The 43,160-nt window shown below is 34.7% G+C and carries 41 protein-coding genes, 2 pseudogenes and 2 other annotated features; of the genes and pseudogenes, 8 read left to right on the forward strand and 35 right to left on the reverse strand.

What is annotated here, in order from left to right:
* Positions 1 to 159: 159 nt before the first annotated feature.
* Both ACFQU5_RS16340 and ACFQU5_RS16345 read right to left on the reverse strand, forming a co-directional pair.
* Positions 160 to 711 (reverse strand): GNAT family N-acetyltransferase, encoded by a 552-nt coding sequence (locus ACFQU5_RS16340; protein WP_390290128.1) that lies wholly within the window; start codon positions 709 to 711, stop codon positions 160 to 162.
* A 30-nt stretch (positions 712 to 741) separates the two neighbouring features.
* Positions 742 to 2,238 carry a hypothetical protein gene (locus ACFQU5_RS16345; protein ID WP_390290131.1) on the reverse strand — a complete coding sequence of 499 codons (1,497 nt, stop codon included), beginning with the start codon at positions 2,236 to 2,238 and terminating at the stop codon, positions 742 to 744.
* A 218-nt stretch (positions 2,239 to 2,456) separates the two neighbouring features.
* Here ACFQU5_RS16345 and ACFQU5_RS16350 point away from each other — a divergent pair, with 218 nt between their 5' ends.
* Both ACFQU5_RS16350 and ACFQU5_RS16355 read left to right on the forward strand, forming a co-directional pair.
* On the forward strand, positions 2,457 to 2,660 hold the full coding sequence (locus ACFQU5_RS16350; protein ID WP_390290134.1) for a hypothetical protein: 204 nt from the start codon (positions 2,457 to 2,459) through the stop codon (positions 2,658 to 2,660).
* An 18-nt stretch (positions 2,661 to 2,678) separates the two neighbouring features.
* Positions 2,679 to 2,972, forward strand: coding sequence for a spore coat protein (locus ACFQU5_RS16355; protein ID WP_390290137.1), 294 nt, complete (start codon positions 2,679 to 2,681; stop codon positions 2,970 to 2,972).
* 105 nt (positions 2,973 to 3,077) lie between these two features.
* Here the strand turns inward: ACFQU5_RS16355 and ACFQU5_RS16360 are convergent, their stop codons facing one another.
* Positions 3,078 to 3,731 (reverse strand): DUF1801 domain-containing protein, encoded by a 654-nt coding sequence (locus ACFQU5_RS16360; RefSeq protein WP_390290233.1) that lies wholly within the window; start codon positions 3,729 to 3,731, stop codon positions 3,078 to 3,080.
* A gap of 230 nt (positions 3,732 to 3,961) precedes the next feature.
* Between ACFQU5_RS16360 and ACFQU5_RS16365 the strand changes: the two genes are divergently transcribed.
* Positions 3,962 to 4,597, forward strand: a complete 636-nt coding sequence (locus ACFQU5_RS16365) for a pentapeptide repeat-containing protein (protein ID WP_390290140.1) — start codon at positions 3,962 to 3,964, stop codon at positions 4,595 to 4,597.
* A gap of 81 nt (positions 4,598 to 4,678) precedes the next feature.
* Here ACFQU5_RS16365 and ACFQU5_RS16370 read toward each other — a convergent pair whose 3' ends face one another.
* The 6 genes from ACFQU5_RS16370 to ACFQU5_RS16395 all read right to left on the reverse strand — a co-directional run bounded on the left by ACFQU5_RS16370 (position 4,679) and on the right by ACFQU5_RS16395 (position 10,317).
* Entirely contained in the window at positions 4,679 to 5,119 is a 441-nt protein-coding gene (locus ACFQU5_RS16370) for a hypothetical protein (RefSeq protein WP_390290143.1), read from the reverse strand.
* Between the two features lie 76 nt (positions 5,120 to 5,195).
* Positions 5,196 to 5,567: a VOC family protein gene (locus tag ACFQU5_RS16375; protein ID WP_390290146.1), complete on the reverse strand. Its 372-nt coding sequence runs from the start codon at positions 5,565 to 5,567 to the stop codon at positions 5,196 to 5,198.
* A 173-nt stretch (positions 5,568 to 5,740) separates the two neighbouring features.
* The gene (locus ACFQU5_RS16380; RefSeq protein WP_390290149.1) at positions 5,741 to 6,367 is read right to left on the reverse strand and encodes a PH domain-containing protein; all 627 of its coding nucleotides are present in this window, start codon (positions 6,365 to 6,367) and stop codon (positions 5,741 to 5,743) included.
* 742 nt (positions 6,368 to 7,109) lie between these two features.
* On the reverse strand, positions 7,110 to 7,790 hold the full coding sequence (locus ACFQU5_RS16385) for a DUF2642 domain-containing protein (protein WP_390290152.1): 681 nt from the start codon (positions 7,788 to 7,790) through the stop codon (positions 7,110 to 7,112).
* A gap of 89 nt (positions 7,791 to 7,879) precedes the next feature.
* On the reverse strand, positions 7,880 to 9,628 hold the full coding sequence (locus tag ACFQU5_RS16390) for a DUF2642 domain-containing protein (protein ID WP_390290236.1): 1,749 nt from the start codon (positions 9,626 to 9,628) through the stop codon (positions 7,880 to 7,882).
* An 83-nt stretch (positions 9,629 to 9,711) separates the two neighbouring features.
* On the reverse strand, positions 9,712 to 10,317 hold the full coding sequence (locus ACFQU5_RS16395) for a hypothetical protein (RefSeq protein WP_390290155.1): 606 nt from the start codon (positions 10,315 to 10,317) through the stop codon (positions 9,712 to 9,714).
* A gap of 891 nt (positions 10,318 to 11,208) precedes the next feature.
* Here ACFQU5_RS16395 and ACFQU5_RS16400 point away from each other — a divergent pair.
* Positions 11,209 to 12,549: an arsenic transporter gene (locus tag ACFQU5_RS16400; RefSeq protein WP_390290158.1), complete on the forward strand. Its 1,341-nt coding sequence runs from the start codon at positions 11,209 to 11,211 to the stop codon at positions 12,547 to 12,549.
* Positions 12,550 to 13,184: 635 nt separating this feature from the next.
* Here the strand turns inward: ACFQU5_RS16400 and ACFQU5_RS16405 are convergent.
* The 3 genes from ACFQU5_RS16405 to ACFQU5_RS16415 form a co-directional block, all read right to left on the reverse strand.
* A complete protein-coding gene (locus ACFQU5_RS16405) occupies positions 13,185 to 14,429 on the reverse strand; it encodes an MFS transporter (RefSeq protein WP_390290160.1) in 1,245 nt (414 codons plus the stop codon).
* A 690-nt stretch (positions 14,430 to 15,119) separates the two neighbouring features.
* Positions 15,120 to 15,647 carry a carbon monoxide dehydrogenase gene (locus tag ACFQU5_RS16410; protein ID WP_390290163.1) on the reverse strand — a complete coding sequence of 176 codons (528 nt, stop codon included), beginning with the start codon at positions 15,645 to 15,647 and terminating at the stop codon, positions 15,120 to 15,122.
* 166 nt (positions 15,648 to 15,813) lie between these two features.
* Entirely contained in the window at positions 15,814 to 16,212 is a 399-nt protein-coding gene (locus tag ACFQU5_RS16415) for a cytidine deaminase (protein ID WP_390290166.1), read from the reverse strand.
* Positions 16,213 to 16,457: 245 nt separating this feature from the next.
* Here ACFQU5_RS16415 and ACFQU5_RS16420 point away from each other — a divergent pair, with 245 nt between their 5' ends.
* Positions 16,458 to 17,363, forward strand: a complete 906-nt coding sequence (locus tag ACFQU5_RS16420) for an HD-GYP domain-containing protein (RefSeq protein ID WP_390290169.1) — start codon at positions 16,458 to 16,460, stop codon at positions 17,361 to 17,363.
* Between the two features lie 95 nt (positions 17,364 to 17,458).
* Here the strand turns inward: ACFQU5_RS16420 and ACFQU5_RS16425 are convergent, their stop codons facing one another.
* The 17 genes and pseudogenes from ACFQU5_RS16425 to nikA form a co-directional block, all read right to left on the reverse strand.
* Complete coding sequence (locus tag ACFQU5_RS16425) at positions 17,459 to 18,388, reverse strand: nucleoside hydrolase (protein ID WP_390290239.1); 930 nt, start codon at positions 18,386 to 18,388, stop codon at positions 17,459 to 17,461.
* Between the two features lie 191 nt (positions 18,389 to 18,579).
* Positions 18,580 to 18,795 (reverse strand): hypothetical protein, encoded by a 216-nt coding sequence (locus tag ACFQU5_RS16430; protein ID WP_390290172.1) that lies wholly within the window; start codon positions 18,793 to 18,795, stop codon positions 18,580 to 18,582.
* A 169-nt stretch (positions 18,796 to 18,964) separates the two neighbouring features.
* Positions 18,965 to 19,559: pseudogene (locus ACFQU5_RS16435) on the reverse strand (class I SAM-dependent methyltransferase).
* A 124-nt stretch (positions 19,560 to 19,683) separates the two neighbouring features.
* Complete coding sequence (locus tag ACFQU5_RS16440) at positions 19,684 to 21,039, reverse strand: amino acid permease (RefSeq protein WP_390290175.1); 1,356 nt, start codon at positions 21,037 to 21,039, stop codon at positions 19,684 to 19,686.
* Between the two features lie 83 nt (positions 21,040 to 21,122).
* Positions 21,123 to 21,374 (reverse strand) — a binding site (T-box leader).
* A 280-nt stretch (positions 21,375 to 21,654) separates the two neighbouring features.
* A complete protein-coding gene (tyrS, locus tag ACFQU5_RS16445; RefSeq protein ID WP_390290178.1) occupies positions 21,655 to 22,869 on the reverse strand; it encodes a tyrosine--tRNA ligase in 1,215 nt (404 codons plus the stop codon).
* Between the two features lie 90 nt (positions 22,870 to 22,959).
* Positions 22,960 to 23,212: a binding site (T-box leader), on the reverse strand.
* 201 nt (positions 23,213 to 23,413) lie between these two features.
* Entirely contained in the window at positions 23,414 to 24,031 is a 618-nt protein-coding gene (locus tag ACFQU5_RS16450) for a nitrite reductase (RefSeq protein WP_390290181.1), read from the reverse strand.
* A 106-nt stretch (positions 24,032 to 24,137) separates the two neighbouring features.
* Complete coding sequence (locus tag ACFQU5_RS16455; RefSeq protein ID WP_390290184.1) at positions 24,138 to 26,579, reverse strand: heavy metal translocating P-type ATPase; 2,442 nt, start codon at positions 26,577 to 26,579, stop codon at positions 24,138 to 24,140.
* A gap of 95 nt (positions 26,580 to 26,674) precedes the next feature.
* Positions 26,675 to 26,881 (reverse strand): copper chaperone CopZ, encoded by a 207-nt coding sequence (gene copZ / locus ACFQU5_RS16460; RefSeq protein ID WP_390290187.1) that lies wholly within the window; start codon positions 26,879 to 26,881, stop codon positions 26,675 to 26,677.
* A 13-nt stretch (positions 26,882 to 26,894) separates the two neighbouring features.
* Positions 26,895 to 27,239 carry a metal-sensitive transcriptional regulator gene (locus ACFQU5_RS16465; protein ID WP_390290190.1) on the reverse strand — a complete coding sequence of 115 codons (345 nt, stop codon included), beginning with the start codon at positions 27,237 to 27,239 and terminating at the stop codon, positions 26,895 to 26,897.
* A 443-nt stretch (positions 27,240 to 27,682) separates the two neighbouring features.
* The gene (locus tag ACFQU5_RS16470; RefSeq protein WP_390290193.1) at positions 27,683 to 28,321 is read right to left on the reverse strand and encodes an NAD(P)-dependent oxidoreductase; all 639 of its coding nucleotides are present in this window, start codon (positions 28,319 to 28,321) and stop codon (positions 27,683 to 27,685) included.
* Between the two features lie 204 nt (positions 28,322 to 28,525).
* Positions 28,526 to 29,023: an SRPBCC domain-containing protein gene (locus ACFQU5_RS16475; protein WP_390290196.1), complete on the reverse strand. Its 498-nt coding sequence runs from the start codon at positions 29,021 to 29,023 to the stop codon at positions 28,526 to 28,528.
* Between the two features lie 127 nt (positions 29,024 to 29,150).
* The gene (locus ACFQU5_RS16480) at positions 29,151 to 30,488 is read right to left on the reverse strand and encodes an MATE family efflux transporter (RefSeq protein WP_390290200.1); all 1,338 of its coding nucleotides are present in this window, start codon (positions 30,486 to 30,488) and stop codon (positions 29,151 to 29,153) included.
* A gap of 143 nt (positions 30,489 to 30,631) precedes the next feature.
* A complete protein-coding gene (locus tag ACFQU5_RS16485; RefSeq protein ID WP_390290203.1) occupies positions 30,632 to 31,393 on the reverse strand; it encodes an ABC transporter ATP-binding protein in 762 nt (253 codons plus the stop codon).
* Positions 31,390 to 32,190 (reverse strand): ABC transporter ATP-binding protein, encoded by an 801-nt coding sequence (locus ACFQU5_RS16490; RefSeq protein ID WP_390290206.1) that lies wholly within the window; start codon positions 32,188 to 32,190, stop codon positions 31,390 to 31,392. Before ACFQU5_RS16490 ends, ACFQU5_RS16485 begins: the two co-directional genes overlap by 4 nt.
* Complete coding sequence (gene nikC / locus ACFQU5_RS16495) at positions 32,187 to 33,035, reverse strand: nickel transporter permease (protein WP_390290209.1); 849 nt, start codon at positions 33,033 to 33,035, stop codon at positions 32,187 to 32,189. The genes ACFQU5_RS16490 and nikC overlap by 4 nt, the downstream gene beginning before the upstream one ends.
* Entirely contained in the window at positions 33,035 to 33,979 is a 945-nt protein-coding gene (gene nikB / locus ACFQU5_RS16500; RefSeq protein WP_390290212.1) for a nickel ABC transporter permease, read from the reverse strand. The genes nikC and nikB overlap by 1 nt, the downstream gene beginning before the upstream one ends.
* Positions 33,980 to 35,479: a nickel ABC transporter substrate-binding protein gene (gene nikA, locus ACFQU5_RS16505; RefSeq protein ID WP_390290242.1), complete on the reverse strand. Its 1,500-nt coding sequence runs from the start codon at positions 35,477 to 35,479 to the stop codon at positions 33,980 to 33,982.
* 471 nt (positions 35,480 to 35,950) lie between these two features.
* On the opposite strand from nikA, the gene ACFQU5_RS16510 reads away from it, so the two are divergent.
* The gene (locus ACFQU5_RS16510) at positions 35,951 to 36,070 is read left to right on the forward strand and encodes a stage II sporulation protein P (RefSeq protein WP_390290215.1); all 120 of its coding nucleotides are present in this window, start codon (positions 35,951 to 35,953) and stop codon (positions 36,068 to 36,070) included.
* A 477-nt stretch (positions 36,071 to 36,547) separates the two neighbouring features.
* A complete protein-coding gene (locus ACFQU5_RS16515; protein WP_390290218.1) occupies positions 36,548 to 36,919 on the forward strand; it encodes a VOC family protein in 372 nt (123 codons plus the stop codon).
* Positions 36,920 to 37,165: 246 nt separating this feature from the next.
* Here the strand turns inward: ACFQU5_RS16515 and ACFQU5_RS16520 are convergent, their stop codons facing one another.
* From ACFQU5_RS16520 to ACFQU5_RS16530, 3 genes are all read right to left on the reverse strand, one after another.
* A complete protein-coding gene (locus tag ACFQU5_RS16520) occupies positions 37,166 to 37,963 on the reverse strand; it encodes a class I SAM-dependent methyltransferase (protein WP_390290221.1) in 798 nt (265 codons plus the stop codon).
* A 191-nt stretch (positions 37,964 to 38,154) separates the two neighbouring features.
* Positions 38,155 to 38,385, reverse strand: a complete 231-nt coding sequence (locus ACFQU5_RS16525; RefSeq protein ID WP_390290244.1) for a DUF3953 domain-containing protein — start codon at positions 38,383 to 38,385, stop codon at positions 38,155 to 38,157.
* Positions 38,386 to 38,476: 91 nt separating this feature from the next.
* On the reverse strand, positions 38,477 to 38,875 hold the full coding sequence (locus tag ACFQU5_RS16530) for a hypothetical protein (protein WP_390290224.1): 399 nt from the start codon (positions 38,873 to 38,875) through the stop codon (positions 38,477 to 38,479).
* Positions 38,876 to 39,319: 444 nt separating this feature from the next.
* On the opposite strand from ACFQU5_RS16530, the pseudogene ACFQU5_RS16535 reads away from it, so the two are divergent.
* Positions 39,320 to 40,554, forward strand: a pseudogene (locus ACFQU5_RS16535) (IS110 family RNA-guided transposase).
* Positions 40,555 to 40,767: 213 nt separating this feature from the next.
* Here the strand turns inward: ACFQU5_RS16535 and ACFQU5_RS16540 are convergent.
* The 3 genes from ACFQU5_RS16540 to ACFQU5_RS16550 all read right to left on the reverse strand — a co-directional run bounded on the left by ACFQU5_RS16540 (position 40,768) and on the right by ACFQU5_RS16550 (position 42,777).
* A complete protein-coding gene (locus ACFQU5_RS16540; protein ID WP_390290227.1) occupies positions 40,768 to 41,154 on the reverse strand; it encodes a YhfM domain-containing protein in 387 nt (128 codons plus the stop codon).
* A gap of 241 nt (positions 41,155 to 41,395) precedes the next feature.
* Positions 41,396 to 42,394: an NADP-dependent oxidoreductase gene (locus ACFQU5_RS16545; protein ID WP_390290230.1), complete on the reverse strand. Its 999-nt coding sequence runs from the start codon at positions 42,392 to 42,394 to the stop codon at positions 41,396 to 41,398.
* A 41-nt stretch (positions 42,395 to 42,435) separates the two neighbouring features.
* A complete protein-coding gene (locus ACFQU5_RS16550; RefSeq protein ID WP_390290247.1) occupies positions 42,436 to 42,777 on the reverse strand; it encodes an ArsR/SmtB family transcription factor in 342 nt (113 codons plus the stop codon).
* Positions 42,778 to 43,160: the final 383 nt, after the last annotated feature.

Genomic DNA, 43,160 nt, shown 5'->3' on the forward strand with positions numbered 1-43,160 from the left:
CAGATTCCGCGTCACCACGGACACCCTTGCTCTTGGCTAACCTCTACTTCTGTCTTCGGGGTTCGGGACTTGCACCCTATAGTTCATGCACATGCCGGGCACACCCAAAAAAGCGTTAATCCCTGTTTTTGGATTAACGCTTTTTCATTTCGCCTAGCTTTAGTTGTTTTGTTGATTCACAATCCCGTAATACACTAGGTCCTCATAATGATTATCTTTTTTTACATGATCAATTAGGATGCCTTCTTTTTTCATACCTATTTTCTCCATCACCTTGCCTGATGCTGGATTTGAACCGAAGTAGCGAGCAAAAACTTTATGAAAGTTCTTTTCATCGAAGGCAAATTGCACCATTGCCCGTGCTGCTTCAGTTGCATATCCGTCCCCCCAAAATGCTTCCCCCACCCAATAAGCAAGTTCGCCTTGTTGAAATTTTTGGTTGTTTGAAAGTGCTATTGCTCCATATAGCTTTCCACTTTCCTTATCGGTTATCGCAAATTCATATGATGTATTCGAATTGTAGTTATCTTTATGATGTTTCATCCATGACAAGGCATCTTCAATCGAATACGGAAACGGTAGATACAATGTATTTTTATAAATATTGTAATTGTTGCATAGCTTTGCAACTACCGCTGCATCTATCTCTTCAAACAGTCTAAGAATTAACCGATCTGTGGTAACCGTTTTATCTTGAGAATCAAATATCAAATATTTCCCCCTCCCCATTAACTTTCTACACTAATAAAAGTTAACTTGAATAAAGTCGCCTTTTTTATATTTGGAAGTACCCTCATCCTCAACTGTCACCCAAACTCGATCCGCTCTGAAATCTTCATCACTTTCCAAAATACCTGTAAATGATTCCCCATTTTCAAGTTTCAAAGCTAAGCGTTGTCTCTCATCAACTGTTTTGAATGGTTCGCCTTTCAATAGGTAACCTTCCGGACTTTCTTCGATGATAATTTTGCCAAACTCCCAACCTAGCGGGTATATTTCTGTAATGTTCGTATCAAAGTCTTCTTCAATATGTTGTTCAGTTTTGATATAGTCAATAAAATCGTTGGCATCGACTGACAGCATTTCCTCATATTCCATTTCTTTGTAATCAGTATATTTTAATCTATCGTAATATCTTCCGTTTCCTATTTGCAAGCCGTTATTTGACGAAAATCCATAACCTTCCTCAATAAAATCGATTACCTGTTGTTTTACTTCACTTTCTTTCTCTTTGTCTATAAAGATTTCCTTAGCTTCTTTTTCGATTATCAAACCATTTTGATCGCTTTCTCTTTTAAAGGACACTTTACTACCATTTTTCAGTAATAAATCTTGCCCCTGTAGTGTTGTCAGCTGACCGGAATCATTTTTGTTTGCTAAATGATATGTTTTCATATGGTATGAAGCAACGAATTCATATGGACCACATTGCTTTGTTTCGCAATTTTTTATTGAATAATTAAATTTTACTTTTATATAGCTGTTTCCCAAATCCGATATCTTGTATTTAGGTTTACTTGTTATCTCTATACCCTCAGGATAAAACTCTTCCAAGTATTCTTTGCTTAGTTCAGTATAAACTTGTTTATCCTCATTCGATAAAGTTGAATAATAAGTTGGTTTGATAATAAAGTGAAGAGCCGTTACAAATGCGAAAATCAAGCCTAGTGAAATGGTAGTCGATAAAATGATCATTCTATTCTTTTGACTAACGATTAAAACTGTAACCACTGTCGTAAATACAAATAGTATAAAATAGAATGCATAAATTTCAGCTGTTGGAGCTCCTTTTACAAACAACACTTCTGCCCCATCTGCGGTGATTGTTCTATACAATAATATCCCAGCAGTAATATATAAGAAAATATAGCCAAACATTTTTAAACTTTTATTGTTATATGTACCAACGATATCCTCTTCGGTGATTTCGGTTTTACTAATTTTAACTGCTTTCTTCTTTATTAGTAAATACGACAAGATGATATTAACTACAAAGAAATAAATAAATGCCCCTATGGTTATGAGGTATGCATTCCAATTTTGGTTAGTATCCATCGTACTTAATAAAGATACAATCGATATTGTATAAAAACTTGGCATACTACAAATCAAAGCTGCAATATTAAAAAATAAAGTTAGTTTCTTCCAAATTAAAGCCAATTCTTTTTGAAGTAAAAAGTAGATGTTCATAGTGTAAAGAATAGTTAATAGAATAACCGGTAAAAATAACAAAAACATGATATTCAACTCCTTGCTAACAATATTACATTATTAATCTTGAATATCAACCTTGATCAATATTGACGAGAATGCTTCGTATTCCAATAACTCATAAATTTTTAGCAGTGAAAAGTAAATGTTTTAAAATCGAGATGGTTAGAATAGATTGAAAGGATAAATTCTCTTCTTTCAAACAATACTAAAAAACATCAAATTGTTCGGAGGTGTGAAATAGGATGACCGCCCTTACGATGAAGGAATTGGCATTTATAGAAGATGAAATCCGTGCAGAGGAGATAACGGCAAAAACAATAAATTGGTGTGCATCACATTGTGACGACCTGGAGCTAAGAAAGACACTCGAGGAAATGGCGGAACAACACCAGCTAAAAATTGCTGAACTTTCTCAATATTTTAATCGTACTCGGAACATTCAATAACTAGCAAAGGGTGATTTTATGCCAAATAATATTGCAGGACGCGGATTAACTGACCGTGAAATGCTTCAGCTTTGTTTGGAGCTCGAGAAAGGCCGCTGTCGCAGTATCAGCAATACATTATTAGAAACCAGACATAAACAGCTTCGCGAAATTTATGAACATTGCTTTGAAAACGCAAGTTCAAACCAGTATAAGCTCTTTGAAATAATGAACGAAAAAGGCTGGTATAAAACCGAACTTGCTTCGATACAACAAATTAGCAATGTACAAGCACTAATGCAAAATAACCTGCATCCAGACGATCAATTTTAATAGAGTTCGCACGAATCATTACATCATTACGGGTATGAAGTATGAAGGACACAATTTCAAATAGAAAGGAGTGTCCTTCATAATATGCATATTAATTTTAAGATATTATTGTACTTGCTTGTGTGAACCATCACAGTTAGGCATCCTTTTAGATAGACCACAAGTGCAATCCTTTAATCCCTTACCATTAAAAATTCTTTCCAAGCAATTTTCAATTCTTGAAATTCTAGTTTTGGATTGTTTGGGTGTAGAAAAATGATGAATGTATGCTTTTTGTCTCCCTGGTGTCAATGCTTCAAAAGCAGATTTTAACCCAGGCAATTCATCAAACTTCGATTGAAGTTCTTCAGGAATATCCAGTTCTGTATTCTTCTTATACTTTACTTCTAAACCAGCCTTTTCAACTTCAATGGCATTATGAATATAGTTTTTCAAGATAGATTCCAGCTCAACTATTTCTTGCAAATTGGTGAAGCGAATCTGGCGCGCCGCCTGTACATTTTCCGTTTGTTGAACGAGCAGCCCGGCTGGATCCTTTAACAAGGCACCTTTGTGAAACAGAAGCGCACAATAGTCTTTAAAACCATGGATCAATACAACGTTTTTCTTCTCAAACGTGTAGCACGGGTGCATCCACTTAAATTCTTCGTTTAGATTACAGTCTAGAACAATATTTCTTAACCTTTCGAATTCTTCTTTCCAATTCTTAGTATTATTTAAAAATTCATCAACTTTAGGATTCAATCTTTTTATTGTCATCAAGGATTTCCCTTCTACATTTGATAAGGCCATAATCAACAATCTACATTTATCTATCGTTTCAATTCTTTATAATAGGACATGAATTGGTGTGCTGTAAAGCAGGGCTGTCTAAGAGCGAACACCTCATATAATTTTGGTTTACTTAGTGTTATAGTTAAAGCAGAAAATTAGATTGAATTTATTAATGGTAGCTCTGATTGCATCAAATACATAACGGAGGTCATGGAATGAAAATTGAATCCCCTAAAATACCAGCAGATTTATCGAGTCGAAACTTTCATGATATTTTTCATGAAGAATACCCGGAATTAGAATTATGTGAAATACAACATGCAAATTTCGAAAATGAAGCGATACATCGAGGTAGATTATCACAAATGACGCTTAAAAATTGCCGATTTAATCATACTGATTTTGAAAATATTGATTTGACTGACATCTATTTTGAAAAATGTGATTTCTCTAATGCGAATTTAAGCAAGTCCTCGATTCATCGGGTAAGATTTGTAGATTGTAAGCTATTAGGCGTTAACTTTACCGAATCTCGTCTTGGAAACGTCCAATTCGAAGATTCAGTTTTAAATCTCTCGATGTTTGGAAACTCAAAACTTGAAAAAGTGATTTTTCAAGAATCTTTATTAAAAAATACAGATTTCTACGATTGCAAACTAAAAAATATCGAACTTAAAAGTTGCAATTTAGATGGAGCAAATTTTGAAGAAACATCGCTGAAAGGCATCGATCTCAGTACTTCTACCTTCGAAGAGTTGAATGTCTCAATTCCAAATCTAAACGGATGTAAGGTTTCATCAAATCAGGCCATTCAATTCGCAACACTATTAGGACTTGTGATCATGGATTAGCACGATATAAGTCCTTTAAAATGTCTGGTAAACATGTTTTGCTAGACATTTTAATTATTCAAAATAAGTATCCTAAAAGACTTAATCCCAACAATTAAAAATAACCTCTCCATTTGTTCTGGGACGCCAGTATTTTGCATTATTTAATTCAATGTCCGATAAATTATGTGCTTTTGAATTAAAAGGCTCATTTAAGAAGGCTTCTTTTAGAACAGGATAATATGGCTTAAGTTCCAGCTCTACGTCTTCATAGTCCATAAATTGGATAGAGAGCTCATCATAAGTTGAAGCAATTGCAACATAAGGAAAATATTCATGCAGCAAGATTGAAATTATTTTCTTGTCTATTTCCAAGACAATTCGAAAATAGTTTAATGGGTAGCTTTGAGGAATCCACTGAAGTACTTTGCCATTAACTTTTCTGGCTATCTCGTAACCTGATCTCTGAAAAAGTTGTCCATCCATCTGATTGTGTTTGACTTCCCCACTGGTCAAACCTGTAATGTTCCTTTGTAATCTCAATTGAACACCCCGCTCGACGAATTTTTCGCTTAAGCTATTTTTTAACTTATTCCGTATTTTTATAACAAGAAGAAACTTATCCTAACCATGTCAATATCTCTAAACGGTTTCCAAATGGATCAGCTACATAAAACCTTTTGGCGCCCGGAAGTTTATCATCTTTCATTATTTCTATTCCATTATTTGTTAAATGTTGTTTCAAAGCTTCAATATTTTCAACTTCAAAAGCAGGGTGTGCCTTTTTTGCTGGAGTAAATGGTTCTTCGATGCCGATATGAAGGTTGACATTGCCGAATGCAAACCAAACTCCGCCGTTTTTTTTCAACTCTTCTGGTTTCTCGATTTCCTTAAATCCTAAAATTCCCTTATAAAACTTTCTTGCCACTTCCTCACTGCCCTTTGGAGCAGCGAGTTGAATATGGTCAATTGCTTTGAAAATAAATGACATTGAGAATTCCTCCATTCAATATAAAAAATAACAGCTACATTACCAATATTAAACAACGGCTAATCATAATGTAATTTTATAATATTTATAATTTCCAATAACTTTTACTTATGACATACTAGTTTATTAAAAATAGCGTTAACCCATCGGATTAACGCTGAATAACTAAGAAGTTAGTTTTGTATATATTTTTGGAATACGTCTGAGAAGTCCTTCTTCTCGTTTTGATCGTATGTTTGCTTCAACCAGGAATTCGCAAGATTAACAATTTTGTTGAATTCGATATTTGTTGGTGTGTCTGTATTTCTTGTACCGTAATTTACATCACGCGCAATTAATACTGCTTCTTTTGCAAAATCATTTAATCGAGTGTTCTTCTCTTGTATTTTAGAAATGGCTAGTAAAGATTTATAAAGGTCTGCAATCTCAACTCCAAATTTCTTGGCAATATCTATAGAGAACGAGTTATGTCCAATGTTAAACTTGATTTCAATATCAAGATCAATCGTACCGGCTGTCTCCAGCATTACATTTTCGATTTGATGCTTGTAGTAATCATAGCGTTTTAGCACACGTTTTTTACTCAGTGCAGAATCCCCATCTAAATGTAATAAAGCCAAATTTGTAAAGCAATATTCATCCGATTTAGATTTGATAAGGAAGAAAATCTTTTCTCCGTCCTCTGTTAAAATGAAATCATCCGATTCAGTTTTATTATAATCTTCAGGCTTGATGACCTGACCGATATCGCTTAACCCCAATGCGTCTCCAACCGCATTCCCTACTAAATTTTTAAACATTCCGATGACCCCTTTCACTACTAAACATCTATAATAAGCATAAATTGAAATTACTGAACTATCAAGAAGGACTTTCCAACTAATTTACAGTTAAGCTCATCGTTTCAGCTTTTACCAATATATTTTCTTATACATTCTATTTTGTTTTTCTTTTTATCAAAGGTGTAAGAGTTCACGATAATAAGTAGTATGTTTATATAATATTTTATTGAAAATATTACAGAAGATTGTCATGGTATAAGGAATCCTCTCGAAATAGATTGAATCGACTGCATAAATGCTCATTTCTTTAGGGAAAAACGTATATGGAATATATTTTATTTTTTATATAAAAACTCCGCAATTATACCAATCATTTATTTTTATCAAACATAAATTACTATTAAAAGAAGCTTAAGTTGTTTCTTCTTAATATAATGTAGTGTAGTCAAAGAATCGACGTTTTAAATTGAATCATAGATTGGAATATGCGTTAAATCCTGCAGTCAAGATAAAAAAGAACATAACACCCGTTCATAGGTAATATGTTCTTCTTCACAAAAGCTTATGATAGAGTCATTGAATTTGATCCATGTTATTTACAACTTTACAAACTATATTTTTTCAAAGCGTAAGTATAGTTGGTACAGCTCAAAAATGTTCTCTGTGCACGATTTCATATATTATTTATCATTTAGTTCTTCTATTGAATACATTCCATTGGAGAACTAATGTGCACTGGCCTAAATGAAGAATACACTTTTTATACTACCTGTATTGTTTTAATATGAGTTATGTTTGAATAAGCTAACTTAGAATCAGCAAGCACAATTTCTACCATTTTACTATTAACATTTTTCACTTTTCCAATATCAGTAATATTCTCGCCGAGATTGAGAACAACCAATTTGTTTTTAAACTGGTCTATCTGAGAAGAGAAATTGCCTGCATAATTTGATTGAACATTCTTTGTTTGATCTTTTGGATCTTTAGTTAAGTCGTATAGTATATGATTTTCAGTATAAGGAATTAACCATTTTAAATGCTTGCTGGAAATGAATATTGTTTTGTATACAGGCGATTCAAATACAAAGTAATCATCCATAATAGCAGTAATCGTACCATGAAACGATAAATCACCTGTAACAAAAATTTCAACATTCTTTCCTTTTGCTTGGGTCAAAATTTGCATTAAAGTCATTTCGTCACTAGTCATTTGCGAACCAATACTTGGAGCTTCTGTTGGTTGTTGTATATCATCTTCATTATCGTCGTCTATTTGGAAAGTTTTAATATGTTCTGTTGGAATATAGACAAACTTTTTCCCATTATAAATTACCACAATCTGACTACTTGAATCGATTAGAGCGCCATTTATGAATTTGCCACCTGAAATTTCAATCTTAACAATTTCTCTTTTATAGTTTTGCATTAATACAACCAAAATTTCTCCCCCTTTAGAAACAAAGACTACTTTCTAGGTCAACTTGATTTATAAAATCAATGTATAATGTTTTATCCATTTTTAGCCAGCTACATTCGAACAAACCTTTTATTACGTTCTTCATTCAATTGGATATACATTTTTTTGGCACTTTTAAACAAAGACAAATATTGATTTTTAATCATAACTTTTCCTTCTGGACTGATGTTTTTGATGCCATTTTGAGACGAATCAATCGAATCCATCATTCTTTCTGCATGTTTCATTAGTGCAAAATATTGAGCTTCAAAAAGTACCTTTTCATCCAATGATGATTTATGATTTTCCATTTGCAATGTGTCTGATTTAACTTTCATTTCTAAAGGAGGGGTTTGACAAGGAATAGCCATAAGGTTCTCCAGAATTCTTTCATCCTGAGTTGGACAATTTGAATGGGTTTCTGTTTCGAAAGGTATATTCTTGAGTTCATGCGATTGTTTAATTTTATGTTTTGATAAAGGTTCAATTAAATAGAATTTCTTCTTCATCGAAGTGCCACCTAAATATGATTTAGGTACAGCTTCACTGTCCTTATTCATCAAATTATGAAGACCTTCCTCCAGCCCATTATGATTCATTTGATTAAAGTGTGGGTCTAGATGTTTATTTAGTTCTTTCTCATTTAGTAATGCTTGATTATTAATGCTTTCATGAGCTAACAAATCTTCTTGTTTCACATTAGTAACTATCACGATTTTATCTGATAATATTTCTTTTTCTTCAATTGTAACTTCTTCAATTCCTTCTTTTAGTTCCATGTCTATGAAGTTGTCTTCAACATTACAGAGAGGTTGCAACTTTTCATTAATACTTTCTTGAATAACGAGTTGATCGTCAATTTCCTCGTTAGGAGGTTGTTGAATTAATTCTTCTTTAGTTTCTTTAGTCACGTAGTCAGATTTGGAAATCAATTGATTTTCATTCACTATTTCATTTTCTACATTGTGCACAGTCAATGGTTTTAGATTTACATCATTAGAACTCATAATGAGCTGATCTGCTTGAGAACTTAACACAACTTCCTTCACCTTAGACTGACTACTATCTTTCGATTCCAAAAACACTTTTTCTTGTTGTTTATCAGGCTCAGTCTCCACAACCGATCTTTTTTGAGAACTCATAGGTGAATTTCCATCACTTTTTGTTACTGGATTTTCAGTGATAGAAAGTTCCGTCGCTTTTATTTCCAACCAATTTTCATCATGTATATTTTCATGACTTGGACTTGGATTCTTTTCTAAAAAAGAACTCTCAGCTATCTTATCCTGCACTGGTTCAAGAGTTAAGGGGATTAAAATAGCTGGAGTTTCTATTAGTTGTTCGGTATTCTGTTTGACTTTTGATCGAAGTTCTAATGTAGAATCACTTTGTATTTTCTCTTGTTCGTAAATTCCATCATATACATTAAAAATAGAGGAATAATTGATAAAATGTAATTCATCTCGATTAACTAGCATAATACAATCTTCAGAGATGGAAATGAGCAAACCTACTAATAATTTGTTATACATCCCGTTGATTGTAATAATATTATATTTCATCGAGTTGAGAACATCTGTTAAACGATTTTTATCAATAAAAGGCGGGTTTTGTCTTGAAACTCGATTATCTTTCGCATTTTTTGATATTCCATATAATTGTTTTAATGCAATGTAAAAAACTTTTTCATTTGCTTCAACTACAAGGTGATCTACTTTAACAGCTATTAGAGTACCTTCTATAAATTGATTGTCACTAAAAAACAAGCGAACTACTGCACCTTTGAGTCCCCCTATTGATTGTCTCAAATCTTTCATCATCAACCGGGGGTCCTCCTGTTCTTTCTTTTTATTCAGTTACCGTATTTTAAGGTTTAAATTAATGATTATTCCGATTTTTGCTTCTATTCATTCGAATTATTACTGTCATTCGAATTGTTGTTAGCATACGCTGCTTCAGTTAAAATCGGATCTTCTACTTTTAATACCGAATAGCTTAAACTACGAACATGGAACATAGAAAGTCGAACAATTTCTTCATTTTTAATTACAACAATAAAGTCATTGTTAGCTTCAAATAGAATACCTTCAATTTTCTCAGGGCCGCCACGGTTAATTTTTACCCACTGGTATTTCATGTTGTCTAACACTTCTCTAAAAATTGGATCCTGAATGAATTCAAAATTCTCAGTATCCGGTGCTGCAAGGGATACATATAAGTTTTTTCTAGCATCTTGTGAAATGCTTTTTATGTGTTGTGTTTGATAATAAATAACAGAAAAATCTTTATAACCTACTACTTGATTACCATTATTCCCACCTTTTTTAAATTCTTCTTCTGATACATACTCTCCATTGTTACCTTGCTTCACCAGATAAACCGGTTCTTCGACCATTACGGCAATATAGTCATCACCAGCATGTAATAATAATCCAACGCTTGATTCTGGTCCACCTCTGTCTACACGAATGACTTTTCCAACTAACGGAAGAACGTTTCCTTTATTCATCATTTTGCCTCCTAAATTTTTAGTCAAATTATCTATATGTCTCTAGAACAATACTTTTTAGTCAATCGCCTATTTTCACAAAATATGTTGGGGGTTCAATTAGAAAAAATGAACAAAAAACAAATTAAGAATAGGAAAATTTTTTATTAGTGAGATTGCAATTTAATTTATATTTCTATGTTTTATTTAGATTGTACTTCCTGCTTTGTAATATTTTACTGAACAAATCTTTAAAATCCTAAAAAGTCCATTTTAACTAGCTGACTGCTTACCGAAGATATCATTTGGAAAATATAGATGGACGAAATCCTTAAAAGTTCCCTTTTCTCCTTCAACCGAGAGGTGCATCATTTAAGACTCATGATTTTCTCTATCCTTGATTAATAACAACTACTACACGTTCAGTGTTTTTAGAAAACGATATTTCAATTTTTTCATATCGTACATTAAATTTTATGGTGATTTATAGGAAATGGTTCTTATTGAGGTTGAATTTTTTGTAATAAAAATGTTTGGGATTTGCCTAATACCATTTTTTTTCAACCAAATTAGAGAAAACTTTTTCTTTCCCTAGAAATTTAGGATCCTATCACTACTATTTACATGAAATTAGAATACATATTCTCGACAAAGGCTTAGAATTAGCTTATTTCTCTTGTTCCTTTTCACTTGCTAGTAATCTAATTTGTCAGTTATACTCTTTTGTTTTAATACTCTCAAAAATCTTCTAAATACTAGTTAAAAGAACCGACCTTCCAATACAAGATACATATAATTAATATAGGGAATTATAAAAAATTGCGGAGGGAGGAAATAATTGAACATCTATTCGGACTATCTTGTTAGTCTTGCAGATTATCGAAAACGAGCCAAAAAGAAAGGGAGAATTATATGCACTCAATGGTTTTGATAACCATTGCCACTTTTTTACTCACCCTACTATTTATCCTTTGGAGACCAAGGGGAATAAACGAAGCAATACCCGCTACAATAGGTGCTGTCATTGTGGTTCTGGCTGGTAGTGTATCTCTGAGTGATTTAGTAATTATAACCGATACGATAACCGACGCAGCAATTACAATCATGGCAACAATTGTTATGGCAATTGTCTTAGAAAGCTTTGGCTTTTTCTCATGGGTTGCAGAGAAACTTGCAGAAAAAGCCAAAGGATCTGGTATACGACTATTTTGGTATACAAATTTATTAAGTTTTCTCATGACATTATTCTTTAACAATGATGGCAGTATATTAATCACAACTCCAATATTGTTAATGCTATTAAATAATATGGGGCTAAAAAATCATCAAAAAATACCATATCTACTTTCGGGTGGTTTAATTGCTACAGCTTCCAGTGCTCCAATAGGCGTTAGTAATATAGTAAATTTAATTGCACTCAAAATAGTAGATATGAGCTTATACTCACATACTGCAATGATGTTTGTTCCAGCAACGCTTGGTTTATTGTTATTAGTTCTTCTATTGTTCCTGCGATTTAAAAAAGTATTGCCAAAAACCATTCCAACTAATGTAAAAGGTTTAACTGAACCTTCCTATCATCCACTTAAGCAAAATTTGTCGAAAATCACAGTAAAGAATCGTTCAAAATTTATGCGCAATATACTAATATTCGTATTAGTAGTACGTTTAAGTCTTTTTCTTGCTTCCTATCTGGATATTCCCATCTCCACTATGGCTGTATTAGGATCACTTGTACTGTTGTCGTGGAGATGGATCTACCTTAAAATTTCACCGATCGATATGCTAAAGAAAACACCATGGTATATTATCGTATTTGCCTTCAGCATGTATGTCATAATATACGGTTTAAATAACATCGGGTTAACAGAATGGCTCATTGGATTTATGAGTCCCATGGTTACAGGGAACCTTCTAAACACCAGTGTATTGATGGGAATATTATTAACCGTTTTATCGAATATTTTTAACAACCATCCAGCCCTTATGGTAGGAACCATGACTTTAACCAACATGCCACTTGATGCATTATCTCTAAAAGTAGCCTATCTAGCAAACGTAATTGGCAGTGATATCGGCTCATTAATTTTACCGATAGGTACTCTAGCTACTTTGCTTTGGATGCATATTATCAGAGATGGTAAAGTCCGAATTACGTGGTGGGAGTATATCAAAGTAACGTTAGTGGTTATACCACCAACCTTAATATTTACATTAGTAATTTTATACTATTGGGTTACCTGGCTGTTTTAATGTAGATAGGCAACTTAACTTAATATACTACTAATACTCCCCTTTTTCTCTTATTTGAATTAAAAAGAATTAGTTGATTCAAATGTCTAATTGCACGAAAACGATTGGTGTATTGAAATATAAATTTGCGAAGATAAATAGAACTCGGGATTGGGAAAGATGCAACTTCAGTTCCAAGTTCAACTCCTTCTAAAACATCAACTGCTACAGAAGATATAAATATAATAACTACCTCTACTTGGATAAAATCAACTCTAAGTTCAACTCCTTCTATATCAAAAACGACTGCAGGCGATTCAACCACAACTACTGGGCACTAACGAAAATAGAATATAACTATTAGTACCACAACTTTATTTATAGTTTGGCAACTGATTAAAAAAAGTGTTCATTAAGCAGTTAAATACTAATTAATGAATTTTGTATCACCCTCCTTTGATCATAAATAATCTGATTAAAGGGGGGTTGCTTATATTCCTTGATTCTAGAGCCAGTAAATCAATCTCCTCTGTGGTTTGATGTCATTTAAATCGACTTAATTCAAACCTGCTTATTCGAGAAGTAAAAAAGCAAGCTTCTAGAGTAGCGTCTTCAAAAACTTAAATAAATAGCACCTATTGATGATTAATGTCCTACTATAAATCACCTGATTTCTTCCAGTTTTCCTTAAGTAAAATCACTCCGATTACTCCTATGATTGAGAAAAGAACCGGGGTAATAAAACCGAAAAAGTAGCCATACCCAATATTATCGGAAGAGAATTGAAATAAATCTAACACTTTTCCAAAAATGCTTGGCAATAGTACAGCACTTAGAAAGCCCCCGGTGTTAGCAAAACCAGAGACAAGACCAGATTCTTTTACTGGAAAAGATAGACGAACTGCCGAGAAAGTTAATGAATTTGAACCAAATCCAAAACCAATGGTAAAGAAAAGTATAATTAGTAAGAAATAAGGTGGTTGACCTTTAAATAAGAGAAAAGTAGACCAGCACAATAAAATGATTATGTGAAATAATACATATGGCAATTTGATCTTTTCCAACCTACTTGACACCCAGCCAATCAATGGTGCTCCAATAAGTGCCCCGACAAGACTAATCATAATAAGCTGACTAGCATCAATCCGTGACATTCCATACATATCCATCCCATAAGGAACTGCCCATGAACCGATAAAACCTATATATCCACCGACAATTCCAAAGTGACACATGAATAACGCCCATGCCTGCCTACTTGAGAATATTCTTCGCAATAAATCCAATGTTCTTTCATTCTGTGCTTCTTGCTTTTTTAAAAATGTTTGATTTGGCTTTTTCACTAGTGTGAAATAAAGAAGAATTCCAATCATACATAACAAAACACCTACTGATAGAAAGGAATTCCTCCAACCAAGCGAGTCTACGAATGCTGAAAAAGGTACTGTTGCTAATAGGAAACCAAGGCTTCCCGTCATACCTGCTACACCGATTAATCGAGAAAACTCCTTTGCATTAAACCATTGACTCAAAATTAATACTAAACTAACCCAGATAGTTGCATCTCCAACACCAGTCAAAATCCTCGCAAGGAACAGGACAACCTCATGTGTGCTTAAACTATAAGTGATTGTACCTATACCTGTAAGAAAAGCTCCTGTAATTAGAAAAAAATTAGGCCCATAGCGATCGACTAAAATCCCCATTGGAATCTGCAAACTGGTATATACGAAAAATTGTATACTTGCCAGTAAACCGATTGTTGTAGCAGTTACATTAAAATCGTTCATCAATTGGTCTGTTATTAGACCTGGAGCTGTTCGTTGGCTGGCCATTATTAAATAGGCAAAGATTACAGAAGCAAAGATCACCCAGCGGAAGCTGCTATTTTGTTTGTCCAATGATTCCTCTCCCGTTAGCTTTTTCTATATATATATGTTTTAGACTTCATGGCGGAACCCAATACCGCTCCTGCTATCAAAATTGTCCGGGGACAGTCTTGAGAAAAATATGAAAAGCTTGTAAATCATGCCAGAGTTGGCTCACGAGCTAAAAGGGTAAATTTTTAATATGTAATAGAAGTATTATTTGTAAGCATTTTGATGAAGTTACAATTTCACTATATCTTTAAGACAAGTTTAGATGAAAAGCATTTATAAACATACGTTCGTCAATTAATCTCATAAAAGTCGGGTAGATTAGGTGATCCCTAAGCTCCGGGTCAACAGCACCAATATTGGATAAAAGATCATCAATCAACGAATCCATGTCTAATCAATTTACACTTCCCAATTCTTCGTTTCTTAACGTTTTAAGTATTAGCTTCAATTCCATATCTTTTCCTCCATACAAGAAACATTTTTTTCGATTCATTGCTACCCCGTTCAACTATTGAAACTTGTTGTATAAGTTCATATTTTGCGCGACTCAAAATTGCCCAGTATACGTGTGAAGTATCATATACAACTACGGCAGCTTCATTAACCATACCATAATTTACCTATTTTTTAGACTCTTGCTAATCTAGGCTCAAAAAAAAATGCATCAATCTCTTTTGGATTAATGCCAATTTAGTAACAATATTCTATTTGTTAATGTATTGAATCTGCTACTTCCATTAAAACTTTTATTGTATCTGGGTTGGCAAGATTTTTATCAAGTCCTACTTGGTATTGTAAGTTATTTTTTTCAAATACCAAATAAGTAAACAGATGATTTTCTGAATAAATGCCTTTTGTCCCGTCTTGCAGAGTAACTTCCTCCCCTTTCATGCCCAATTTATCCTTTCGAATTTCAATTTTAAAATTGTTGCTTTTTAACTTTCTATTTACGAATCGTATTTGCAGAACTTGATTTACACCATTTTTTTTATCATCATAAATTGCGCTAAATCCATGTGTAAATGCAATCTCGGGCATCACTGTAGGTAGCTTTACCTCACAGTTACAATTCCTTTCAAATTCTTTAACTGCCTCATCTACCGTTTTATAGCCAACTCTTCTAGAATGGTCTTCAAAATAAGGATTTGTTTGTTGGACACTTGCCCAAACCTCTCCATCAGTAGATTCTAAAAATAAAATACTGATGCCCAATAAAATAATGGAAAGACTCTTTATCAATTAAATCACACCTTAATACATATTAGGTTTAGTTTGCCCAATTCAGTTAAAATCAACCTTCTTTTTAGTTAACGATTCAGTAGGAACAGTTCTAAATAATAAAGAGGACAAGCTTTGATACGAAGTATCAAAACTTGTCCTCCTTTTTATATCTTGCTTTAGAAATTTACATATCTAGATCGGTAAATGCGTATGGAAGTAAATCCTTTAATGATAATTCCAAGATTTCCTTCTTCTCATTAGTTAAATATACTGGCATTTCAGGTAAACAGAATTCTGCCAACACTTGTCTGCAAATACTGCAAGGTGGAAGAAAATCTACTGTATCCCCCGCTACAGCAATCGCTTGAAAGTCCCCTTTTTTGTAGCCATTTGCGACAGCTGTGAATATAGCTGTTCTTTCAGCACAATTTGTTGCACCCAATGAAACATTTTCTACGTTTACACCATTAATAACAGTATCATCTTTTAAGAGTAATGCTACACCTACAGGGAATTTCGAGTAGGGTACATAAGCATGCCTCTTCATGTTACGTGCACTTTCCATTAATTGCTCTTTATTCATTGTATCCATCCCTTTCACAGAAGAATGAACTTTTCACAGTTCCCTAAATACCAACCCTTTGATTGGCAGGATTTTCATAATATTATTTTTTGAAATGTTTGTCAACATACTCAAAGTGAAATATTTGTAATTTTGGACTAATCTCCTGACCACTTTTACTACAAAATGATTGTCCTCCAATAATTTAGGACATAATTATATTGGAAGCGTTTAGACAAATTGATTCCTGCTGAACTGGAGGATCTATGATTAAACAATTATTTAATAGACCGTTATATAACCCAATCTATTTTCGTTATAGTTTTTTTATCATATTGGCTTTTAGCATCTTCTTAAACAGTATCATTCTTAAAGGTGAAAGCAATTTTTACATCTTGTATATCTTATCTGTTATATGCCTAGGTATCGGTTTTTATAATAAGTCTATTTGGTTTTTAACATTATTTACCGTAATTACTGTAACTTGCAGGTATTTACTGATACCGGACACAGACTCTAATTTCGGAATTTTTCTAATTCATTTATTAACCTACCTTTTAATAACCCTCATCTCCTCTGGACTAATGAAATATGTCCAAAAAGTTGAACAGGATAATTTAGAACTAACTACAGCATTAGCCAACACTTTAGATTCGAGAGATCCTTATACGTTGCACCATTCTGAGAACGTGGCTGAATATGCTGTCCAAATTGCAGAGAAAATGAATTTACCTCAAGCGAGTTGCGAAATTATACGTAAAGGGGCACTGCTGCATGATATCGGGAAGATAGGAATACCGGAAGATATACTCGGGAAAAAGGGAAAACTAAATGATGCAGAATATGAAATCATTAAAAGCCATCCAACACTTGGACATAATATGATTAAACATATTGGAGATTTCCATAAAAATGGAATTTTGGATATTGTTTTATATCATCATGAAAGATACGATGGAAGAGGTTATCCAACAGGACTGAAAGGAAACGAAATTCCTTTATTTGCCCGAATTGTAGCAATTGCCGATACTTTTGATGCAATGACAACAAAACGTGTTTATCGGGATGAGTTTGACTTAGAATATGCTCTCGATGAAATTCGAAAAAATAAAGGCATACAATTTGACCCTGAAATTGTTGATGTTTTTTTAAGTTTATTCGACCAGAAATGATTGTACTATAGGAGCAACCATGAGTTTCATGCCAATGGTTTGCTCCCTTTTTTGGCTTAACTCAAGACAATAATTAAATGGTCGGGAACTATTAACTATTCTTGCAACATAACCTTTCTAAATTCTTCTGTAAAAGCTTTATAATGAAGGTTGACGGCGATTCTTGTTCGCCCTTTTTTACTAGTTGGACGATAATCGATATAAGACATTCCCTTTGCTTCTGACACTTCAATAACTTTTGCATCATAGTGTATGTAATCAACGATTGCAGGATTTTTGACTACCATCAAAGTTAGAAGATCATGTATCGGTGTCCCGGGAATGCCAGGTACAGATTTCTTATAAAATTCGTAGTAATATTTGAAAATGGGATCCATCATGAAAGCATAGACATTTTGTTTATTTTGTGAGATGGCATTGACCATTTCTTGGGTAAGAACCGCAGATTGCGTAACGTTTAAAGGGGTTATTACTAGATTATGGGCATATTTTAAAACGTAATTAGATGAGCTTGGATCCCCATAGAAATTTGCTTCGGCAAGTGCGGTTACGTTACCTGGAACAAAAAAAGCACCACCCATTACATAAAAAGAATGAACCAGTTTAATCTGTTCGGGAAATAGAATAAATGCAGCTGCCAGGGTGGTTGAACGGCCAGTATCCACTATAATGAGCTCATTGCCATATTTTTCAATAATAGCGCGAATGCTGTCAAAAGGATAAATATGATACTGAAAATTACTGGGTGGTTGAATTGGACCAATCCCGTTGTGACCATGGATTTCTGGGTAAAATATCGTAACTTCTTCTTGTACAGGCATAGATGCGCCAGGGATAATTGGAATGTCGCTCCTACCTGCTAATTGCAGTAAATAAGCAGCATTAGCAGTCGCTTGATCTTTTGTTACATTCCCGAAACTTGCCACAATACCAACAAGCTCAATTTCTGGGTCTAGTATTCCATACATAATGGCCAACGAATCATCAATTCCCGGGTCACAGAATAAGAGTATTTTTTTCGTGATAGAAAGCTCCCCCCTCTACCTCATTTATACTCCAAAATCTGGAAGTAATACCTAGTATAGGAATAAAGGCACGCTTTTACACAGTAATACTTAACGTTTTACCGAGTTTTCTATTCAAACATAAATAAAGAACTTCCCCATTTAGGTGGGAAAGTTCTTTACAATATAGTAAATCAAATAAAGCAATATCACTAGTATCCCTCTTGGTTGCCTTCTTTTAAAGAAGCTTTTGCGTGAAGGTCATCATCTTCAACTTTTTGGAAGCCTTTATCTAATCTCCCTGCATTTTCGATATCACCAGAAGCCTTGTAACCTCCAACCTCTGCATTGGAAGTTGTCCCAAAAAGATCCATTCCACCTAATTCTACATTTATTCTTTGTTTGTCGTTTCCTTTTTCTTTGCTCACTATAATCACCTCTAAATTTTAATATACCCATTAAAGGCTGGATTATAGTTTTTCGAATAACATTCATTATGAATAATTTCTGTTATTTTTGAGTTGGTCTAATTACAGGACTATCTTTGAAAAATTGTTATTAAAGTTTGTCTAAACCAAGTAGAACAAATACACTCATTCACTTTACACTGCTGGAAATAAACATGGAGGCATCTTGATTCATAAAAATACCCTTTCCATGATGGAATGTCTTCATTTCAATCGATTTAAATCCGACTTCCAATAATGTTTGTCTCAGTTCTGCATGTGAAAAACCATTATGAACTTTCGGGTGATTTATTTTATCATTTTTGTCAAAATCAATAATAAGCAGCTTGCCGCCATTATTTATAATTTTATACAATTCCTGTAAAATTTGATAAATATCTGGAATATGTAAAAGGACTAATGACATTAACACGATGTCAGCCTCAAGTTCAGGAGTGTCCAGAGTAAAATCTGAATAAAGCACTTTTGCGTTGGTAATTCCATTGTGAGCAATTTTTGCTTCCGCAACCTCCAACATTTTGTTGGAGGAATCAACCAACAAGATAGAATCTACTAAATCAGCTAATTCTAGACTAACTAGTCCAGTACCACTTCCATAATCTAGTAGGGAGCTGGCTTTACTATTTCCTAATTCTTGTCTTACTTCTTTCACTATAACTTTACTTAATTCAACTCTTTCATCTGTATCATATTTTTTGCGATTCCTTAAAAACATTGTTTTCCATATTCTATTCCCCTTTTCTAATACAAGGTTAATATGGGCAGTATTGCTAAAGTCAAAAATTTTTAATCTAAATAGGCTGCTTTCATAACTAGTATAAGAAAACTTTCAAGATTATCCTGCAGAATTTATTTTGCCTTAATTTTATATCCAACATAAAGAATAATAAACCAAATCGGTGCTACAAACAGAGCGATTCGCATGTCCGGTATAAATGCCATTAAGACAATGACGAATGCTAAAAAAATTAGTGCCAAATAAGTAGTAATAGGATAAAGAGGAACTTTAAATTTTAATTTTTCAACTTCCTCTTTTGTTTTGGATTTTCTAAATTTCAATTGTGTAATTAAAATGATTGTCCAACTGGTAATGACCGCAACCGTTGCAACAGCAGAAATATACAAAAATACTTTTTCAGGAACAATATAATTCAGAACTACTGCCACTAGCAAAATTAATGACGAAAACAAGATTCCCCGTCTCGGACTGCCATTCTTGTATAGTTTTCCGAAGTACTTTGGACCGTTTTTCTGAAGTGATAGATTGTATAGCATCCTACCTGTGCTGAATAAGCCACTATTGAAAGCCGATAATGCCGCAGTGATGACAACAAAATTAATAATATGGGCAGCACCAGGAATGCCGACATTATCAAAGATTAATACAAATGGACTACCATTCATCCCAACTTCATCCCAAGGGTATAGAATCATCATAATTCCTAATGCACCAATATAAAAAATTAAGATTCTCCACACGATATTATTGATGGCCGATGGAATCGATTTTTCTGGATTTTTTGCCTCTCCAGCTGTAATTCCGACTAATTCTACTCCTCCAAATGAAAACATGACCAGAACCAATGACAATAATATACCTTCTATTCCATTTGGTATGAAACCACCATGACTCCACAAATTGTCAATTCCCATTGCCTGGCCACCATTTCCTATTCCCAGGAAGATGATTCCTAATCCGAGCAAAATCATTCCGATAATGGCCACTATTTTTATCATCGCAAACCAAAATTCAAACTCTCCAAAAGCTTTTACGTTTGCTAGATTGATCAATGTTATAAAAATCAGGACAACTAGTGCTGTTATCCATTGCGGGATTTCCGGGAACCAGTAATTCACATAAACGCCAACTACCGTAATTTCCGCCATTCCAACAACAATCCACATAAACCAATAGGTCCATCCTGTTAAGTATCCCGCAAATGGACCTAAATATCGATTTGCATATGTACTAAATGAACCTGACACCGGTTCTTCTACTGCCATTTCACCTAGCGCCCTCATAATGGTGAATATTACTAATCCCCCAACTAAATAGGACAATAAAATAGATGGGCCTGCCATTTGAATGGTTGCACTGGAGCCATAAAACAATCCAACTCCTATCGAACCTCCAAGTGCAATTAACTGAATATGCCGATTGTCTAAACCTCGCTGAAGTTTCTTGCTTTTTTCTTCCTTATTCATTCATTTTCTCCCTTCGAATCTATTTCTAATTTTGCATGTTTTATAAGAAAAAAAGATAAAAAAAAACGCCCTTTTGGATTAACCAAAAGGACGATTCAACTCGTGTTACCACCTTTAATTCATAAGTAACTTCCATTACTTATCTTAGTAAGTACAGTCAAATGACGATACTTTAGCACAAGATGACGGATGCCTTACCGGTGCAGCCTACTATGGAATCCCAATTCGGTACACAGCTCCAAGATGAATTCGCAATCGTTCAACACGCACCTCTCATCGACCGGTAACTTTCTGTTTGTTTAGTGATTACTACTATTTCTTATCATAGCTTTTATTCTTATTCTCAGAAATGCCTTAAACAAATCTTTGTTATGCAAATATTAATTATTTATCATTTTAACGTTTTATTTAACTTTGTCAATTTAAATTTGAATTTTTCAACACTTTTGAAAGATTATTGATTGGACTCCTCGTTAAGCATTATCTTTTAAATAGAGTACATCAATTGCTAGCAAAATTATAGCTATACCAATTGAGATTACAGGTTAAGGCTTGCGTATTATCACCCTCCTGCGCTAATTCATAGTGGAATTAGCGCCATTAAAACTTTATATATTATTTAATAAAACGGATAAATCTCTTTTTACCGATTTGCAACACTTCTCCATTCATAAGTACACGGTCTAATTCATGTTCACTTAATTTTTCTTTGTTGAGTTGTACACCATTTTGTTTAATTAATCGCAAAAACTCACTTTTGCTTTTTACGAGTTTTCTTTCTATCAGTTGAGGAATGATATCTTGAACTGTTTCAGCACCTAGTTCTATTAATAATTCCGGGATATCATCTGGTATTTCTTTTTTACTAAAAGCTGTTTCAAAATAGGCCATTGCTCTTTTTGTTTCGTCTTCTCCGCAATATAAACTCGTAATGATTTTAGCTAATTTAATTTTAACCTCTTTCGGGTTTACCCCCTGCTCAATAGAATTTCTAATATTCTCTATTTCATCTGGGTGTTCATCCGTTGCTAAATCAAAGTATTTAATAATCAATTGATCCGGTACTTCCATAACCTTTTTAAACATTACTTGTGCGGGTTCGTTTACGCCAATGTAATTTCCAAGACTTTTACTCATTTTCTCTACACCATCAAGTCCTTCGAGCAATGGCATAAAAATCGCTACTTGTTTCTCTAAGTCCCAATGTTTTTGCAGAGTTCGACCCATTAAAACATTAAAGGTTTGATCTGTACCCCCTAATTCGATATCCGCCTTAATCTCTACTGAGTCGTATGCTTGCATAAGTGGGTAGAAAAACTCATGAATTCCAATCGGCACTTGATTTTTGTAACGATTTTGAAAATCATCCCGTTCCAATATTCTTGCAACCGAAGTAGTTGCTGCTAGTTTAATTACTTCTTCAAACGTTAATTTCGATAGCCATTCACTATTAAACCTTACAATTGTTTTCTCTGCATCCAACACTTTAAAGATTTGTTCACAGTACGTTTTTGCATTTGCCTTCACCTGTTCATCACTCAAAGCCACACGCCCTTTGGCTTTTCCGGTTGGGTCACCAATACGCCCAGTAAAATCCCCGATAATGATCACAACATGATGTCCTAGATCTTGCATCTGTTTAATTTTTCTTAATACAACAGCATGACCTAAATGAATATCAGGGGCAGAAGGATCAAGCCCCAACTTTATCGTTAAAGGCTTTTGCGAGTCATAGGATTTCTCCAATTTTGCAAGTAATTCTTCCTGGTCTACAATTTGATGCGCACCTTTCATAATGATTTTTAACTGTTCTTCGGGTTTTACAAACATACTAACATCTCCTTGGAATATTATTTCTAATATGGCAAGTTCTATAAGAACAAGGTATTTAAAGATAAAAAAACGCCCTTTTGGATTAGCCAAAAGGACGATTCATCTCGTGTTACCACCTTTAATTTATAAGCAATTCACATTACTTACCTTCGAAAGTACAGTCATTTGACGATACTTGCAGCACATGATTACGGGTGCTAAACCGGTGTAGCCTACTAAGTACTTCTTTTCGGTACACAGCTCCAAGATGTATTCACAATCGTTCAACATGCACCTCTCAACAACCGGTAACTTTCTGTCTGTTTACATGATTGCTACTCTTTCTTATCATAGCCTTTGTTCTTATACTCCGAAATGTCTAAACAAATCTTCGTTATGCAGATATTAATTGATATTAATTTTATTCTTTTATTGAAATTTGTCAATAATGTTTGGAGCATTAATTTGTATTATTTTGGTGTTAAACTGCTACTTTAAATGAATCAGGTTGCGTAACCAACTTAATGTCATGACATAAAACATATAATAACTTATTAATTGATTAATTGATTAATTGATTAATTCCATTTCTCTTAAGGAATTTAGAAAATGTCTCCCGTTTCTTACCTGTTTCTGAATATAAAGCAATCATTCTTTCTACTGCATCATACAATGCCACGGGCGTAAGATTCTCCAACAATAAAGTACCAACCTCGGCGTCTTTCCCTTTCGCTTTTCCACCAACATATAAATTATAATTATCCTTAATTTTCATAACCCCAATATCACTTAGCATTGGTTCACCGCAACCAACCGGGCAACCTGTATAGGCTACCTTTACTGTAAATGGTACAGCTTTGCCAGAAATACGGCGATTTAACTCTTTTGCAACGGGCATCCCTTCCTCTTCTTCCCCTTTGCAAAAATTACATGTTCTTAAGCTTTTTACGAAGTTACCTACTGGATAACATGCTAATCCAACCCTCTGGAACTCTTCGAAAATTTCTTCTTTCTTATCTTCAGGTATTTCTATATAAAGTTGCTGAAATGTTGTTAACTCAAGTTCTTCGCCATCACTCAAGTATTTAGAGAGTGTCACAAGTTGTTTTGAATTAAGTTTTGCCCCAAACCCAATTCCTCCATTTACTGCAATCTTAATTTTTTTAACTTCGATCCCCATGTCCATTTTTCACCTTATTCCTTCTATGTTTTACAATCATTACGATACGTAGGTATGGTATATAAATAACCATACCTACTTATATGAGAGTGTTGACTGTAAAAATCTATTTTTTTTCTAATTTTACCCTTTGCAGTCGTAGAGCATTAAGTACAACTGATACAGAACTAAATGCCATTGCAGCACCTGCTACCCATGGTGCCAGTAATCCTGCTGCTGCAATTGGAATACCGATAATATTATAAGCAAATGCCCAGAATAGGTTTTGTTTAATATTCCGCATCGTTTTTTGACTCATTAAAATTGCATCAGCAATACTATTTAAGTCTCCACGAATTAATGTAATATCCGCGGCTTCCATTGCAACATCTGTTCCAGTTCCGATGGCCATACCAATATCTGCCGTTGCCAGTGCTGGTGCATCGTTTATACCATCACCGACCATTGCCACTCTTTTGCCTTGTTGCTGCAACTTCTTCACTTCTTCTGCTTTAGCTTCTGGAAGTACTTCTGCAATAACTGCATCTACTCCAACCTCTTTACCAATTGCTTGTGCAGTACGTTCGTTATCACCTGTCATCATGATGACATTGATTTGCATACCTTGCAGGCGGGATATAGCCTCTCTGGATGTATCTTTAATTGTATCTGCAACTGCTACTAGACCGGCATATTGACCATTAATGGCAGCTAGCATAGCTGTTTTTCCTTCGCTTTCTAGTTTTTCCATCACTGATAGAACAGATTGGATATCAATTCCGTATTGTTGCATCAATTTACGTGTACCAATGACAACACCTTGACCTGAAACGGTTGCCTGTACTCCATATCCTGGAATCGCTTCGAAAAATTGCACCTTCCCAAGTTCAATGCCTCTATCTTGGATTCCTTGTACGATTGCTTCTGCTAACGGGTGTTCAGATTGTTTCTCGGCGGCACCGATTAACGATAAGAATTTCTCTTCATCTTGGCCGTTTGCTGTATAAACATCCGTTAATACAGGTTTACCATGTGTAACTGTACCTGTTTTATCTACAACAACTGTATCAATGCCTTGTGTTTGTTCTAGATGCTCTCCGCCTTTAAATAAAATACCAAATTCTGCTGAGCGTCCGGAACCCGCCATAATTGAAGTTGGTGTAGCTAAACCTAGTGCACATGGACACGCTATTACAAGAACTGCAATTAACACTTCAAGCGCTTGTGTAAAATTCCCTGGATCAACCCAGATAAACCATACTAAAAATGTCAGGATAGCAATCCCTATTACAATCGGTACAAAAACTCCAGACATTTTATCCGCTAGACGTTGAATCGGCGCTTTTGTTCCTTGTGCATCTTCTACTACTTTAATAATTTGAGCTAGTGCCGTGTCACGCCCTACTTTTGTAGCAGTCATTTTGATAAAACCATTTTTATTGATCGTTGAACCGTATAAAACATCACTAACTTTTTTATCTACCGGCAAACTCTCTCCTGTTAGCATAGTTTCGTCAACTGCTGTTGTACCTTCGATTACTTCTCCATCAACAGGTATCTTTTCACCAGGTTTCACTAGTATTGTGTCACCAATCATTACTTCCTCTAGTGGGATTTCTTTTTCAACGCCATCTCGAATAACATTCGCTGTTTTCGCTTGAAGCCCCATTAATTTTTTAATCGCCTCGGATGAACGGCCTTTTGCTTTAGCTTCGAATAATTTTCCTAAAAGAATAAGCGTGATTAGAACGGCACTTGTTTCAAAGTATAAATGTGGACCATGATGTGTACCCGCAGTAACAATTGCTTGATATACACTATAAAAATAAGCCGCGGATGTACCCATCACCACAAGTACATCCATATTGGCACTACCATTACGGAGTGATTTATATGCACCGACATAGAACTGTTTGCCTATAATAAATTGTACGGGTGTCGCTAAGAGCATTTGAACCCATGGATTCATTAATAAATTTGGAACATATAGAAATGATGTAAAGGAAAAATGTGCAACCATCGTCCATAATAGAGGCAAAGAAAGTATTGCCGAGATGATAAATTTCCGTTTCTGGTCTTTAATTGCTTTTTCACGATATTCTATTTGTTCTTTATCATCTTGCTTTTGATGTGCACCGTAGCCAAGCTTTTCTACCTTTGCAATAATATCTGAAATCGAAATGTCTGATGGATTAAATTCAATTACAGCTTTTTCCAGTGCCAAATTAACGTTTGCAGAAGCTATACCATCCATTTTATTTAATCCTTTTTCAATTCGGGTTGCACAAGCTGCACAAGTCATTCCAGTTATATCAAACTCAGCTTTTTGCTTCACTACACCATAGCCGAGAGCCTCAATTTTCTTTTCGAAATCTTCTTCATTCAGTTTTGAAGGATCATATTGTATTGATGACTTTTCAAGCGCTAAATTTACAGTAGCTTTTTCGACACCTTCCATTTTGTTTAAACCTTTTTCAATTCGTGTCGCACAAGCTGCACAAGTCATTCCAGTGATTTGAAGGCTGGCTTCTTTCGTTTTATTTATATTTTCATTTGATGCTGTAGACATATCGTTCACCTCTCACATACCTATCGGGGGTATATTTTTTTGAAAGAATTAGAGTGCCTTGATAGCACTCTTAATTGTTTTTACTTTACTTAATTTTATAGTACATCGTAACCTTGGTCATCAATTGTTTCTTTAATTTTATCTAGTGTAACTTTTTCACTATCAAATGATACAGTAACTTGGGCATCTTCTAGATTAACTTTTACTTGTTGTACGCCTTCTAATTCGCCTACACTGCCTTCAATTGCCTTTACACAATGACCACACGACATTCCATTTACATTCAAAGTTATATTTTCCATTATAATCTACTCCTTATTTTTTCATTAATTTTTGAATCGTAACAAGTACTTCATCTAGAACTTCTAAATCTCCTTCTTGTATACGATCTACGACACATTCTTTCATATGAGTCTCAAGAAGCATCTTCGCTACACCGTTTAAAGCTGATTGTGCTGCAGATATTTGTGTAATCACATCGTCACAATACGTATCCTTCTCGATTAAACCTTTTATGCCACGAATTTGACCTTCAACCCTGTTTAGCCTTGTTATAAGATTTTTCTTTGTTGCATCGGTATGATGACTTTTCCGCTCATTAGAACTTGAACAACATGTATCATCATTTAATAGTTTTTCTTGATTTAGTTCGAGTTCCATATGAAATTCTCCTTTGTTCAGATTATTTATACCCCTATACCCTATATTTAAACTATAACATACCCCCACACCCTATGTAAAGGTGAAAAATCACTTTTTATTCATATAGAAACTTAAGATAAGGTTTATGATTCGTACTTTTGGTTTAAATATGTATAATTGCATGCACTAAATACCCATTCTTACTTGATTAAATTTAATAAAAAACCCTCAATAATCCCATTTTCTCTAATTTCACCACTCCCGCTGATGTAACTTTTCAGTTAAATGGATTTTCCACCCAATTCCTTCATAGTAATACGATTGTTCTTAGGGAGTAGCTCTAAGATATGCTTAAAGCCTTAATTATTGAAAAGTACTTAGCTAATTGTAATTTAAAAGAAATCATAAATGGATTTCTTTTTTTAGCATCTTCAATTCTACACTTATTCGGGATAATCAATTTAATTAGATATAAACGGTGCTTTTTGTATATAGGTTTTATCATCAATTTGGCTAATGATAAATTTAGCTATATCTCGGTTCGTTATTCTTGTACCTGGCATATTTGTAAGGTTTTCTTTTATTAATCCTACCCCTTCGCCATCAACTATAAATGGAAGCCTAATTAAAGTCCATTTGATTAATTTATTGCTGTTGAGAATATTCCATTCTTTTTTCTTATCATCCATCATTCTAGAATAGATTATTTCAAATATCTTTGCTCCAACTTTATTTATGATACTCTTTTGATCTCCATGAATTGTTAGCGAGCCACCTGTAACACCAATGTAGCGTTCAATCTGCAAATCTCCCATTACCTCAATTATTCTTTCTGTTACACTGCTATAAATTGGCTTCTCTTTTATGGGTTGGCCGAAAGTATTAATGACTACTTGACAATCTTCTAGTAGTTTTTGAATATCCTTCAAATTTTCTGCATTTCCTTTAACGATTTCAATTCTATCATCTTTGAAAGTTAACTTATCTGGATTTCTAACAAGCATTCGGACTTGATGCCCTTTCTCTAATGCTGCAGAAGAAATATAACGTCCCACCTTCCCTGTCCCACCAATGATTGCTATCTTATATGATTGTTCCATGATAAACCTCCATATCAATTTATAAATATGTATACGGTAAAATTTACTTATCGATTCAAATATTTAGGAATTCATAAAATTAAAAGAAAAATTTGAACCCTTCCTATCTATTAGGAGGATTTATAAGCTTATGTAGCTACACTACACAGCTATTAAAAAAAGCAACCCATTCTATGTGGGTTGCCAAGGGTGTAGACAAGAAATTTACTTTATTGAGGAAATATACTGCTCTAACCGGTCCCAAGTTTCAATAGTTCCTTGTTCCATACCCATATCTAAGACTGTTTTCAGGGCTTCAGCAGAAGGATATACTGCACGATTAATCAATTTTGTCTTTCCATCAATTTCTTCAAATAATAAAGTGCTCTGTGTTGAAGGCATACCCTCGACTTCATTACCATCCGCATCTGAAAAATAATCAACATAAACTATCTTTTCATCTTGTGCAATTACTTGGTAGATTCCCTTTCCCCAAGATTCAAATCCAAAAAAGTCTCCTTGATTCTCGTCAGTACACTTCATACAGTAGTGCCAAATGCCATCAACTCGAAAATCAATTTCGCAGTACGCAAGAATCCAACCACGAGGTCCCCACCAATTTTTCAGATGCTGTTCTTCTGAAAATGCTTTGAATAGAACAACTTTCGAAGCATCAAATTCACGTTCGAATACAATTACGTTTCCTTCTACCGTAGAAATCATTTTTTATCCTCCATGTAATTCAATATTATGATAGCTCCTGTGGTTTCTCTAGGTGGAAAATTGCTACTGTAATATTAAATTCTCGATAAGATTTTGATTTCCTTCAAGTCGATTCCATATGAATAAACTAATTGTTACATGTTGATTCTCTATTAACCTGCATCAATGGAAAAAGTTTACGATTTAATGATGGAATATACATAACTAAAAAAATAGATCGACCTAAACTAAATATAATGAAGGCCAACCATAGGCCATGATTTTGTAGTGATGGTAGAGATAAACATAACACCAGCAAAAAAACACCTAGTGCATATACCATCGAATTCCTAATTGGCTTTGCCTCTGTCGCACCAGTAAACACACCATAAAGAACGAGGCCAAGGCTTGCTGATATCGGAAATAGCATAATCCAATGTTCATAGGTGGCAGTTAACTCAATAACATTCTGAGTCTTCGTAAATACTGGTATTATAAATCCTTTACCTAAGTAAAATACCACTGTTATGAGAAGTGAAGAAATGATTGCCCACTGGAAAGACAATGATACTGTTTTTTTATATAAATTTTCATCTTGGGAACCTATTGCTTTACCAACATAAATACTCGATGCATTTGCGAACCCATCAAACGTGTATGCCATCATGTAATGAATCTGAATCAGTACAGCATTTGCAGCCAATACTTCGGTTCCGTAAGTTGCACCCTTTGCCGTAAATAGATTAAAAACAACTAGTAAACAAAATGTTCTGAGCATTAAGTCTCGATTCATTGCCACCATCTTTTTAAAAGGTTCTGGATCTAGAATCTCACTAATGGAAGGAAAACGGAATGACTGAGGAAGTAATTTAATTACTATTATCACACTTAAAATAACTGTAGCTATTTCTGCTATAAACGTGGCGGCAGCTACCCCAGATACTCCCCATGAAAAGACATTCACAAAAACAATAGCAAGTAAAATGTTAATAAGATTCATAAGAATTTGAAGAGAAACCGTTAATTTTATACGAGATTTTCCAACTAACCAGCCCATCACGACATAATTTGCTAATGCAAATGGGGCTCCCCAAATCCTAATTGAATAATACTCTGATGCAAACTCAAAAACGTCAGAAGCAGGACTCATAAAAGCGAGAGTCAAATTTAGAATTGGCAACTGTAGAATAAGAAAGATTACCCCTACAATCAAAGCAATAAACAAAGGTCTAATAAGTGCTAATAATTGTTGCTTCTCGTCATTTGCCCCTTCAGCTTGAGCTGCAAAACCGGATGTACTAACTCTTAAAAAGCCAAACAACCAATAAAGTGTATTAAAAATGACTGTACCGACAGCCACACCGCCAATATAAGCTGGATTGGCTAGCTGGCCTACTACTGCCATGTCTACTACTCCAAGTAAAGGTGTGGTTATGGTCGATATGGTAAGTGGGATTGCTAGGGCAAGATAAGTTCGGTGATTCATCACAACACCTCCATAACTATATTTATCAGTGTTTTTCGCTCTTCATTCAAAACTAATTTAAATTGATAAATAGATGAATGGAAGCTAGTTTTAATTGTTGTACTTTTCGCCCATTACGTTTTTTAAATACTGATTTTGCTAACCTAAAAGATTGATATAAGTTCTTTTGTATAAGGATGCCGCTCATTATCAAACAAATAGTTCGTATTAAATTGATCAACAAGCCGACCATCTTTCATAACAAGTATACGTTGACACATTTGACTGACAGCAGCAAGGTCATGTGAAATAAACAAGTATGAAAGATTCAAGGTCTCACGAAGCTCAGTTAATAAAGAAAGCACTGCCTTCTGTGAGATTACATCCAGGCTTGCGGTTGGTTCATCCAGGACAATTAGTTCCGGTTCAATACTTATGGCACGAGCTATTGTTACACGTTGCCTCTGTCCACCACTTAGTTCATGAGGATATTTATCTGCTAAATGAGACGGCAACTCAACAGCTTCGAGAAGTTGTCTTATAAAAGCATCCTTCGATGTGTAGGAAAAATGACTAAGGTTTAGTTCCTTCTTATACTGAGCATAAGGGTCAATCAATGAATCTTTTACTTTGAGCTTTGGGTTTAAAGCAGCAGAAGGGTTTTGAAACACAATTTGCATCTTCTTTCGATAAGAATGTAAATGACGTTCATCCAGGAGTTCTATCGCCTCATTTTCAAAAAGAATTGACCCACTATCAATCCGTTCAATCCGCATTAAGCAACGAGCTAATGTACTTTTGCCGCAACCACTCTCCCCAACAAGACCAAGACACTCACCCTTGTTCAGGTTAAACGAGACATGATCAACCGCTATTTTCTCTGACTGATAAAATTTAGTTAGTTCTTTAATAGAAAGAAGATTCATCCTTTTTCGACCTCCTGTAAACCCGATGGCAAACCTTGCCCAAGTATAGGGGCAGCTGCGATTAATTGTTTTGTATAATCATGCTTCGGATGATCGAGTATACGGTGTTTTCCACCTGACTCAACAATCTCCCCTTCCTTCATTACAGCTAAACGGTTTGCATATCTTCTTACATGACGCCAATCATGCGTAATGAATAAAATTGCACACCCTGTTTCCTTTTGTTTTTTTGCAAGCAACTCTAAAATCCGGTGTCCAGATACACTATCAAGTGCGGTTGTTATTTCATCAGCGATTAATAGATCAGGAGAAAGCATGAGTGCAATAGCAATCGATACTCGCTGAAGTTGTCCCCCACTTAACTGAAATGGATATTTATTGTACAAATTCTCATCTAAACCAACGGAATCCAGTGCATAAATTGACTCTAGTCTTCTGCTTTTAGTATCCAATACGCCATGAGCCCTTTGATATTCATCAAAATGCTGGCCAATCGTTCTAAATGGTGTAAAAGAGCCTTGATAATCTTGAAAAATATAAGCCACTTTTTTGCCACGAATTGTTTGGTATTGCTTTTTTGTTAATGAAAGCAATTCCAACTCTTTAAAATAGATATTTCCTTCTACCTTCAAATTTGAAGGAAGCATTTGTCCAATCGCCTGTGAAAGCAAGCTTTTTCCGCTTCCGCTCTGACCCACCAGTGCAAACCATTCACCTTCACCCACAGAAAGCGAGACGTTATCCACTATTTTCTTTTCTCTACTACTAATTGATACCTGTTCAATCGATAAGATCACTGCTGCACCTCTTTTTTTACATCAAAATGATCGCGTAAATAATCGCCTATCATATTCGTTAGTAACACAACCACCACAATAGCTAATCCTGGGTATATCATTAGTTCTGGTCTTGATTGAAAATACGGTCGTGATTCATTCAGCATTGCTCCCCATTCAGGTGTCGGGGGCTGAACACCAAGACCTATGTATGAAAAAGCTGAAATGAGCAGAATAATTTTGCCAAGATCAAGACTTGCAAGGACAAGCACATGTCCCACGATATGAGGAAATAAATGCTTTCGTATAATCTTTGTTGGAGAAAGTCCATTAGTACGTGCAACTAACACATATTCTTTTTGAGATTCAGATAATACCGTACTACGAACAAGACGGGCATAATTCACCCACTTAATCATAATGATAGCCAGTACTAAATTACCGATACCCGGTCCAAGCAAACCACTTAGAACGATGGCTACAATGGTATCGGGAAAGGCTAAAAATCCATCTCCAATACGCATAAATATACGATCAACAAAACCACGTTTATATCCAGCAATAAGACCAAAGGGGACCCCAATAATAAGAGCAGCAAAAAGCGCCAATAAACTATAGCCTATAGTCTGCCCAGCACCCAGCATCAGCCTAGTTAAAACATCCCTGCCGAGCTGATCTGTACCTAATGGGTGCTGGATGCTCATCCCTAGAAGTCGTGCATCGAGGTTTGTTAAATTTGGATCATGTCGCAAATAAACAAAAGTATATATGACAACTAATATAATAAAGATTAAGCCTAATAAAGCCACTATTCCAGGCAATCTAGACTTTTTCAATTTTGGCAACCGTAAAGACAATCCATTCATCAATTCGTCCCCCTTTCTTTTAGTTTCATTTCCGGATTTAAATACCTATAAGATAGATCCACACTTGTATTTACAACGAAAACAACAATCGCCATGATTAAAATATATCCTTGTATAACTGGATAATCGCGTTGACGTATGGCTTCAACGACAAGTTTCCCTAAACCTGGATACGCAAACAATACTTCAATTACTACAACCCCGCCAATCAGACTACCTAAGCTAACCCCAAAAACGGTAATAACCGGTGGGAGGCTGTGTCGAAATGCATGCATTAAAAAAATGCGCTTTTCTGATAACCCACGTGCTCTCGCTGCACGGATAAATTCTTGACTGAGCGAATCAAGAAGACTAGAACGAAGCAATCGAACATATACACTTGAAATAGCTAGACCAAGTGTCAATGACGGTAAAATTAAAGAAGTAAATCCATCTCTGCCCATGGTCGGCAGCCAGTTTATACGGACACCAAATAGTTCGATTAGAATAAGACCCAGCCAAAAACTTGGGATAGCTGCTCCAAGGACTGATAGAGTCCTCCCCAATTGATCAACCCAACTATTACGGTATAAAGCCGATATTGATCCTAGTGGTATCGATATAACTAGCATCACGATTAATGCACCACTAGCTAATTCCACTGTCGCGGGCAATCCCGTCAGAATCATATCCATAACGGGCTGGCCCGTGACATAAGATACACCGAAATCGAGTTGAATAAATTTTAGCAGCCAAATTCCGTACTGGACGAGCATTGGTTCATTGAATCCCATCTCTTCTCTTAATGCCTCAACTTGTTCTTGGTCAACAGAAAGTTCGTCAACATTTAATATAGTCAAAACAGGATCTCCAGGTGCAAGACGAACAACTAAAAAACTGATAAAGGTAATAAATAACATAAAGATTAGAATCTCAAAAAATTTTCGAATAACAATGCGGAGCATCTATTTCACATCCAATAGATTAGTAATCATGTAATATTCACTTCTTGTAGTTACCCAATTTTCAACTTTGTTTTCGTTATAAGCAACAATAGTAGAAGGATGCAAGACGAAAGAATTAATTACATTTGCATGAACATAATCAGCCGCTTGCTCTGCAAGGACAGCTCGCTCTTCCTGGCCCACTGTTTGGTTGAGTTTGTCAATGATTGTAGTGAGTTCAGGCTCATGAGCACCACTAAAGTTAAGGGCACCAGTTGGGTGATAGGTTGCATTTAAATAATAGCCTGCATCCCCACGTGGAGCGGTTAAATTACTATAGGTTGCCAAATCCCAATCTCGATTGGAAGCCATATATTCTTCGGGAATATCAATTTGACGAATTTCTACATCAATTCCAATTTGTTTCGCATCCGATTGAAAAACTTGAGCGATTAATGGCAAATCTGCTCTTGCACTATAAGTTAATAGAGTAAATTTAAGCGGTTCTCCATCTTTTTGCATTTTTCCGTTTTTCAGAGAATAGCCTGCTTCCTCTAAATACTTTTTCGCTATATCTGCTCCAGTTTCACTTAGTTCATAGGATGGGGCAAAAGGCAAGGATGGTAAAAATGGGCTCACAGCTGCCTCACCGTAACCTAAAAGGATATTATCCACAATTTTCTGGCGGTTAATCAATGCATCAATTGCACGACGAACATTTATGTCCTGCAAGCTACTTCGCTCCATATTCATCGTCATCTGATGAACACGGAATGTCGCAGTAGATTCAACTTTTAGCCCATCCAATGTTTCTAACGATTCCAAGCTCTCTACCTCTGGTCGGTAAACAATATCAACTTGCCCAGATTTTAGAGCAAGTGAACGAGCATTTGCGTCCTCATTAAAAGAAAATGTTACTGAATCGAGGTTGGAAGCTCCGTCCCAATAATCATCATAACGATCAAGTTCAAGTTTGCTTCCTGGTGAAAATGACTTTAATACAAAAGGTCCTGTACCGACTGGTTTATTGACAATATCCGGTTCTGTTACATCAATAATTGAAACATTCGGATTTACTAGCTCAGATATAAATTCCGGAAAAGGTTCCTTCGTAGAAATATGTAATGTATACCCCTCCGCTTCGATTTTATCTATTTTGAGCGCATTTCGAATCGCAACACTCTCTTGTAGTGCCCGTTCTAAAGAAGCTTTCACTGCTTCTGCATCCATTTTTTTACCGTTTTGGAATGTAACATCTTCACGAAGTTTAATTGTCCAATGTTGACCATCCTTACCTTCCCAACTCTCTGCAAGCCAAGGTGCAACTGATAAACTTTCTTCGTCTAATCGTACTAATGTTTCCGTTATCCCGGCTCTTAGTGGAACATAACTTGAATCAACATGTGGATCCAATGAATTAGTGGCAAAATTATAGAGAAAATGAATATGCTTCTCTGAAGGATTTTCTTCATTAGAACCTTCTGATGATCCTGTACATGCACTTAGCAAGCAGATACTCATGAACAAGATACCAATTTTAAGTAATTGATTTCCTAATAATTGTGTAGAACTCGTAATATTAGCAAGTTTGTGCCCTGTCTTTCCTTGAATAGATTTCATAGAAACCTCCTTGTATTCTATTTGGTATTTTCAAATCGTAATCATTACGTTTTGAATTATATAGTAATGATTACGATTTATCAAGGGGGAATTTTCCAGGCTAAATTTTTTTGTATCGATCAAATATAGTTAAACTTGCAATGTCCATAGTTATATTTATAAGTAAGTAAAATTTATATAAAGTGAAATTGGATACGTAGTCCTTCCATCCTTCTATAACTATATAAGGACAAGGCAAAACTTATAATCTTCAATATAATTATTTCTTTAAAAGATAGCGTTCTTGACATGGGTTTCAGAAGATCTACTGTTTTGAACAAAACTAAAAGAGAAAGCGGTTTTCGCTTTCTCTTTTAGTTTTCATCCCTTTTAATGATTTTTGATATTCATAGAGATGATAGTCCAAGACAAGACAGCACGATAGTTCTAAATGGAAAAGAATACGCGAGAGTACCTTTATATTTATCAAAATCAAGCATAAAGAAAGATTGATCAACATGGAGTTTCTTTTATAGTAAGGCCTTATTTTTTCACACATTTCAAGGCCAAAAAATTATATACGATACATTGCCCAATTATATTCAACAATCTCGCCATATAGTCCAAAAAATGGTGACCTCTTTGTTCTGAAGAAAAGCACCATTTACAACTACTATTCAAGCTAAAATTGCTCATATAAAGCGTTTGACTTAACCATTTTCAGATGTTCCCCCCTGCCATAATAAAGGCACCTCCAAATGTTAGATCGTGTCTAACATTTGGGGTGCCTATCAATTCAGGAATTGCGTCCGATTGTTGTATAAGCTATTGCATAATGTCTTCGAAAAGCGACATTTACTCCGATTTGCTTCTCACATTTACCATATTCCTAAAAATTAACGTTGAACTGCTGCTTTTACTACTCGGAAGGAAAAAGGTATATAGAAAAGGAACTATTTGATATACCAGATAAATAAAGGAGAGAAGGCTATGAGTAAGTCATTTATTGAACAAGTACATTATATTAGAATTCCTGTAAAAGATTTAGAACTGTCTGCACAATGGTATAGAGATGTATTAGGGCTCCAGTTACTAAACATTACTGAGGAACTTGCAATTTTAAAAGTAAATGAAGGACCTTTTTTACTTATCTTAGTTCCTACCGAAGATGAAACATTTGCACATTTTACTATTGGTAATGAACAAGAATTTAGCATTGGCTTTACAAGTCCAGAATTATCCAAATTCCATCAACACTTAATTGGTAATCAAGTTAAGGTCGAGGATATAAAAGAAGATAGTGGCCATGCCTTTTTCCACTTTTATGACCCAAATGGTAATAAACTTCAAGTACACTGGTAAAATAATAATAAATAAAAAAATAAATTACCTTTTTTCTTTAACGTGTGCTTTACGGAATAAGAACGGGAACGTCCAAATCAGACGTTCCCATATTTTTCGCCTGAAAAACAACAATTCTATTTAACAAAACCAAATAAAAAATACCAGATTGTTTGAGATGGATACCTCTTAATCTTATTCAACTTAAGCGCCTGATTGTTGAACATCGTTATTCTGCTAAAGCACCCGTTAGTTGAATCGAAATTTTTACTTATTAGCAATAAGCGTAAATAGACCAGGAATTTTATTCTCTATACCTTCTGGTGAATTAAAAGGAAATGCCCACCTTATACCTGATTCTTCTTCTAAGATTTCTATATTTAAATCTGCTTTAGCAATTGATGTTACTATTTCACCCAATGTCCATTTACGGATTTTATTTTTTGTAAGTTTTGAACTTTCTTTTTCCGATAATAAAATGCTGTAAGCAACATCTACGTCTATCAGTTCTGTTATAAAATAATCGCCATTTGCAATCATTTTATTCCCTTCTAAATTCACCAACTTTGATGCAAAGGGATGATAATCCCTTAATATAAATTTCCCGCCTGGCTTGAGTGAATTACGAACAAGCTTAAATAAGGGCATTAGGTCAACGAAATAGTGTAATACACCGAGTTCCAATACTACAAAATCAAAGTCTACCAACTCGTCTTCTTCAGGTATTTCTAATAAATCTGAAACAATGTATTTTATATTCACTTCCGCCTCATTAGCTAACTCTATTGCATATCGTCTATTTTCTTTTGAAATATCTACAACAGTTACATCAGCTCCTAACAAGGCCCATGATACGGCTTTATTCCCTTTTGAACCTAAAAGATTAGCTATTTTTTTATCTTTTACATCGCCCATATAATTCATATAGTAAGAAACAGCTTCGTTAGGGTTTCTCTTTAGTTTTTGTGCATATTCATTTGGTAAACCGTGTCGATTCACCCATGCTTGATACACAGATTGATTCCATCCAACTTGGTTTATCTTACTAATACTTTCCTGATTCAATATAACTTCACCTCCAAAAATAGTAGGAAATTATTTATTCTATGAGTGACAGTGATTAACCTCTTATTAAACTAACCTGCCCCTTTATTTTAAGTACAATTCTTTACAAACTCACCTTAATATTAACATAAATAACCATTTTTCTTCTAATGTGTTACTCAACAATATGGCCCTTTTGTGGAAGATGTTAATCAACTTAAGGTGAAGAAGCCTAGAAGTGTTACAAATAGTAGAAATAAAAAAACAATTATGCTAATCCAACCCATAACTTTTCGATCTTTCCGAAATTCTTCTAATCCCATCACTAACATCATTAAACTTAAGAAAAACATTGCATATGATTGAAACTCGAAATTTTTAGTAATCAATCCATATCCTGCAATAAAAGCGGCGATTACCGAAAAAATTACTTTTAAAATCATTAACAAGTATTAAAACACCCCTTTAGAAAACCACAAACTCCTTTATTCTGTTACTGCTTTCTCTAAAATACTAAAAAATCCTTCATCATCTTCAAATTACAAATTCTTCGAATGAACCGTCACTATCCTGGACTAAAATCCCTTTTTTATCCAAATCTAAAAACATATAATATCCTCTGTTCAAAGTCATTACCATCTGGCAATCCTGAGATATTGTAACTGAATTGTCTTTTTTAAATTTCGATTTTTCAAAAGCCTTTATCAATTCTTGCTGAGTTTTATCTGTTAATTTAATGGGAATGAATAATTCCTCTGCTTCATAATCAATCTTTTTCAATTCCACAGACGGTTCTTCTGCACTAAAATTAACATCTCTTAAAACATTCTCCGCAGAATATTTTGTCTCAGAATTTATAAAATATAAACCTACGAGAATAACAACTATAATAATACTAAAAATGGGTATCAATATAGTTTTCTTGTTTTTCATTTCCTCACCCCATCTATATATATCTCTTATTTATATCTAATAATATATAAGTGTTTATATTTAAGTACGGTAATTAATAATAAAAGTTTCAAATTATTCCCAAATACAATATTTATCTTAACTATAATTATTAGAATTGCATTTTTTAATCATACTCTTCACATATGAACCTAGTGTTATTCAACAATCTGGCCCTATCGTATTATAAGGTCAGTCATAGAAATCTGATTGACTATTTTTTATTCTATTTATAGATTGATAGTAGCCGGGGTAGAACGTTCTGGCCCTTGGGACTTGATCCCGTTCGTTAAACTGTTCGCCCTCAACTGGTTAACACATGATTAGGCTGGTTGGGACATTGTGATCCCGTATAACAAGCGAAGATATGAATGACAAGATAGATGGAGGTTACCGGTTAATCACTATATTAGGAGGAGATAATTTATGGATCCAGTTGTAGGTCTGGATATCGCAAAAGGTGAAAGTCAGGTTCAAATGTTCTTGGATCAAAAAATGCCCTATAAAAACAGTGTGAAGGTTGAACATACGGTGGAGGGTCTAGAAGAGTTACACTCTTATTTACTAGATTTAGAGCGTCAAACAGGGATGAAACCACCTGTGGTATTGGAATCAACTGGTCACTACCATGCCCCGGTTGTTCAGTTTTTAGAAGCAAGAGAGTATATTGTGATTATCGTTAATCCATTGGAATCCTACCGAGCGAAAAGTTCTAGCTAAAGGAAAACCAAAACAGATGCGATTGATGCTTATCACTTAGGTGAAATGTATTACAAAGAGGATTTAGAACCTCAGAAAAAGCGAGGTATTCAGTTATTAAACCTTCGGCATCTGACAAGGCAGCACGAAAATATGACAGGAGTTATGGTTCTAACCAAGCTCCAATTCCAAGCCGTATTAGATCAGGTATTTCCTGAGTATAAAGGAGTTTTTGGGAGTTTATATGCAGAAATATCAATAAAAACCTTACACGCCTTCCCTACCTCCGAGTCTGTCTTAAAGGCTGGGGTGGACGAAATTACACAGTTTATTAATAAGCATTGTAAAGCACGTTCTTTTAATTGGGCACATGGAAAAGCAGAGGAATTAATCGTAGCTGCAGAACGCAATCCATTTCAGTCAACTCTCTATCAGAGCCTTCTTGTCAGTTTGAAAATGTATATAGATTTACTTCAAGCGTACCACTACCAGCTTTCTACGTTGGAGCGTGAGATTAATGAGTTAGCGGTACAACTTGAAGAATATGAACTACTCCAAACAATTCCCGGTGTAGGTGAAAAATCGCTGCCACGATTATTTCTGAAATCGGCGAAATTGATCGGTTTAGTCATCCCAAAAAGTTAGTTGCCTTTGCAGGACTTGATCCAAGTGTGTTTGAATCCGGACGCTTTAAAGGTACAAAAAATCATATTACTAAACGTGGCTCAGCTAGGCTTCGCCGTATGCTTTATACAGCGGTTCGCTGCTCTATTCGTGATAGCCGTAAAAAGAAAACAACCGATGAGACCATAGCACGAAATAAGAGATTAAGAGACTTCTACGACTTGAAACGCGAAGAAGGTAAACCATACAAAGTAGCTATTATTGCATGTGCTAATAAGCTTTTACACTGGGTTTATGCGATGTTAAAAACAAAAACACCGTTCCAAGAAACTATTTAATAACAACGTTTTCCAATACAACAAAAACCTTCCAAATAGATTCGGAGGGTTATTTGGGTTGCACATTTTTAGTATAGCATGAAGTAATTTTTAATTTAAAAGATTTTTATTGACAATCTATTAGCTGGTTTAATTGAATAAAGCACCTTCCTTATTCAAGGAAAGCGCCCGTTTGTTGAGGATTGTTATTCAATTAAAGCACCCGCTAATTTGTTAATCTTTATTAACAAACTCGTAAATTTCTTTAACCGAATTACTTGTTAGTGTGTATATAGTGTGCGTGTCTTCTGTATTCATTATGGTTCCAGATTCTTCTGTAATCCAAAGAAAATAAGTTTCTTTACCACTACTAAATTGATACTGTGGTTCTGTTGCCATGTTGACAACACCAGGCTCTTTTTTTGAATTGCTTACTGCCTTTTCAAATATAGCTACTTCTTCCGATTCTTCTATTTCTAAATCAATCGTTTTAGTGTTAACGTGCGCTTCCTCTTCTGCACTCTTTTCAGTTATTGATTCGCTTGTTTTAGTTTCTGTCTCTTGAGAACAGCCGACTAATACACAACTAATTATTGCAAATACTATTGCTAACTTTTTCAAAATAACCCCTCCTTTAAAAATTTTAGACATTAATTTTTGAATAAAAATTTCAAATCTTCTACGCTTTCTAATTAAAGCATAAATTGCCTATTCTCATTAAATGGGTTATTCCACAATCTGGTCCTATTTATGAAGAAAGACCCTCTCCTTATTCAAGGAAAGCGCCCGATTGTTGAGTATAGAAAACCACGAAACCCTCTATTCGTTTTCAAAATATGCAGACTTTAGTGACTCTTCAATGTCATTTGAGTTTTAATATTATTTTCCCTTTTGCCCTACCAGACTCTGCGTATTCCATCGCCTTTTGAGCATCATCAAAAGAAAAGACTTTATCTATTACGGGTTTAATATTACCTGCTTCAATATAGTTTGCAATGATACTTAATTGTTCTCCACTGGGTTCCATAAACAAAAATGTATATTGAACATTATGCTTTTTTTCAAGTGAAGTAAGTTTACTACTTGCTGCTGAAAACAACAATGCTTTAAAAAATCCTGAACCATATTCTTTTGCAAAACGAGCATTCGGTAATCCCGAAACGGAAACAATTTTACCACCATCTTTGACAACATTAAATGATTTTTCTAGTATCTCGCCCCCAAGTGTATCAAAAACTGCATCAAAATTTTTTAATATATCTTCAAATTTTTGTGTTTTGTAATTGATAATTTCATCTGCACCAAGAGATTCTACTAAATTCATGCCGGCTTCACTGGCAGTCGTTGCAACAGTCGCCCCCTTTAATTTTGCCAGTTGAATTGCAAACGTACCAACACCACCAGCCCCAGCATGAATTAAAATCTTTTCTCCTTTTCGTAATTGTAGGATGTCAGTAAACGCTTGGTATGTAGTTAACCCAACCAACGGGATTGATGCTGCTTCTTCAAAGGTTAAATTTTTAGGTTTTAAAGCAATATCATCTTCATGCACAGAAATATATTCAGCAAAAGTACCAATTTTACTCTTACGTGGACGTGCATATATTTCGTCACCAACTTTAAAATGAGTCACTTTTGCGCCAACTTTAACTACGACACCAGAAAAGTCGCTCCCAAGAATAAGAGGCATTTTATATTTAAGCAACAATTTCACTTTCCCATCACGTATCTTAAAATCAATGGGATTGATACTAGCTGCATGTATTTCTGCTAGCACCTCATATTCATTAATTTCTGGTGTAGGCATTTCTGTCAAACGCATCGGGACCTTCCCATACTTTTCTATAACCATTGCTCTCATTGCGTCTGTTCCTCCAACTTTTGTATATTACATTCCATAATTCAATGAAAATCTTCCAAAAACTTATCAATATCCGTCACAAGATTTTTTAATAAACCTATTTTTGAACGTATATTAATAAAATAAAAGTTCTTTGTGCCTTCTTTACGCATTAATATAACATCGGCCTCCCGCAAAATCTTAAGATGATGTGAAACGGCCGGTCGAGAAAGATGCGTTTTTTCAGTAATTTCGCCAACACGCAACCCTGTTTGACAATCAGTTCCCATTAATACTAAAAGAATCGATTGACGGGTTTCATCACCAATCGCCTGTAATACTTTTTGAGAACTAATAAAATCTTCTTTGATATTATTTAGTTGGTCCTGTTTATTCAATGAAATACCTCCAATACTCAGTCGAATGGTTTAAGTCGACGAACCATATCACTGAACACAACAATATTATATTGTTAAGTTTGGCGCAATATTGAGAAAGCAAATCGATACGAATCAATTTTTATATAAACAATATAAATTCATTTCTAATTCATTTGTTTCATAAATGGCTCTTCAATATAAAAAGCACTTTTCCTTTCAAGAAAAGCGCCCGATCGTAATATAAGGTCAGCCAGATTTTTCTGGTTGACCTTTTTCTTTTAGGTCTTATTATAACGGTAGTGGGGGTAGAACGTAGCGCCCGTGGGACTCGATCCCGTCCGCAAAACTGTTCACCCCCTACTTGTATAAGCATGTTTCAAGCTGGTTGGGACAAGGATCCCGTTTAA

This window comes from Ureibacillus sp. GCM10028918 (genome assembly GCF_042666115.1).
In the GTDB taxonomy this organism is placed as follows: domain Bacteria; phylum Bacillota; class Bacilli; order Bacillales_A; family Planococcaceae; genus Ureibacillus.

Bases quoted from the DNA above. Each gene is read 5' to 3' on its own strand.
- ACFQU5_RS16480 (WP_390290200.1), bottom strand. From the start codon at position 30,488: ATGAATCACCGAACTTATCTTGCCCTAGCAATCCCACTTACCATATCG.
- ACFQU5_RS16380 (WP_390290149.1), bottom strand. From the start codon at position 6,367: ATGTTTAAAAATTTAGTAGGGAATGCGGTTGGAGACGCATTGGGGTTA.
- tyrS (WP_390290178.1), bottom strand. From the start codon at position 22,869: ATGTTTGTAAAACCCGAAGAACAGTTAAAAATCATTATGAAAGGTGCG.
- ACFQU5_RS16455 (WP_390290184.1), bottom strand. From the start codon at position 26,579: ATGTCTACAGCATCAAATGAAAATATAAATAAAACGAAAGAAGCCAGC.
- ACFQU5_RS16395 (WP_390290155.1), bottom strand. From the start codon at position 10,317: ATGAATAAAGGAAACGTTCTTCCGTTAGTTGGAAAAGTCATTCGTGTA.
- ACFQU5_RS16350 (WP_390290134.1), top strand. From the start codon at position 2,457: ATGACCGCCCTTACGATGAAGGAATTGGCATTTATAGAAGATGAAATC.
- ACFQU5_RS16415 (WP_390290166.1), bottom strand. From the start codon at position 16,212: ATGAATAAAGAGCAATTAATGGAAAGTGCACGTAACATGAAGAGGCAT.
- nikA (WP_390290242.1), bottom strand. From the start codon at position 35,479: ATGAGTATCTGCTTGCTAAGTGCATGTACAGGATCATCAGAAGGTTCT.
- ACFQU5_RS16365 (WP_390290140.1), top strand. From the start codon at position 3,962: ATGAAAATTGAATCCCCTAAAATACCAGCAGATTTATCGAGTCGAAAC.
- ACFQU5_RS16420 (WP_390290169.1), top strand. From the start codon at position 16,458: ATGATTAAACAATTATTTAATAGACCGTTATATAACCCAATCTATTTT.
- ACFQU5_RS16525 (WP_390290244.1), bottom strand. From the start codon at position 38,385: ATGATTTTAAAAGTAATTTTTTCGGTAATCGCCGCTTTTATTGCAGGA.
- ACFQU5_RS16355 (WP_390290137.1), top strand. From the start codon at position 2,679: ATGCCAAATAATATTGCAGGACGCGGATTAACTGACCGTGAAATGCTT.
- ACFQU5_RS16545 (WP_390290230.1), bottom strand. From the start codon at position 42,394: ATGAGAGCAATGGTTATAGAAAAGTATGGGAAGGTCCCGATGCGTTTG.
- ACFQU5_RS16485 (WP_390290203.1), bottom strand. From the start codon at position 31,393: ATGAATCTTCTTTCTATTAAAGAACTAACTAAATTTTATCAGTCAGAG.
- ACFQU5_RS16400 (WP_390290158.1), top strand. From the start codon at position 11,209: ATGCACTCAATGGTTTTGATAACCATTGCCACTTTTTTACTCACCCTA.
- ACFQU5_RS16465 (WP_390290190.1), bottom strand. From the start codon at position 27,239: ATGGAACTCGAACTAAATCAAGAAAAACTATTAAATGATGATACATGT.
- nikC (WP_390290209.1), bottom strand. From the start codon at position 33,035: ATGAATGGATTGTCTTTACGGTTGCCAAAATTGAAAAAGTCTAGATTG.
- ACFQU5_RS16475 (WP_390290196.1), bottom strand. From the start codon at position 29,023: ATGATTTCTACGGTAGAAGGAAACGTAATTGTATTCGAACGTGAATTT.
- ACFQU5_RS16440 (WP_390290175.1), bottom strand. From the start codon at position 21,039: ATGAATAAGGAAGAAAAAAGCAAGAAACTTCAGCGAGGTTTAGACAAT.
- ACFQU5_RS16470 (WP_390290193.1), bottom strand. From the start codon at position 28,321: ATGGAACAATCATATAAGATAGCAATCATTGGTGGGACAGGGAAGGTG.
- ACFQU5_RS16510 (WP_390290215.1), top strand. From the start codon at position 35,951: ATGATTTTTGATATTCATAGAGATGATAGTCCAAGACAAGACAGCACG.
- copZ (WP_390290187.1), bottom strand. From the start codon at position 26,881: ATGGAAAATATAACTTTGAATGTAAATGGAATGTCGTGTGGTCATTGT.
- nikB (WP_390290212.1), bottom strand. From the start codon at position 33,979: ATGCTCCGCATTGTTATTCGAAAATTTTTTGAGATTCTAATCTTTATG.
- ACFQU5_RS16360 (WP_390290233.1), bottom strand. From the start codon at position 3,731: ATGACAATAAAAAGATTGAATCCTAAAGTTGATGAATTTTTAAATAAT.
- ACFQU5_RS16375 (WP_390290146.1), bottom strand. From the start codon at position 5,567: ATGTCATTTATTTTCAAAGCAATTGACCATATTCAACTCGCTGCTCCA.
- ACFQU5_RS16515 (WP_390290218.1), top strand. From the start codon at position 36,548: ATGAGTAAGTCATTTATTGAACAAGTACATTATATTAGAATTCCTGTA.
- ACFQU5_RS16450 (WP_390290181.1), bottom strand. From the start codon at position 24,031: ATGGGGATCGAAGTTAAAAAAATTAAGATTGCAGTAAATGGAGGAATT.
- ACFQU5_RS16345 (WP_390290131.1), bottom strand. From the start codon at position 2,238: ATGTTTTTGTTATTTTTACCGGTTATTCTATTAACTATTCTTTACACT.
- ACFQU5_RS16390 (WP_390290236.1), bottom strand. From the start codon at position 9,628: ATGATGAAAGATTTGAGACAATCAATAGGGGGACTCAAAGGTGCAGTA.
- ACFQU5_RS16530 (WP_390290224.1), bottom strand. From the start codon at position 38,875: ATGAAAAACAAGAAAACTATATTGATACCCATTTTTAGTATTATTATA.